This window comes from Mesorhizobium sp. FG116, from assembly GCF_057809835.1.
Genome location: NZ_JBMDKS010000007.1, coordinates 1 through 55,345, shown reverse-complemented (window position 1 = coordinate 55,345; position 55,345 = coordinate 1). Strand labels below are relative to the sequence as shown.

Below are 55,345 nucleotides of genomic sequence, written 5' to 3'. Positions count from 1 at the left end.
AGGGGAAGGAAGACGATGGCTTGATACATAGCTGTTCCCGTCAACCCTTCATCATATTCACGTCTTCGACCGCGATGGAGCCGCGGTTACGGAAGAAGACCACCAGAATGGCCAACCCGATGGCCGCTTCCGCTGCCGCCACCGTCAGCACGAACAGCACGAAAACCTGTCCTACCAGATCGTTGAGCAGCGAGGAGAACGCGACCAGATTTATGTTTGCCGCAAGCAGCAGCAGTTCGATCGACATCATGATGACGATCACGTTCTTGCGGTTCAGGAAGATGCCGAACACGCCGATGGTGAACAGGATCGCCGAGAGTGTCAGGTAATGTCCGATGCCGACGCTCATGTCAGATGCCCTTCCCCGTCTCGACCTTGCGGACTTCGATGGCTTCTTCCAGCGTGCGCGCATTCTGCCGCGCAATGTTCTGGCGCTTGACGCCCTGCTTGTGGCGCAGCGTCAAAACGATCGCGCCGATCATGGCGACCAGAAGCACAAGGCCGGCCATCTGGAAGAAATGGATGTAGTCCGTGTAGAGGATGTCGCCCAACGCCGCCGTGTTGCTGCGCGTGGCAAGATCGGGAATTGGCTTCGCCGCGCCCGAACCAAGTTGCGGCGCCAGTACGTAACCGCCGGTAACGACGACCAGTTCGGCAGCCAGGATCAGTCCAACCAGTGCCCCGATCGGAGCGTATTGCAACGCGCCGCTCTTGAACTCGGCGAAATCGACGTCGAGCATCATGATGACGAACAGGAACAACACCATCACCGCGCCGACATAGACGATGAGCAGGATCATCGCCAGGAACTCGGCTCCGGCAAGCAGGAACAACCCCGCCGCATTGAAGAAGGTGAGGATGAGGAACAGCACGGAATGAACCGGATTGCGGGACGAGATGACCATGAAGGCCGACCCCACCGCGACAAAGGCGAAGAGGTAGAAGAAGATCGCCTCTAGTCCGTTAAGCATGGGTTCCCCCGGGTTTCCTTGTCCGGTCGGAGCATTGGCTCCCGCCGGCTTTCTGTGCTTCGGTCCGCCTCCGGTCCCGAAGCCGCGTGTTCCTTAAACGAGGCACCCTGCCCCGTCCATCCGTCATTCCATCTGCCCCCGCCAACGCGGCGGAAGCAGCAAAGCCTCATCGATACGGCGCGTCCATTTCCATGTTGCGCGCGATCTCGCGTTCCCAGCGGTCGCCGTTCGCCAGAAGCTTGTCCTTGTCGTAGTAGAGCTCCTCGCGCGTCTCGGTCGCGAATTCGAAATTCGGCCCCTCGACAATCGCATCCACAGGGCAGGCTTCCTGGCAAAAACCGCAATAGATGCATTTCACCATGTCGATGTCGTAGCGCACGGTGCGGCGCGTACCGTCGTTGCGGCGTGGACCGGCCTCGATGGTGATCGCTTGCGCCGGGCAGATCGCTTCGCAGAGCTTGCAGGCAATGCAGCGTTCCTCTCCGTTCGGATAACGGCGCAGCGCATGTTCGCCACGAAAGCGCGGGCTGATCGGCCCCTTTTCGTGCGGATAGTTGATCGTCTCCTTGGGCGCAAAGAACTGGCGAACACCCAGTATGTAGCCCCCAACGATATCTTTGAGCAGCAGCGACTTCGCCGCTTGGCCGAGCGCGGACATCAGGCAAACCCCGTCAGCTTGAGGAAGGCGGCCGTTGCAACGACCATGAACAGCGAGATCGGCAGGAATACCTTCCAGCCCAGCCGCATCAACTGGTCGTAGCGGAAGCGGGGCAGAACCGCCTTGGCCATCGAGAAGATGAAGAAGACGAAGCACACCTTGAGCACGAACCAGATGATGCCCGGCACCCAGTTCAGCACCGCCACGTCAACCGGCGGCAGCCAGCCGCCAAGGAACAGGATGGTGGTCAGCGCGCACATCAAAACCACGGCAACGTACTCGCCGAGGAAGAACAGCAAAAATGCCGTCGACGAATATTCGACCATGTGGCCCGCAACCAGCTCCGACTCAGCCTCGACGAGATCGAAGGGCGGGCGATTGGTTTCCGCCATTGCCGAGATGATGAAGATCACGAACATCGGAAACAGGCCGAGCCAATGCCAATCGAGGAACGAGTTGGTCAGGCCGAGGCGGGTTCCGAGACCGTCCTGCTGCGACATCACGATATCGGTGAGGTTCAGCGAACCGACGCACAAAAGCACGGTGACGATAACGAAGCCGATCGAGACTTCGTAGGAAACCATCTGCGCGGCGGAGCGCAGCGCGCCAAGGAACGGATACTTCGAATTGGAAGCCCAGCCGCCCATGATCACGCCGTAGACCTCGAGCGAGGAAATGGCGAGAACATAGAGGATGCCGACATTGATGTTGGCAATCGCCCAGCCCTCGTTGACCGGAATGACCGCCCAGGCGGTAATTGCCACGACCGCCGAAACCAGCGGGGCCAGCAGGAACACGCCCTTGTTTGCGCCCGAGGGAATGATCGGTTCCTTGAACACGAACTTGAGCAGATCGGCGAATGCCTGGAACAGGCCCCACGGACCAACCACGTTGGGGCCGCGGCGCAACTGCACCGCCGCCCAGATCTTGCGGTCGGCATAAAGAATGTAGGCCACGAAAATCAGCAGGACGACGATCAGCACGACCGACTTCAAGAGAATGATCAGCGCCGGCAGGACGTAGAAGGAGAAGAAAGTATCCATGTCCTACTCCGCCGCCTGCTTGAAGCCGCCCTTGGCGAGCGCCGAGCATTCGGCCATCACCGCGGAAGCGCGCGCAATCGGATTGGTCAGGTAGAAGTCGCGCACCGGCGAGACAAAGCCTGCCTTGTTCAGCCGGCCACCAAGCTTTGCCAGCTTGGAGACGTGATCCGTGTCGCCCTCTTCGATCCGGTCGATACGGGCAAGATGCGGATGCTCGGCATAGAGCTTGGCCCGCAACTGAGCTAGAGAATCGAAAGGCAACTTCTTGCCAAGCACGTCCGACAGCGCCCTCAGGATCGCCCAGTCCTCGCGCGCCTCGCCGGGCGCAAAGCCGGCCCGGTTCGTCTGCTGCACGCGCCCTTCGGTATTGACGTACGTGCCTGACTTCTCGGTGTAGGTCGCAGCCGGCAGGATCACATCTGCACGGTGTGCGCCCGCATCGCCATGGGTGCCGATGTAAACCACAAACCCGCTTGAGACTTTGCTCATGTCGAGTTCGTCAGCGCCAAGCAGGAACAGCACATCCGTTGCGCCGACCATCTCGGCAACGTCCTTGCCACCCTCTCCCGGCACGAAGCCGATGTCGAGCCCGCCGACCCGGGCGGCAGCGTTGTGCAACACCGCAAAACCATTCCAGTCGGGACGAACGGCATTCGCCGCCTTGGCAAGCTTGGCAGCCTGTCCGAGTATTGCCGCACCGTCGCTGCGCGCCAGAGCGCCTTGGCCCACGATGATAAGCGGCTTTTCGGCCTTCTTCAGAGCCTGGAAAAACTTGCCGTTGCCTTCTGCCAGATCCTTCAGGCTTTCCGGGCCTGCTCCCAGCGCTTCATAATCGTAGCGCAGATCGCCGAAATCGCCGATCACGCCGATCGGCAGCGGGCTCGCGCGGAAACGCTTGCGGATGCGGGCGTTGAGCACCGAGGCTTCAAAGCGCGGGTTGGCACCGACGATAAGGATCGCATCAGCATCCTCGATGCCCTCGATGGTCGGATTGAAGATATAGCTGCCGCGGCCATGCGCCGGATCGAGCGCGGCGCCATCCTGGCGGCAATCGGTATTGCTGGAGCCGAGCGAATTGATCAGTTGCTTCAGCGCATACATTTCCTCGACGGCGGCAAGATCGCCGGCGATCGCGCCAATCCTGTCGGGCGTCGTCTTGGCCACGGCCTCCTTGATCGCACCGAATGCATCGGCCCAGCTCGTCGCGGTGAGCTTGCCGTTACGGCGAACGTAAGGCCGGTCGAGCCGCTGCGTGCGCAACCCATCCCAGATGAAGCGGGTCTTGTCCGAAATCCATTCCTCGTTCACCGGCTCGTTGACACGCGGCAGGATGCGCATCACTTCCCGGCCGCGTGAATCGACACGGATAGCCGAGCCGACTGCATCCATCACGTCGATGGACTCGGTCTTGGTCAGTTCCCACGGCCGAGCCTGGAAAGCGTAGGGCCGCGCAGTCAGCGCGCCGACCGGGCAAAGATCGATGACATTGCCCTGCAGCTCCGAAGTCATCGCCTGCTCGAGATAGGTCGTAATTTCGGCATCCTCACCGCGACCGATCAGGCCGAGCTCGGAAATACCCGCCACCTCGGTGGTGAAACGCACACAGCGCGTGCAATGGATGCAACGGGTCATGATCGTCTTGACCAGCGGCCCGATATACTTGTCCTCGACCGCGCGCTTGTTCTCGTGGAAGCGCGAGGAATCCATGCCGAAAGCCATGGCCTGATCCTGCAGGTCGCACTCGCCGCCCTGGTCGCAGATCGGGCAATCGAGCGGATGGTTGATGAGCAGGAATTCCATCACCCCTTCGCGGGCCTTCTTCACCATTGGCGTATTGGTGAAGATTTCAGGCGCTTCGCCATTTGGGCCGGGCCGCAAGTCACGCACGCCCATGGCGCACGAAGCCTGCGGCTTCGGCGGGCCGCCCTTCACCTCGATAAGGCACATGCGGCAGTTGCCTGCGATCGACAACCGCTCATGGAAGCAGAAGCGCGGCACTTCCGCACCCGCCTCTTCCGCCGCCTGCAGCAGCGTATAGTGGTCGGGTACTGTAATTTCTTTCCCGTCGACCTTCAGCTTTGCCATGTCGCCTCGAACCCTGTCGGCTTATGCCGCTATTCCCGTCGCGGGCGCGTGTCAGCGCCCAACCCTTATCGCTATTTCCCAGCCGACAACGCGGTCGCCTGCCCTACCCAGTCGTCGCGTCCTATGCGTCCCCGAAATCCCAGCATGTCGTCCACCCAGGCAATTTCCTCCGGGCTCCAGGCAGCTACCTGCCCGTAGGTCCAGATACCCAGTCCATTGAGCACTTGCTCCAGCTTGGGTCCTATGCCTGAAATCGCCTTTAAATCATCCGGGCTCGCCGGCTTTTCCAAAGCCGCCGGCTTACGAAAATCCTCAGGCATGATCTCGCCCGCAGCCGATGCTTCGACAGCCACAGCCGCATTTGCCGGTTGCGCGGCAGTCTTGCCGGCGTCGGCATCAACCTCGGTCACTTCCTTGGCCAACGACTGCGCCTCGGCAATCAATGTCCTTGCAGCCGCTCGCGCCCGGCTCGCCGGTGCATTTTTTGATTGCGCAGGCGCCAGCGCGTCGCGCGCTTTACGCTCGTCCGTCAAAGGCTGCATCAATCGCTGCGAAGCCTCGGCCGCACCGGTCAGCGCACCGACCCACATGCCGAACGCCTGGCTGGCTAGGCCAACGCCAAGCGCCGACAGCGCGGCAGCGCCGGCGGCCGGATGCGCGAAAAGGTTGATGGCGCTCGCCACCTCTTTCGGCATCATCTTGGTCAAGTCCTGGTTCATCTTCTCAAGTTCGTTCAAATGGTCTTGCAAATGGTCGGGTATGGGAAACATCGACATTTCAGTTCTCCTGTGTCGTTCCGTTCCGTCTACCTTCGTCGCGTTTCCTCATTTTCGGGCTTTGCCCGCACTTTCGAATTGGTCTTACTCAGCCGCCGCGAACACAGGCTGCACCTGATGCGCGTTGCGGGTAAACTCGTCGATACGCCGCTCGATCTCCGGGCGGAAATTGCGGATCAGGCCCTGCACCGGCCATGCAGCCGCATCGCCCAACGCACAGATGGTGTGACCCTCGATCTGCTTGGTAACGTCCAGCAGCATGTCGATTTCGCGCTTCTGCGCCTGTCCGCGCACCAGCCGCTCCATCACCCGCCACATCCAGCCGGTGCCCTCGCGGCACGGCGTGCACTGACCGCAGCTTTCGTGCTTGAAGAAGTAAGAGAGACGCGCGATTGCCTTCACGATATCGGTCGACTTGTCCATGACGATCACGGCGGCCGTACCGAACGAGGACTTCTTCTCACGCATGCCGTCGAAGTCCATGATCGCATCGCCCATGTCCTCGCCCCGAATGACCGGGCATGAAGCGCCGCCGGGGATAACCGCCAGCAGATTGTCCCAGCCGCCGCGAATGCCGCCGCCATGCGTCTCGACCAGTTCGCGGAACGTGATGCCCATGGTCTCTTCGACCGTGCAGGGTGTATTCACATGGCCAACCAGCATGAACAACTTGGTGCCGACATTGTTCGGCCGGCCCATTGATGAGAACCACGCCGCGCCGCGACGCAGGATCGTCGGTGCAACCGCGATCGACTCGACGTTGTTGACCGTGGTCGGGCAGCCATAGAGGCCGACATTGGCCGGGAACGGCGGCTTCAGGCGTGGCTGGCCCTTCTTGCCTTCGAGGCTTTCGAGCAGCGCCGTTTCCTCGCCGCAGATGTAAGCGCCCGCGCCGTGATGGACGTAGACTTCGAAGTCGTAGCCGTTCTTGTTGTTCTTGCCGATCAGCTTGGCGTCATAGGCTTCGTCGATAGCTCGCTGCAGCGCCTCGCGTTCACGGATGAATTCGCCACGCACGTAGATGTAGGCCGCAATCGCGCCCATGGCGAAGCCGGCAAGCAGCGCGCCCTCGACCAGCGTATGCGGGTCATGACGCAGGATATCGCGGTCCTTGCAGGTACCAGGCTCTGACTCGTCCGCATTGATGACAAGATAGCTCGGACGCCCGTCGCTCTGCTTGGGCATGAACGACCATTTGAGGCCGGTCGGGAAGCCCGCGCCGCCGCGTCCACGCAGGCCCGACGCCTTCATCTCGTTGATGATCCAGTCGCGGCCCTTGTCGATGATATCCTTGGTGCCGTCCCACGCGCCGCGCGACATAGCGCCTTGCAGCGAACGGTCGAACCGGCCGTAGATATTGGTGAATATGCGGTCCTTGTCCTGAAGCATCGTTCGTCCCTCAGACCGGCTTCTTGCCGAAAACGCGGATGTATTCGGCAACGCCACCCTTGGCGAGCGCCTTGGCCTGCTTCACCCAGTCCTCGCGCTCGACGCGACCGTGGAAATTGAGATAGCCGTCCACCCAGTCGCGCTCGGCCTTCTTCCACGATGCGACTTGCGCGAACGTGAAGATGCCGAGTTCATGCAGGATCTTCTCGTTTTTCGGACCCACGCCGGAAATCAGCTTCAGATCGTCGACCGCTGCCGGGCGCGCTATGCCTGCCGGGCGGCTCTTGTCCTCAAGCGATGGCTTAGCCTGAACTGCCTCAGCCTTCTTCGCAGCAGGCTTCGCTGCCGCCTTGGCCTTGGCCGGTGCCTTCGGCGCGGGAGCCGAGACACTCGCGGCCTTCTCGGCAACAGGCGCGGCTGCCGCTGGTTCCTTGGGCGCCTTTGCGGCAGCCTTGGCCTCGCGATCGCGGGTTGTCTTCAACACAGCCTTCTCATCCGCGAGCGCGCTGAAGCCTGACAAAGGCGCGGACCGGAAGCGGCCGTTTTGCGGACCGGTGGGCACCGAAGCGCCTTTGCCGGCCTCGAATGCGTCGATGATCTCGCCCAAACGCTCCGGCGTCAGGTCCTCGTAAGTATCCTTGAAAACCATCACCATCGGCGCGTTGACGCAGGCACCGAGGCATTCCACCTCTTCCCACGACAACGTGCCATCTTCGTTGGTATGGAACTGGTCGTGATGGATCTTCGAGCGGCACACATCCATCAGTTCTTCTGCGCCGCGCAGCATGCACGGCGTCGTGCCGCACACCTGGATATGGGCGCGCGTGCCAACCGGATTGAGCTGGTATTGGGTATAGAAAGTCGCGACTTCCAAGCCACGGATATACGGCATTTCGAGCATGTCGCAGACCGTCTCGATGGCCGCCTTGGTCACCCAGCCTTCCTGCTCCTGCGCCAGCATCAAAAGCGGAATGATCGCCGATTGCTGGCGACCCTTCGGATACTTCTTGATCCACTGCTTGGCCACGGTCGTGTTTGCCCGGTTGAAGGCGAAACTGGCGGGCTGGACTTCGGCGGCGGCTAGTCTGCGAACTGTCATTTTCTGATCCTGGCTCCCGCTTCAGTGCACCAGCGTTGCCGCTTCGAGGAGCTGCAGCCAAAATGGGCTTCTGCTTGCGATCATGTTGTAGCCTGTGCGCTCGACGGCGTTCGCGTTGTCAACGCGCCCGCTTCTGGCGTCGATCACGATGTGGTCCGCCGTTGCAGCCTTCATCTGTCGACCTCGCCAAAGACGATGTCGAGGGAACCCAGAATGGCGGTGACGTCGGCGAGCATATGGCCGCGGCACAGGAAATCCATTGCCTGCAGATGCGCAAAGCCGGGCGCGCGCAGCTTGCAGCGGTACGGCTTGTTGGAGCCGTCCGAAACGAGATAGACGCCGAACTCGCCTTTCGGCGCTTCGACGGCCGCATAGACCTCACCGGCCGGAACCTTGTAGCCCTCGGTGTAAAGCTTGAAGTGATGGATCAGCGCTTCCATCGAGCGCTTCATCTCGCCACGCTTGGGCGGCACCACCTTGCCGTCGAGATTGGAAACAGGGCCTGTCGCTTCCTTGCCGAGCAAAAGATCGATGCACTGCCGCATGATCCGGGCCGACTGGCGCATTTCTTCCATACGGATCAGATAACGGTCGTAGCAGTCGCCGTTCTTGCCGATCGGAATGTCGAACTCGAGTTCGGAATAGCACTCGTAGGGCTGAGACTTGCGCAGGTCCCAGGCCGCACCCGAACCGCGCACCATCACGCCCGAAAAGCCCCATGCCCAGGCGTCCTCCAGCGACACCACGCCGATATCGGCATTGCGCTGCTTGAAGATGCGGTTGGGAGTCAAAAGCGCGTCGAGATCATCGACCGATTTCAGGAACGGATCGATCCATTTGCCAATGTCCTCGATCAGCTTCTGCGGCAGGTCCTGATGCACGCCGCCCGGCCGGAAATAGGCCGCGTGCATGCGCGAGCCCGAGGCACGTTCGTAAAACACCATCAGCTTTTCGCGCTCGACGAAACCCCACAGCGGAGGTGTCAGCGCACCGACGTCCATGGCCTGTGTCGTCACATTCAAGATGTGCGACATGATGCGGCCCATTTCGGAATAGAGCACGCGGATCAGTTGCCCGCGCTTCGGCACTTCAATGCCCAGAAGGCGCTCGGCGGCAAGCGCGAACGCATGCTCCTGGTTCATCGGCGCGCAATAGTCGAGCCGGTCGAGATAAGGCACCGCCTGCAAATACGTCTTGTGCTCGATCAGCTTTTCGGTGCCGCGATGCAAAAGCCCGATATGCGGATCGACCCGGTCCACCACCTCGCCGTCCAGTTCCAGCACAAGGCGCAAAACGCCGTGCGCAGCCGGATGCTGCGGGCCGAAGTTGATATTGAAGTTGCGTACCGAGGTTTCAGCCATGCCCCGTGCCTCAGTTCGTCTTCGCCTTCTCGTCTCCGGGCAGCACGTAGTCCGTGCCTTCCCAAGGCGAGAGAAAATCGAAATTGCGGAATTCCTGCTTCAGTTCCACAGGCTCGTAGATGACGCGCTTGGCCTCGTCGTCGTAGCGAACCTCGACAAATCCGGTCAGCGGGAAATCCTTGCGCAGCGGATGGCCCTCGAAACCGTAGTCGGTCAGCAGGCGGCGCAAGTCCGGATGGCCGGAAAACAGCACGCCGTAAAGATCGTAGGTCTCACGCTCATACCAGTCCGCACCCGGATAGACGTCGGTGATCGACGGAACCAGCGTATCCTCGCTCGCCTCGACCCTGACGCGGATGCGCAAATTCTGCTTCGGCGACAACAGGTGATAGACGACATCGAAGCGCTTTGCGCGGGCCGGATAGTCCGCCCCGCTGACGTCGATGATCGACACGAACTGGCACTTCGCGTCGTCGCGCAGGAAGCGCACGACATCGACGATATCGCCGGCCTTCACCGTGATGCTCAGCTCGCCATAAGCAACGACGCTTTCCAGAATATCGGCGTCGAGCTTGTCGTTGAGATATGCGGCAAGATCGTTGAGGCGTTCACTCATTGTCGATCACCGCTCGATCGTGCCGGTACGGCGTATCTTCTTCTGCAACAGAAGAAGGCCATACATCAAAGCTTCCGCGCTGGGCGGGCAGCCGGGCACATAGATGTCCACCGGAACGATGCGGTCGCAACCGCGCACCACGGAATAGGAATAGTGGTAGTAGCCGCCGCCATTGGCGCACGAGCCCATCGAGATGACGTAGCGCGGCTCCGGCATCTGGTCGTAGACCTTGCGCAGCGCCGGCGCCATCTTGTTGGTCAGCGTGCCGGCGACGATCATCACGTCCGACTGGCGCGGAGACGCGCGCGGCGCGATGCCGAAACGCTCACTGTCATAGCGCGGCATGGCGGAGTGGATCATTTCCACGGCGCAGCACGCCAAGCCGAAGGTCATGTACATCAGCGAGCCGGTGCGCGCCCACGTGATCAGCGCCTCGGTAGACGTGACGAGAAAACCCTTGTCGGCGAGCTCATCATTGATGCCGACGAAGAAAGGATCGTCAGACCCGATAGGCTTTCCAGTCCTCGGGTCGAGAATGCCTTTGGGCTGCGGCGCAACCAGCGTGCCGGAACTGTCGCTCAATCCCATTCGAGCGCCCCTTTCTTCCACTCATAGGCAAAGCCGATGGTCAGCACGGCTAGGAACACCATCATCGACCAGAAGCCGAGCATGCCGATCTCCCCGAAGGAAACCGCCCACGGAAACAGGAAGGCCACTTCGAGATCGAAGATGATGAACAGGATGGACACCAGATAAAAACGCACGTCGAATTTCATGCGCGCGTCATCGAACGAATTGAACCCGCACTCGTAAGCTGAAAGCTTTTCCGGATCTGGATTGCGATACGCCACCAGGAACGGTGCTATGATCAGGGCCAGTCCCACGACCAGCGCCACGCCGATGAAAATCACGATCGGCAGATACGAACTCAGCAATGCGTTCATGCTGCGACTTTCCGTTAGCGGCTACCCCGCCTGAAGCTATAGCAGCAGGCCATGATACGGAAGCGCGACAGTTAATCGCTGAACCGCTTGCCGGTCCCATGCTGCAACGCGGCGAGGGTTAGCGCAGCCGGTTGCCCGAAGCAAGTCAAACCTTGGCCAAAAGATGGCGCTCGCACGCTTATGAAGCAAAACTGGTCATTCCAGCTCTTGTTTGATTTCCTTCACTTTTTACTCCACTTTTACTCCTGACAGTATTGTGGCGATTTCGCTGCTAGCATGGGCGGAATCAACTTCCCGCACCGCACGGCCAGCATCGACGAAAAAGGCGCATGAAAGAGACGTTTTCTCTCGCACAGGCACGACGCATCACGCTGGCTGCACAAGGCTTTGGCCTACCCCGCCCGGTCGGCCCTGTCGACCGCAGGCACTTGACCAGAACCCTGTCGCGCACCGGCCTGCTGCAGATCGATTCCGTCAGCGCCGTGGTGCGCGCGCATTACATGCCGCTTTACTCAAGGTTAGGCTCATACCCATTTTCCCTGCTCGACAATGCCACCCAGTCGCGCAAGCGGCTGCTGTTCGAATATTGGGCGCATGAGGCGTCCCTGCTGCCCGTCGAGACTTATCCCCTGATGCGCTGGCGCATGCAGCGCGCCGAGCGCGGCGACGACATATATGGCGCGCTGGCGAAGTTCGGCCGCGAGCGCGCCGACTATATTGAAGGTATCTACCGCGAGGTCGCCGCTCGTGGCCCGATTGCCGCATCCGATCTCGAAGGCCAGAAGGGTTCCGGCGGCTGGTGGGGCTGGAGCGAAGCCAAGCATGCCTTCGAATGGCTGTTCTGGGCTGGCCGCATCACCACCGCCTATCGGCGCGGCTTCGAGCGCCTCTATGATTTACCCGAGCGCGTATTGCCGCCGGCAATCCTGAACATGCCTACTCCATCGCCTGCCGATGCGCACCGCGAACTGTTGCGCATTTCCGCACGAGCCCACGGCATCGCCACCGCCGGTTGCCTGCGCGACTACTTCCGCCTCTCCCCGGCCGATATCAAGGGCCGCATCGAGGAACTCGTTGAAGAAGGCGATCTGATCCCCGTCCGTATCGAGAGCTGGGCAAGGCCGGCCTATCTCCACAAGGATGCACGCCTGCCGCGCAGGGTCGAGGCACGTGCCCTGCTTGCGCCTTTCGATCCACTGGTCTTCGAACGCACCCGCACCGAAAGCCTGTTCGGTTTCCGCTATCGTATCGAAATCTACACACCGGCGGAAAAGCGGCAGTACGGCTACTACGTCCTGCCCTTCCTGCTCGGTGATAGGATCGTGGCGCGCATCGACCTTAAAGCCGACCGTCCGGCAGGCGTCTTGCGTGTTCATGCCGCCTATGCTGAACCGGGCGCGCCGCCCGAGACGGCATCCGAACTGTTCAAGGAATTGCAGCTCATGCAGGGCTGGCTTGGCCTCGACCGGATCGAGGTCACGCCTGCTGGCGATCTCGGCCCGTCGCTCGCCGCTATCAAAGCGTCGTAACCACGCGTTGACACGCCCACCTCCTCAAGCCTAAATCCGCCACAGACGGTCTCCTCTCCAAAAGAGGGGAGCTAAGAGGGAATGCGGTGCGAGGCTTTACGACCTCAAATCCGCGGCTGTCCCCGCAACTGTAAGCGACGAGCCAAGCCGGACACCACTGGGCAGAGCCCCGGGAAGGCGGCAGCAAGGCAACGACCCGCGAGCCAGGAGACCTGCCGTCTGCAGAAAAGAATCCGACCGCCTGGCGGGTGTCCCGGGCAAGGAGCACGCTTTGGATTGCGACGGCAATTTTTCAGGTGAATCAGATGGCCGCGCCGCGGTTACGGTTGTGGTCTGCACATCGTGCCGTGACGAGACCGGTGCCGACTCTCACCCCCGCGCCGGTGAGTTGCTTGCTGAAAGCGCACGCACCGCAGCCACTGGCCGAAATGTCCATATCCGCACCGTCGAATGCCTCGGCAATTGCAAGCGCCGCCTGAGCGCCTCAATCCTGCGCGCCGGCGGTTGGAGCTACGTCTTCGGCGATCTCGCGCCGACAAGCGGCGCCGATCTCGTCGAGGGTGCCGAACTTTTCGCCGCCAGCCCCGATGAGCTCATGCCGTGGCGCGGCCGCCCAGATTGCCTCAAGCGTGGCCTCGTCGCCCGTATCCCTCCCCTCCATTTGTTGAAGGACTGACTATGACCGCCACAGCTACGCGCGTTCCCTGCACCGTCGTCACCGGCTTTCTCGGCGCGGGCAAGACCACGCTGATCCGGCACCTGCTTGAGCATGCCAAAGGCAAGCGCCTCGCCCTTATCGTGAACGAATTCGGCGACATCGGCGTGGACGGCGAAATCCTCAAGGGCTGCGGCATCGATACCTGCCCCGAGGAAAACATCGTCGAACTGGCCAATGGCTGCATCTGCTGCACCGTTGCCGACGACTTCGTTCCGGCGCTCGACCAGATCCTTTCGCGCACACCCAAGGTCGATCATATCCTGATCGAGACGTCCGGCCTCGCTTTGCCGAAGCCGCTCGTCCAGGCCTTCCAGTGGCCAACGGTCAAGAGCCGGGTCACCGTGGACGGTGTCATCGCCGTGGTCGACGGTCCAGCCCTTGCCGCCGGCCAAGTCGCCTCGGACATGGACGCTCTCGCAGCCCAGCGCGCCAGCGACGACTCCCTCGACCACGACGACCCCGTCGAAGAAGTTTTCGAAGATCAGGTCGCCTGCGCCGATCTCATCATTCTCTCCAAGGGCGACTTGATGGACGCCGCCGGTTCCGCCCGCGCCAACGCCATCATCAATGAGCACATCACGCCCGCCGTGAAGGTCGTGCCGTCCGTACAGGGCAAGGTCGATCCGTCGGTTCTTCTCGGTCTCGGCCTCGCCGTCGAGGAAGACATCGAGAACCGCAAGTCGCATCACGACGGCATGGGCGACCACGAACACGACGACTTCGACACCTTCATCGTCGATGTCCCCTCGATTTCAGATCCGGAAGATCTGGCCCGGCGCGTCGCGACTGCAGCGGAAGAAGAAAACGTCCTTCGCGTGAAGGGGTTCATCGATGTCAGCGGCAAGCCGATGCGGCTGCTTGTTCAGGCCGTCGGCCCGCGCGTCAACCACTACTATGACCGCGCCTGGACCCCTGCCGACCAACGCCGCTCGCAGCTCGTCGTCATCGGTTTGAAAGGACTGGATCGCCCGGCCATCGAAAAGATCCTGATAGGATAACAATGAAAGCGTTCACCGTCGGGATGCCGCAATGCATATCCTGACCACCACATCCGCCTCGCTCGACGAGATCGCCGAGCCGATCGATCTGCGGCAGACGCCGGCGGATGTGGTTGCGCTGTCTTTTACCGACAGTGACCTTGCCGGCTTGGCCTCCGCCTGGAAAGCCGATGCGCAGCGGTTGCCTTCCATGCGTCTCGCCGCATTGCGCGACCTACGTCACCCGATGTCGGTCGATCTATGGATCGACAGCGTGGCCCGCCACGCCAAGGTGATACTGGTGCGCATTCTCGGCGGTTACGACTGGTGGCGATACGGCTGCGACCAGCTAGCGGCAACCGCGCGTGCCAAAGGCATCAAGCTTGCCCTCCTACCCGGAGAGTGCCGCGACGAGGATTTGCGCCTCATCGAAGCCTCTACTCTGCCTCGCGAAGAGCTCGCCTCTCTGCTCGACTATTTCCGCGAAGGCGGACCCGCCAATATGAAGGGGTTGGTGCATCGCCTCGCCAATCTGGCCGGTCACGAGGCGCTATCTGCCGATCCGATCGAAGTACCCAAGGCCGGTTACTACGAGCCGGGGCTTGGCGTGGTTACCTCGCCTCGCTTGGGAGACAGCCCTGCCCCCGTCATCCCCATCCTGTTCTACCGTTCCATGCTTTTGGCAGCCGACGTCGCTCCCATCGACGCGCTGGCGGCGGAACTCAGGCAAAGCGGCATCGCAGCCGTGCCGATCTTCGTCTCCAGCCTCAAGGACCACACTTCGCTTGCCTTCGTGGAAGCAGCCTTTGCAGCGCACGCGCCAACCGCAATCATCACCGCCACGGCATTCGCATCGGGTGCCGAGCCGGGCGCCGAAACGCTGTTCGACCGCGCCGGTGTGCCGGTCTTTCAGGTCATCGTGGCCACGACCCGCCGCGATGCTTGGGCGATCAACCAGCGCGGCCTTGCGCCTGCCGATCTTGCCATGCATGTCGTCCTACCCGAGCTCGACGGCCGCATCCTTGCCGGTGCCATTTCCTTCAAGGCCGAAAGCAGGATTGATCCGGCACTCGGCTTCCGCGCCCATTCCAATCGACCCGAACCGGACCGTATCCAGCAAGTCGTCCGACGCATCACAAACTTCATTCGCTTGAAGGAAACTCCGCCGGCGGAGCGGCGCATCGCCATCCTTATCCCGGACTATCCGAGCGCGCCCGGACGCACCGGCTATGCCGTGGGCCTCGACGTTCCTTCCAGCGTCCTCGCGATGCTGCATGACCTCAAGCAAGCCGGCTACACCGTTGACAGGATTCCGCAATCGCCGCGCGAATTGCTGGACCTTTTGGAGTCCGGAACGCCAGGTCTATGTGTCGACGATTACCAATCTCATTTCGATGGCCTGCCCACCGCTGCCCGCGAGGCGGTGGAAAAGGCATGGGGTGACGCCAGAGCCGCGTTGTCGGACTGCCCCTCATCCCCTGCCGGACCTTCTCCCCGTAAAGTACGGGGAGAAGGAGGAAACTCCAATGCCGACGCCCCCCTCTCCCCGTTTCTACGGGGTGAGGGGCAATCCACCTTCCCCTTCCGCGCAGCAACCTTCGGCAACATCACCGTGGCACTCGCGCCTGACCGGGGTCGCTCGGCCGATCGCCGCGCCGACTATCACGACCCGACTCTGCCGCCGCGCCACGAACTCGTTGCCTTCGGCCTCTGGCTGCAAAAGTCGATTGGCGCGCTCGCCATCGTCCATGTTGGCGCACATGGCACGCTGGAATGGCTGCCCGGCAAGACGGTAGCGCTCAGCGAATCCTGCTTCCCTGAGATTGTCACCGGCTCACTGCCGGTCATCTACCCCTTCATCGTCTCAAATCCCGGCGAGGCCGCTCAAGCCAAACGCCGCATCGCCGCCGTTACGCTCGGCCATTTGCCCCCGCCCCTCGCTGAAGCCGGTCTCGACGCGAACCAGAAAAAGCTGGAACGCCTCGTCGATGAATACGCGCAGGCCGATGGGCTGGATCGCCGCCGTCGCGACCGCCTCGCCAAACTCATCGTGGAAACGGCAGCCCAGACCGGACTTGCGACGGAGGCCGGCGTTGCCAACACCGATGCACCCGACGAAGCCTTGCGCCGCATTGATGCTTGGCTCTGCGATCTCAAGGACTTTGCCATCAAGGATGGCCTGCACATCTATGGCCGCGCCGCGCAAGGCGAAGCCGACCTGCTTCGCCTGCAAAGCGCCGTCACCGAGCAATCCGCCCTGCTCGCCGCCCTCGACGGTCGCCACATTACAGCCGGTCCTTCCGGCGCACCCGCGCGCGGTCGTTCAGACGTGCTGCCCACCGGCCGCAACCTGTTCACCTCCGATCCGCGCACCATGCCGACCCCTACCGCTTTCGACCTTGGCAAGGCGGCAAGCGACGAGGTCGTGACAAGCTACCTTCAGGCGCACGGCGACTGGCCGCGCTCGCTGGTCATCGACCTGTGGGGTTCGGCCTCGCTGCGCACCGGTGGCGAAGAGATCGCGCAAGGCCTCGCCCTGATGGGCTGCCGACCGCAATGGGACGCTGCCACCGGCCGCGTCACCGGCATCGAAGTTTTGCCACCGGCTACGCTCGGCCGCCCACGCATTGACGTTACATGGCGCATATCCGGCCTGTTCCGCGACATGTTCCCGACCCAGATTGCCTTGATCGACGCTGCTGCCACCGCCGTCGCCACGCGTGAGGAGGATGACGCCGAAAATCCCCTCGCCGCTCGCACGCGCGCCGATGGCAAGGTCACGCCGCGCATCTTCGGCTCTTCGCCCGGAACCTATGGCGCGGGCCTGGAAGACCTGCTTTCAAGCGGAGACTGGCAGGCTCGCGAAGACCTCGGTCGCGCCTATCTCGACGCTGCCTCGCACGCCTATGGCGGAGTTGAAGGCGAAGGCGTTTCAGCCCCCGGCGCGTTTGCCGGCCGCCTTGCCGATGCGGATCTGCTCGTCCACACCGGCGACGATCCGGGCCGCGACATCCTCGAAGGGTCCGCCGATGTCGCCTTCATTGGCGGCTTTTCGGCCGCTTTGGCGGCGCTTGGCGGCAATGCCGATGTCGTCGTGCTCGACACCACCGATCCGCAAAAGCCCAAGCCACGCTCGGTTGCCGAAGCCGTTGGCCGTGTGGTGCGGGCGCGCGCGGTCAATCCGCGCTTCGTCGCCGGCCAGATGCGGCACGGCCCGCGCGGTGCCTCTGAGTTTGCCGAGACCGTCGATCGTCTCGTCGGCTTCGCCGAAATCACCCATGCCATTCCGGGCAATCTGATAGAAGTCGTGCACGACGCCTACCTCGGCGATCCCGCCGTGCGCGCCTTCCTGTTGCGCGAAAATCCCGCTGCCGCGAAGGTGATCGCCGAACGCTTTCAATCGGCGCGCCGCCGGGGCCTCTGGCATCCGCTTCGCAACTCCATCGACGACGATCTCGCCGCTCTCATTGCCGAAGCGCAAGCACAGGGAGTGGCCGCATGAACGCCATGTCCCGCCGTGGCGCCTGCCCGACCCTTTCGGCACCCATGCAAACCGGCGATGGCCTGCTCGCGCGGCTCAATCCGGTCGCAGGAGGACTTTCGCCCAAAGCCTTGATCGGACTCTGCGAATCCGCACTGCGTCACGGCAACGGCGTTTTGGAAGTGACCGCGCGAGGAAGCCTACAAATCCGCGGCCTCACGCCAGCGTCGGCCAACCGGCTTGCCGGCGAAGTTGATCAACTGGGCATCACTGTGCGCACCGGCGTTCCAGTTGAAACGGGTCCGTTAGCCGGCCTTGATCCATCCGAAGTTGCCGACCCGCGCCCGCTTGCAGATGCCATCCGGACCGCGATCATCTCCGCCAGTCTTGCTGAACGGCTTGGCCCCAAGGTCTCCGTCGTAGTCGACGGCGGCGGCCATGTCTCCCTGGATGCCATCATCGCCGACGTGCGGCTAAAGGCTCAAAAGCGTGCCGGCGAAACCATCTGGCACCTCGCCACCGGCGGCAATGCGGCTACGGCCGAACCGCATGGAACCGTTTCAGAAGCCGACGCATGCAAGGCAGCGCTCGCCATCCTGCAAGCGATCGCAGCGCTCGGAAAAGAAGCCCGCGCGCAGGATTTGAGCGCTGGCGCCCTACCCTCCGCCTTGCGGGGAGGGTCGGCCGGCGAAGCTGGACGGGGTGGGGGTCCTATCGGGACCATACCCCTCGCCAATGGCACCCGTGCGCTCGGCGTCGCCCTTCCCTTCGGTTCGATGCCGGCAAGCGTTCTCATCAATCTTGCCCAAGCCGCCCTTGCCGCAGGCGCGGCCGAGATACGTCCAGCCCCCGGTCGGTCACTTCTTTTCCTCGGCCTGAGCGAAAACGCCTGCCACCGACTGCAAGACACGGCAGCAGCATTAGGCATCATCACCAACATCACCGACCCACGCCTGCACATAGCCGCTTGCCCCGGCACGCCCGCCTGCGCGTCCGGCAAGATCGAGACCCGCGCGATTGCCGAACGTATCGCCGCCACCAAGTCCGACTTCCTCGACGGCTCGTTCACGCTCCATATCTCCGGCTGCGAGAAGGGTTGCGCGCATCCCGGCGCAGCCGCCCTGACGGTCGTCGGCCACAATGGCGGCGCCGGCCTTGTCGTCAACGGATCGGCAAAGGCACTTTCGCCCGATAGCGCATCATGCAATGACGCCGCTCGTGGCCTTACGGCCATAGCAAAGCTAGTCCAAATCTCGCGCCAACCGAACGAAGACACCGCCGCCTGCCTTGCCCGCCTTGGCGCGACCACCATTCAAACCGCCTACCGACAGGATTGAGCATGGCCGCCTACGACTATATCCACGACGGCACCGCTATCTACGAGCGCTCCTTCGCCATCATTCGCGCCGAGGCGGACCTCGCCCGTTTCAGCGATGCCGAGGCCGACGTCGCGATCCGCATGATCCATGCCTGCGGCCAGGTCGAGGCGGCCCGCAACTTCGTCTTCTCGCCTGATTTCGTCGCCTCCGCGCGCGCCGCCCTGCAAGCCGGCGCACCGATCTTCTGCGATGCCGAAATGGTCTCGCAAGGCGTTACCCGCGCCCGGTTGCCTGCCGGCAACGAAGTGATCTGCACCTTGCGTGACCAGCGCGCCCACGTGCTTGCCGCTGAGATCGGCAACACCCGTTCTGCCGCGGCCATCGATCTGTGGGGCGAGCGCATGGCTGGCAGCGTCGTCGCCATCGGCAATGCGCCGACCGCTCTTTTCTACCTGCTGGAAAAGCTGCGCGACGGCGCGCCGAAGCCGGCTGCCATCATCGGCATGCCTGTCGGCTTCGTCGGCGCAGCCGAATCGAAGGATGCGCTGGCGGAAAACTCCTATGGCGTTCCTTTCGCCATCGTCCGTGGCAGGTTAGGCGGCAGCGCCATGACCGCCGCTGCCCTCAACGCACTTGCGAGGCCAGGCCTGTGACCCAGTCGAAACAAGGCAGGCTGATCGGCGTCGGCACCGGCCCCGGCGATCCCGAGCTGATGACGCTGAAGGCTGTGCGCGCACTGGCCGAGGCCGACGTGGTCGCGCATTTCGCCAAGCGCAACGCAAACGGCAACGCCCGCGCCATCGTCGACGGCCATATGAAACCCGGCGTCGTCGAATTGCCGCTCTACTATCCCGTCACCACGGAAATCGACAAGGAACACGCCGACTACAAGTCGCAAATCCTCGCCTTCTACGAACAATCGGCAGACGCGGTGGCACAGCATCTCATCGCCGGCCGCACCGTCGCGGTGCTGTCCGAGGGGGATCCGCTGTTCTACGGCTCCTACATGCACCTCCATGTCCGGCTGGCGCACCGGTTCCCGACCGAGGTCATCCCCGGCGTCACCGCCATGTCCGGCTGCTGGTCGGCCACCAGCCAGCCCATCGTGCAAGGCGACGACGTGCTGACGGTGCTCCCCGGCACCATGAACGAGGATGAACTCACCCGCCGCCTGGGCGACACCGACGCCGCCGTCATCATGAAGGTCGGCCGCAACCTGCCCAAGATCAGGCGCGCGCTGACCGCAGCCGGCAAGCTCGAAAAAGCCATATATGTCGAGCGCGGCACCATGGCCAACGGCGCTTCCATGCGTCTTGCCGACAAGGTGGATAACAAGGCCCCGTATTTCACCATCATCCTTGTCGCCGGCTGGGCTGGTCGGCCGGGCGAACTCGCTTCCGGAGTGGTCCTGTGACCGGCCGCCTCACCGTCATCGGCCTCGGGCCGGGCAACGCCGATCAGGTAACGCCCGAGGCAAGCCAAGCCGTTGCCGAGGCCACGTTCTTCTATGGCTACAAGCCCTATCTCGATCGCCTCGAACTGAGGTCCGATCAGGTGCGCGTCGCCTCCGACAATCGCGAGGAACTGGCTCGTGCTCAGGAAGCGCTGGAAAAGGCGGTGGCCGGCCACAGCGTCGCCGTCGTTTCCGGTGGCGATCCGGGCGTGTTCGCCATGGCCGCCGCCGTCTGCGAAGCCGTCGAGGCCGGTCCCGCCGCATGGCGCGACATCGACATCGCCGTGGTGCCCGGTGTCACAGCCATGCTTGCCGTTGCCGCCCGCATCGGCGCGCCGCTCGGTCACGACTTCTGCGCCATATCGCTGTCCGACAACCTGAAACCGTGGGATCTCATCGAACTGCGCCTGCTGGCCGCCGCCGGTGCGGGCTTCGTCATCGCGCTCTATAACCCGATCAGCAAAGCCCGGCCTTGGCAGCTTGGCCGCGCCTTCGAGTGCCTTTCGGCCGTGCTTCCCGGCACCACGCCCGTCATTTTCGGCCGCGCCGCCGGCCGGTCCGACGAGCGCATGAACGTCTGCCTGCTTGCCGACGCTTCCCCGGACATGGCCGATATGGCGACCTGCATCATCATCGGCTCGCCGGAAACCCGCATCATCAAGCGCGGCGAGCGCCCTGCCCTGGTCTACACGCCGCGTTCCGCCACGGGGCCAAGATGATGATCGACCATTCGGGCAAGCTCCTCGACGGTTTCGCCGCAAGGCACGTCCGGCAGCGCCGGCCTTTGGATCATCACGATCTCCATGCCCAGCGCCCGCGCAGCGGCGATCTTGCCGTAGGTCGCAGCGCCACCGCTGTTCTTGGAAACCACCACGTCAATCCGATGCTCAAGCAGCAGGGCCTTTTCATCCGCTTCAGCGAACGGCCCACGCGCCAGAATGTAGGTCGCATCCGGCACATTCAGCGGCGGTTCGATCGGATCGACGCTGCGGATAAGATAATGGTGCGGTCGAGAAGACTCGAACTCGGCTACCTCTTGACGGCCCAGGGTGAGGAAAATACGGCGCGGTGCCGCGCCGAGCGCTCCAACTGCCTCAGCAACCGTATCCACCACGGTCCATCTGTCGCCCTCGACCGGCTCCCAGCCGGGGCGTCGCAACGCGAACACCGGGGTTCCTATCCTTTCAGCCGCCTGCGCCGCGTTGGCCGAAATCCGCGCCGCATAAGGGTGGGTGGCGTCGATCAACAGATCGACTCGCTGATCGCGCAGATATTGCGCCAATCCATCGGCCCCGCCGAAGCCGCCTATGCGGGTCGGCACCGGCTGCGCAGCGGGATTTTCCGTTCGCCCGGCCAACGACAGCGTAACCGCAACATCGCTGCGCGCCACCAGCCTGCCGGCCAGTTGCCGCGCCTCGCTTGTGCCGCCAAGGATCAGGATACGGTGGGTCATCATGCCTGCTGAGGGAAAATCAACTGCCGCCCGCAACGCATGGCTCACCGTCGTCGGCATCGGCGAAGACGGTGTAGCGGGTCTCGGCGACGAGGCCAAGCGCGCCATTGCTGCCGCCGAGTTCGTGTTCGGCGGCAAACGCCACCTCGAACTGGCCAATTCCCTTATCAACGGCAAAGCGCATCAATGGCCGACGCCGTTCGACGCCGGCATGGCCGAGGTCGCGGCGCTGGCCGGACGCAACGTCTGCGTGCTCGCGTCTGGCGATCCTTTCCTGCACGGCGTCGGCGTCACGCTGGCGAGAACCATCCCTGTTGCGGAGATGCGTATCATTCCGGGCCCTTCCGCCTTCTCGCTCGCCGCCTCCCGCCTCGCATGGGCCTTGCAGGACGTCGAAGCCATTTCGCTGCATGGCCGCTCTCACGACCTGATCCGCCCCCTCCTGCATCCCGGCACGCGCATCCTCACACTTACCTCCGATGGCGCAGCCCCAGCTGCTATCGCGCAGCTACTGGCCGATCTCGGCTTCGGCCCAAGCCGACTGACCGTGATGGAAGCGCTCAGCGGCCCGAACGAAGCCATTCGCACCGCCCGTGCCGATGCCTTCCACATCGAAAACATCAATCCGCTCAATGTTCTGGCGATCGAAGTTGATTCCACTTCGCAGGCGCGCATCCTTCCCCTCACTCCCGGCCTCGCCGACGACTTGTTCGAGCATGACGGCCAGATCACCAAGCGCGAGGTCCGTGCCCTTACCCTTTCCGCGCTTGCCCCACGGCGCGGCGAACTGCTGTGGGACATCGGGGCCGGCTCCGGTTCCATTGGCATCGAGTGGATGCTGGCACACCCATCGCTGCGCGCCATAGCCATCGAAGCCGACACCGACCGCGAGGCCCGCATCCGTCGCAATGCAGCATCCTGCGGCGTGCCCGGCCTCACCGTGGTTCACGGCACCGCTCCGCAAGCCCTGAATGGGCTTGAAGCCCCTGACGCCGTCTTCATTGGCGGCGGCGGCAGCGACCAAGGCGTCCTTGACGCCGCCGTCAGCGCCTTGCGTCCCGGTGGCCGCCTCGTCGCCAATGCCGTGACGCTTGAAATGGAAGCGCTGCTCATCGCCAGCCATGCCGCCCTTGGCGGCGACCTGACGCGCATCGCGCTTTCCCGCGCCGCCTCAATCGGCTCGATGCAAGGTTGGCGCTCCGCCATGCCAATCACCCAGTGGAATTGGGTGAAACCATGATGGTCGCGGGCATTGGCTGCAAGAAGGGCGTCAGCACCAGTCAGATTCTGGCAGCGGTAGAAGCCGCATTGCAGTCGCACGGACTCTCGTCGGCCTCACTCTCCGGCCTGGCCACCGCCAAGCTGAAGGCGCATGAAGACGCGATCTTCTCCGCCGGGCATGAATTGCGCCTACCGGTTTTCCTGGTCGATGGCCCTGCCCTGCAGATCGTGTCGCTGCGCGGCCTCACCCGTTCCGGCCGCTCGCTCGCTGCCACGGGCACGCCATCCGTGTCCGAAACGGCCGCACTTGCCGCTGCCGGCCACCGCGCCCGCCTGCTCGGACCCCGCACCGTGCTTGGCCCCGTCACTTGCGCCATCGCCGTCGCCGGAGACACAATATGACCGTCCATTTCATCGGTGCCGGCCCCGGTGCCGCTGACCTCATCACCGTGCGCGGCGCAAGGCTGCTCGGCTCCTGCCCCGTCTGCCTCTATGCCGGCTCCATCGTCGCACCAGAACTGCTCGACCATTGCACGCCGGGCACGAAGCTCATCGACACAGCCCCGATGTCGCTGGACGAGATCGAGACTGCCTACCTCTCGGCCCATCAGGCCGGGCATGACATCGCACGGCTGCATTCCGGCGACCTTTCGGTGTGGAGCGCCGTCGCCGAACAAATCCGCCGTCTGCAAAAGCACGGTATTCCTTACACCCTCACCCCCGGCGTGCCGTCTTTCGCCGCCGCCGCCGCCTCCCTTGGCCGCGAACTCACCATTCCCGAAGTCGCGCAAAGCCTCGTGCTTACCCGCGTTTCGGGCCGCGCCTCGAAAATGCCGCCCGGTGAAACGCTCGCCGGCTTCGGCCGCACCGGCGCGACAATCGCCATCCATCTGGCAATCCACGCCATCGACCATGTCGTGGCTGAGCTTTCGCCGCTCTATGGCGCCGACTGCCCCGTCGCCATCGTCTTTCGCGCCTCCTGGCCGGACGAGCGCATCATCACCGGTACGCTTGCAACCATCGAAGAGCAGTTGAAGGCGGACCCCATTGAGCGCACTGCCATCATCTTCGTCGGCCATTCGCTGGCTGCCACCGATTTCACCGAAAGCTCCCTTTACGACGCCTACTACCAGCGGCGTTTTCGCGGGCGGGACGGACTATGAGTAACGACGCAAATAACAGCCCTCGGGCCGCCGTCGAACGGGCGCTGAGCCGTCTCGACGCCAAGCTGCGCACGCTCGATGCCGGTCATGTCTGGCTGGCAGGTGCCGGCCCCGGCGACCCCGGTCTTTTGACACTGGATGTCGTCAGCGCGCTCGGGCAGGCTGACGCTCTGGTGCATGATGCGCTGGTCTCACCAGAAATCATTGCCATGGCAGTGCAAGCGGAAAAGTTCTTTGTCGGCAAGCGCGGCGGCCGCCTGTCCATCCCGCAAGGCGACATCAACGCGCTTCTCGTGCGCCTCGCCCGCGAAGGCCGCAAGGTAGTGCGGTTGAAGGGCGGCCACCCTTATGTCTTCGGGCGTGGCGGCGAGGAAGTGCAGGCTCTGGTCGAAAACGGCATTCCTTATCGCGTCTTGCCGGGCGTCACTTCGGCCTTCGGCGGCCTTACATCGGCTGGCATCCCCGCTACCATGCGCGGTGTCAACGGCGCCATCATTCTTGCCACAGGTTTCGCCGCCGTTTCCGACGATCGTCCCGATTGGGCAGCGCTTGCCCGCACCGGCCAGCCGATCATCATCTACATGGGCCTGACCCATATGGCCGCGACCATCGCCGATCTTTACGCGGGTGGCCTGTCTCCCGAAACACCGGCAGCCCTGATCGAAAACGCCACCTTGCCGCAGGAGCGTACGGTGGTCGCCACGCTCGGCACGCTTGTGGAAGCCGCCAGCCGCGAAAATATCGTCTCCCCGGCCCTCACCGTCATTGGCGGCATCGTAGCACTTCGTGCCAAGCTGGCCGGTGCATCTTGAGCGCTCGCGCCATCATCATCGGCGCACCGCGCTCCGGCTCGGGCAAGACCAGCGTCACCATCGGCATATTGCGTGCGCTCGCCCGGCGTGGCCTCCGTGTGCGCGGGGCCAAATCCGGACCCGACTACATCGACCCCGGCTTCCACGAAGCCGCGACCGGCCTCTCAGGCGTCAATCTCGACAGTTGGGCGATGGCCCCAGGCCTGCTCAACGCGCTTGCCGGCAACGCCGCCGCAGACACCGACTTCGTGGTGCTGGAAAGCGCCATGGGCCTGTTTGACGGCATTCCCGGAACGCCAGGCCGTTCCGGCGCAGCATCCGACCTCGCCGCCTTGTACGGCATCCCGACACTTCTCGTCCTAGACGTCTCTGGTCAATCGACCACGGTCGCCGCTGTCGCCAAGGGCTTTGCCACCTATAGGCCGGACGTTCGCATCGCCGGCGTGGTTTTGAACCGCCTTGGCAGCGAACGTCATCGCAAGCTCTGCACCGAAGCTGTCGAAGCGCTCGGCCTGCCCGCGGTCGGAGCCATCATGCGAGACCCGAGTCTGACCATGCCCGAGCGCCATCTCGGTCTCGTCCAGGCCGGCGAGCACGACGACCTCATCGCCTTTATCGACCGCATGGCCGAAATGGTCGAGCGCTCGCTCGACCTCGATGCCGTCATGCGCCTTGCCGAACCGCTTCAGCCCTCCGGCGGCGATTTCGCATCCGCCCTGCCGCCGCCCGGGCAACGTATCGCAGTGGCTCAGGACAAGGCTTTTACCTTCATCTACCCACACGTCGCCAATCGCTGGCGGGAAACAGGCGCCGAGATCATTCCTTTCTCGCCGCTGGCCGACGAAGCGCCCGATCCGACCTGCGATGTCTGCTGGCTACCCGGCGGCTACCCAGAACTTCACGCTGGAAAGCTTGCCGCGGCCGCGAATTTCCGCGCCGGCATGACCGAATTCGCCCGCGCGAAACCGGTGCATGGCGAGTGCGGCGGCTTCATGGTTCTTGGCGAAGCGCTGGAAGATGCCGATGGCGTCACGCATCGCATGCTCGGCCTGCTCGGTCATGTGACAAGCTTCGCCAAGCGCAAGATGCATCTCGGCTACCGTCAGGCGCGCCTCTTGGCAGACTGCCCGCTTGGTTCGGCCAGCACAGTCATCCGTGGCCACGAATTCCACTATGCGCAGACCATCGGTGCCGGCAACGACCAGCCCTTGGCCGAGCTTGCCGACGGCCAGGGCGCACCGCTCGGCCCCTCTGGCTATCAACGCGGTCATGTCAGCGGCACCTTCTTCCATGCCATCGCGAGGGGCGACTGACCCATGCCCTCTCTTCGCCAGATGCGCGACGACGCTGCGCTTTGCCTCGTCTTTTTCACCCGCCTGCCGCTGCCTGTGTTCGACTTCCGCGACCGCACGCTTGCGCAAGCCATCTGTGCGGCTCCACTTGCCGGCCTTGTCGTCGCGGCCATCGCAGCCCTTGTCTTTGCCGTAGCCGACGGCCTCGGCCTGTCGCCAGCAACAGCCGCCGCTCTCTCCCTTGCCGCCGCCATGCTTGTCACCGGTTGCCTGCATGAAGACGGACTGTCGGACGTCGCCGATGGCTTCGGTGGCGGCAAATCGCGCGAGAAAAAGCTCGAGATCATGCGCGACAGCCGCATCGGTGCCTATGGTGCTTCGGCGCTGGCGCTGTCGATCCTGATCCGATGGACGGCGCTGTCCGGCATAGCCGACCCTTTCAGCGCGCTTGCCGCCCTCATTGCCGCCCACATGGCGTCACGCGGGCTGCTCGGTGCCTTCATGCATCTACTGCCACCTGCCCGCAGCGACGGGCTCTCCGCCAGCGCCGGAACTGTCAGCATCAATACCGCCCTTGCCGGCGCAGTCATTGGCGCGGCATCTCTCCTCTTGCTCGGCGCAGGCGGCGCGATCAGTGCGGCCGTCCTGCTTGCCGCGATCTTCCTTGGCCTGCGCGCGCTTTGCCTCAGCCAGATCGGCGGCCAGACAGGCGACACCATCGGCGCGCTGCAACAACTGTCTGAGATAGCTGTGCTACTCATCGCGTCCGTCGTTCTTTCGTGATTCAGTTTCGGAGACTTTACCGCCATGCCATTCAAATCGCTCGATGATCTGCGTTCGGCCTGCACCAATTTGCCGGCCGGTAGCGACACTGCCGCAGCGGCTGTCGCGCGCCGACAAGACACGCTGACCAAGCCGCAGGGCAGTCTCGGTCGTCTCGAAACCATCGCTGCATGGCTGGCGCGCTGGCAGGGCCGGGACATGCCGAAGCTCGACCGCGTCAAGGTTTTCGTCTTCGCTGGCAATCACGGCGTCACCGCGCAAGGCGTCTCCGCCTTCCCCTCCGAAGTCACCGTGCAGATGGTCGCCAATTTCGCCGGCGGCGGTGCAGCCATCAACCAGCTTGCGCGCATAGCCGGCGCTGACCTGACCGTCATTCCACTCGACCTCGACCATCCAACCGGTGATTTCACGCAAGGACCAGCGATGGATGAAGCCGCATTCCTCGCCGCCGTCTCAGCCGGTTACGATGCCGTGCCGAAAGATCTTGACCTCGTCTGTTTCGGAGAAATGGGCATTGGCAACACCACGCCCGCCGCAGCCATATCAGCCGCCCTGTTCGGCGGCGGGGCCGAAAAATGGACCGGCCGCGGCACCGGCGTCGATGACGCCGGCCTCGCCCGCAAGGTTAAGGCAATCGATGCCGGTCTCGCGCGCCACGCCGACGGCCTGTCCGATCCGCTAAAGGTCGCCGCCAATCTCGGCGGCCGCGAACTGGCCGCAATATTCGGTGCGACACTCGCTGCCCGCCATCACGGCATTCCGGTTCTGCTCGACGGCTTTGTCTGTACGGCCGCCGCAGCGCCGCTTGCCAAGCTGCATCCCGGCGGCCTCGCGCACACGCTTGCCGCCCATGTCTCCGCTGAAGCCGGCCACCGCAACCTGCTCGAAGCGCTCGGCCTGCCGCCGTTGCTGGATCTGGGTATGCGGCTGGGTGAAGGCTCAGGCGCCTGCCTTGCCGTCAACATCGTACGTTCGGCGCTGGAATGCCATGCGCGCATGGCAAGCTTTGCCGAAGCAGGCGTATCAGAAAAGTAGAGGTGGAAACCTCAGCGGTGGAGCGAAACGCTGGCGCGGATGCCGGGCGCTACCTGGCGCCGGGCGTTGCCCAGCCACTCGTCGAACGCTGCGCGTTCCGGGCGAATGAAAACGGCGTCCGGCGCAAACCGCGTCCACGCATAGTGGTGTTTGGGCGCAACCGAGGTGAGCACAGGCTTGCCGGATGCAATCGCGTGTTCGAAGGCTTCGAATAGCCCGCTTCCCACCGCCTCCACCTTGCCGAACTTGCTCAGTACGACGATATCGCTTTCCTCGATCTGCCCCAGCACGCTGGAGCACGCTCCGACGACGCCCAGTTCATCGAGATGGCAGGACGTGTGCGCTGGCGGTTCATCCAGATACATCGCATAGACATTGTTGGTCTGGATGTTGCGCAATAGGCCCGCGCTGCAGGAGCGGCCGGTCAGCCCATGCGCTTCCTCGACGATGCCGCAAACTTTGAGGCCTTCGGCGCGCCAGTCCACGATCGCCTGCGCCAGCAACTTCTGGATGATAGCGCTCTCCGCGCCAACGATCGCTGCGATTCTGCTTCGTGTCATCGCCGTGCCTGCCTTTCCGCTCGGCTACAATGATCCCGACAGCGTCTCGGATCAAGGTGTCCATGCCATGACAAACCGCCGCGCGCATCGACACAACCACGCCAGCCATTGAAACTCTTTAAACAACGTCGCGGCCAGTGCTTTGCCAAAAGCACCAAATTCGCAAGCCTAGTGCCTCGCTATAATCCTAGGCTCGCAGCAGTCTGGCGCAGATCGACAAGCAACTCCGAGGTCACCTCCAACGTTCGGTCTTCGCGCACTTGCACGCCCTGCCCGGCCTGATGTGCCGTAAGCACCTCGTCCCGTTTGCGAACGAGCGCCTCGATCTCCGGCGCATAAAGCGCCAGCACCGAACTCAGCCAGCGATTGGTGAGGTAAGACGGCCGCGCGAAATGCAGGTCGAAGCGCGGCATCAGCGCGATCGTCGCCTCCGCCTCCAGCCATTGGTCGCCAACCACCCACTGATTGACGGTGAACAGCCTGACCAGCCGGCCATAGGCATCGACACCCAAGGCGATGAGATGATGGATCGGCCCGCTCGCCCCCTCCGGCCGCACGAAGCAATGGAAATGGCCATGCTCGGCCTGCCCTTCCTGCGGCGGATGGCTGTGATAATACCACTGCGCGCCAGTTTCCGGATCGAACACGTCACCCGGAGGAAAATGCTCCCAGGCGGCAACGGATTTTGCTTCGCGCAATGTCTCGAGCAACACGTTGCTGGCCGATTTCGCCAGAACCTGTTCGCAAAACAGCGCCTGTCGCGCAGCCTCCAGTCTTGCATCGTCCATGAAGCAGTCTCCTGCCTACAACTTGCCTATTGCGGCTGTGCCGCGCAAGGCGAAGCGGCTGGCGCAGCAGCGCAAGGGGCCGGTGCCGCGGCACATGGAGCCGCAGCCGCGCAAGGCGAAGCAGCAGGCGCAGCCGAACACGGTGAGGACGCCGCACAAGGAGCCATCGCAGCACAGGGCGCCGGCGCTGCTGCGCAGGGCGATGTCGCCGCGCACGGAGAAGCGGCTGCGCAGGGCGACGCTGCGCAAGGCGAAGCAGCACTACATGGGGCTGCGGCGGCACATGGTGTCTCTGCCGCGCAAGGTGCGACCGATGCACCTGCTGCCGCAACAGGCATCGGCGCAGCCGCAAACCGGTAATGATCAACCGCCACCGCCGAAGTGGCCGCAAGGAAGGCAGTGCCGAACAAAAGCGTGTTGCGCGTGCTCATTTCGATTTGAACCCGTCGAGACCGAACACTGGACGCAACGCCACGCCGCCAAGGCTGCCGACGAAGGCCGATGCAAACCACAGCCAGCCGTGCACGCTTCCCGAAGCGATGCCGCTGAACAGCGCCCCGATGTTGCAGCCGAACGAAAGCCGCGCTCCGTAACCCATCAGCACGCCGCCAATTGCCGCAGCCAGGAACGATGCGAAGGGCACATGCACCTTCGGCGCAAATTTGCCGGCAAGTCCCGCCGCCAGCGCCGCCCCCAAAATGATGCCGAAATTCATCACCGAGGTCACATCGGCAAGCACGCTCGAACCCAGCGCCTTTGCCGGTCCGGGCCACGTCCAGAAGGTCCACGTTTCAATGGGAACGCCGGTCGCCTGAACGATCTTCGCGCCCCAAAGCCCGAAGCCGAACGTGACCGACCAGGGATGCCCTGCCGTCAGCAGGGTTGCGATGTTCAGCGCCGCTAGCAAAATGCCTGCGCCGAACAATGGCCAGGGACCATGCAGCAAGCGGGAAAATCCTTGCCTCGGCGCAGGCTTGATCTGCTCCAGACTGCCGTGGGCGCGCCGTTCCACCAGCATGGTCGCCGCCGCGACCGCAGCCAACCCGGCCAGCGTCACCGCAATCGCGCCTGCCACGCCGAACGTACGCCCGAGGCTGATCTCCGGCAGTGCAGGCAGCGCCAGCCACCAGGGCAGATGCGCCGTGCCGATCACCGCGCCCACGACGAAGAAAATAAGCGTCACCAGCATACGCGAAGAACCGCCGCCAACGGTGAACAAGGTTCCCGAACCGCAACCGCCGCCAAGCTGCATGCCGAGACCGAAAAGCGCGGCCCCCACCAGAACCGACACGCCGACCGGCGCAAACGCGCCCGCCAGCGCCAGTCCATTGGCGCTACCCATGGCAAGCAGCGGAATGAAGACAACAGCCGCCGCCGCAATCATCAGCATCTGCGCCCTGAGCGCCCTGCCCCGCCGCTCAACGACGAAACGGCGCCAGCCACCGGTGAAGCCGAACGACGCGTGATAGAGCGTCATTCCAAGCAAGCCGCCGATCAGGAAAAGCAGCGCCTGCCGTGGGCTGATCGCTTGCCCGATGGCAAGCGTTCCCAGCACGAAGGCCAGTCCGACAAAGACAACCGGGCCTTTGTCGAGATTGACGGCAGGTGCCCGGGCGAGCGTTGCGTTGATGTTGGTCATTGAGGCGGGATTCTCGCAATAGCAGACGCGACCGACTTACCGGGTCTGAGCGCTGCTGGAAACAGGAGGCCTTAAAACAGGATGTCCAGGATTGTCGTCCTGGACATCTTGCAAATCACGACTTGGCTAAGACCGGGATCAAGTACCGGGCTCGACCGGGCGCGCCGGATCGGCGGCCCATTCGGCCATCGAGCCGTCATACATCTTGGTGTTCTTGTTGCCCTCGATTTCGCTGAGGCCAAACCACACCACGGAAGCCCAGTGACCGGTATTGCAGAAGGCGATGTTTTCCTCGTCCGACTTCAGGCCGAGGTTCTTGGAAAGGTTCGCAACCGTGTCCTTTGAAGCAAAGGAAGCCTTGTCCGTATCGTAGAGCTTGCTGTTTTCCAGGTTGGCCGCGCCCGGAATGGTGCCGGCAACGCGCACCACGGGGCTCTTCGCCTCACCCTTGAACTGGGCGGCCGGGCGGCCATCGATAAGCTTGGTGCCGTCGGCACGCGCCTTTTCAACGTCAGCGGTCGTTGCCAGAAGTTCCTTCTTCAATTCACCCGTAAAGGTCGCGGCCACCGGCTTCGCAGCCTCGGTCGAGAGTTCGCCGCCAGCCGCTTCCCATGCGCGTTCGCCGCCGTCCAGGATCGATACGGCATCATGGCCGAGCACCTTGAACGTCCAGTAGATGCGCGTCGCAGCACCGAATTCGGAAGAATCCGTACCTTGCGGAACGATGACGACATGGCTGTCATTGCTGACGCCGAAATTGCCGATCGTCTTGGTGATCTGGTCAACCGGCGGCAGCATGCCCGGAACGCCGTTCACCTCGGCGCGCCAGCCGCCAGTCGTGTAAGGCGCATTGACCGCGCCCGGCACATGCCCCTTGTCATAAGGGTTGCCTTCCTTGGTGGCGTCGCGAACGTCAAGCACCACAAGGCTCTTGTCGCCCAGCTTGGATTTCAGCCATGCCGCATCCACAAGCGGCTGGTCGGTCAGGCGTTCGGCCTGAGCCCCGCCAACGAAAGCAAGACCGGCAGCGATTACTGCCGCGAAGAGAGAAAAGCGCATCAAGCCACCTCGGAAAAAGATTTCAGAAAACGACATTCCCGATAGTTATAGGCCGGCAGGCAGTGCCTAACACGACAACGTGTCCTAATATTTACGACAATTAGGAAATCCATGCGCATGAGCGACATAGAAATAGAATTTTGTTCCAGACTTCATTTGCCGCCCGGGCAGATGTCCTAAAGCCAGCGCCCACCTGCCCTTCGGCGCGCGGGAGCAACGCAGAAAAGCTCTCCACACAAGCGTGTCGGGAGAAGTCCGACGCCACCCGTATCGGTGGTCTGCAAACCGGACAGATTCGGAACAAGTTCCACGCTGCGGAGTTGACCGTCTTTGGGAGCTTGCGATGAGCGCACACGCCATCAGCCGCCAACCAACCTGCTCAAAAGAAGCGACGGCCCGAACGTTAGCCCACGCCGTCGCCGGAGAAGAATGACTGCCGAAACCCCTCGCCAACATCGACCGCGCGTCCTCAAGCGTGGCTCGATAATAACCGGCCCAAGCAAGTCGGAAGTTTCATGCATAGTCAGAAATCAGCATGCCAACGGCGCCGAACTCAAAGTACCGATCGACGTGCCGGTGCCGGACCTGTTCACCCTGTATGTGCCGATAGACGGGATCGCCTATGACGCCCAGCTTCGGTGGCGTCGCGGCGAACGCATCGGAGTAGAGTTCATAGGAACAAGGCCGAAGCCACGCTTCCACTATGGATAGCGGCTCCACAACGCCGACCATCCACGGGCAACGTCCATCAGCACTTCAGTGCGAACTTCATCCGGACTTTTTGAAAACTTGGTGGGTGTGCACAGGATCGAACTGTGGACCCGCTGATTAAGAGTCAGCTGCTCTACCAACTGAGCTACACACCCACGCCGCCGGAGAAACCAGCGTTGGCGCGCATATAACCGGCGCTATCTGGCATGTCTAGCCCTGTAAGATCATTTCCCGACAAATCGCCATACTAGTTGGGATTCGTCGCACCGGCAGCGAGATTTCGGCCGCGAATTAGACAAAAATCCGCCCTTCGCCGACTTTCACCGCATGTCCGCCAATGCGCGCCGCGATTAATTTCCGGTGCTCGACCTCAAGTTCAAGCCGTATCCGGGAGGGTCGTCCCATTTCCAGCCCCTGCTCGATCCACAGGCTCGACAGGCCGTCGCCCGGCTGGTCGAAATGCAGGACCGCGCCGGCAAAGGCGGCGGCAGCCGATCCGGTCGCCGGATCCTCGTAGGAAGGATTTCCCGGAACGAACATGCGCACGTGAAAAGCGCTGTCGTGGTTCACCGTCTCGCGGCAATAGACATAAGGGCTGGCAAATGCCCACTCGCTCTTGCGCGGTGCCAGTTCCGCCCACGCCTGGTTGTCCAGCCGGGCTTTCGCCGCTGCATTGAGCCCGCTCACCGGAATGGTCACGTAGGGAACCCCGGCCGACCAGAACGATGGCCTGTGGTTTTCAAAACCGATTTCATGCGGTCCAAGCCCAAGTGCCGCGCCAATCGCGCTAGCATCGGCGGAAAGCTCCAGCGGTTCCGGCAGCTTTGCCAGGTCGAATTCCGCAAAGGTCGCGGCTTCACCCTTTTTTACGGCGCAACGCACCGGCCCGATATTTTCTTCAAGAACGAAAATGCCGGCGACATCGCCGGAATTGCTCGCTTCGGAGAGCGCAACGGCACTCCCCACCGTCGGATGGCCGGCAAATGGCATCTCGTAGTCCGGCGTGAAGATGCGGATGCGCGCCCGGTGCGCGGCGTTGTCGGCGGGCAGCACAAACACCGATTCGGACAGGTTGAATTCGCGCGCAATCCGCTGCATCGCCTCGGTGTCCAGCCCATCGCAATCCAGCACGATGGCAAGCGGGTTACCGGTCAACCGATCGGTCGTGAAAACATCGTAGAGCAGATAGTTGCGTCCCCGCATGGCCGAAAACCCTGACACCAGATCAAACATGAGCGAAATTTAATTTGTATTTCAGTCCCTAAGGCCTGATGTGTGACACCTGATAGTGCCACATTTATAATAGGGGTCCGCCATGGACCAGATTGTCAGTCCGCCGCGAGCGGACTCGGATGCTTCTATCGAAACCAGTCTCGCTCTGGACAGCAAGGGCGTGTCCGGCATCCGGCGCAGGCGCGTATGGCTTTATCTCCTGCTGGCGCTGGCCGTCATCGCAGCCGCAATCTTCGCCTATACCCGTTTGACGGCGGCACCAGTCCGGATCGAATACGTCACCCAGCCTGCGGCCCTTGCCGACCTCACCGTCGAAGTCTCGGCCACCGGCACTTTGCAGCCACTCAATCAGGTCGATATTTCCAGCGAATTGTCGGGCGTCGTCCGCTCCGTCTCGGCAGACGAGAACCAGCAGGTGAAGAAGGGCGACGTGCTTGCCGCGCTCGACACCTCCAAGCTCGAAGCCCAGATCGAACGCGCGAAAGCCTCCGCCAAGGCAGCCGAAGCCAATGTCGAGGACGCCACCGTCACGTTGAGGGAAAACGAGAAAGCGTTGGAGCGCGCGGCGGCCCTTGCCAAGCGCGGCATGGCGACGGATCAGGCGCTTGAAGCCGCCACCGCAACGCGCGACCGCTCGCGCAGCGCCAAGGACATTGCCGAAGCCAATCTCGCCATTGCCGAGGCGGACGTGAAGTCGCAACAGACCGATCTTGCTAAGAGCACCATCTACGCCCCCATCGACGGCATCGTGCTCACCCGCTCCGTCGATCCGGGCCAGACCGTGGCGTCGTCCTTGCAGGCGCCCGTCCTGTTCGTCATCGCCGCCGACCTGAAGAAAATGGAGCTGAAGGCCGCGATAGACGAGGCCGATATCGGCACGGTCAAGCCGGGCCAGCAGGCCCGCTTCACCGTCGATGCCTTCCCCGACCGCACCTTCAATGCCGATATCCGCGACATCTCCTACGCCTCGGTCACCACCGACGGCGTCGTCACCTATGATGCAAGGCTGGATGTCATCAACGACGAGCTTTTGCTTCGCCCCGGCATGACGGCAACTGTCACTGTCGTCACCAAGGAAGCCAAGGGTGCATTGACGGTACCATCGGCGGCATTCCGCTATCGGCCGGCCGCCACCCAGACCACGAGAAGCTGGAGCCTGCTCGACATGTTCACCGGCCGCATGGGGCGTCCCGGCGGCAACAGGACGCGCCAGCAGGCCGCGCCAGCAGCCGATGGTTCGCGCACGCTCTACATCCTGAAGGACGGCGCGCCGCAGCCGGTCAACGTCAAGATCGGCGCCACCAATGGCGAACTGACCGAGGTCCTGTCAGGTCTGTCGGAGGGAGACAAGGTCATCACCGCCCAGCAGCAGCGAGGCTAGCCTTGGCCGGCCCCTTGCTGATAAGCTTCGACAAGGTCTGGAAGACCTACGGCGAAGGCGAGGCCCAGGTCCACGCCCTTGCCGGGGTGGACATGGCGATCCGCCGTGGCGAATTCGTCGCCATCATGGGACCGTCGGGTTCCGGCAAATCCACGTCCATGAACGTCATCGGCTGCCTCGATACGCCGACCGCCGGGACCTATTCCTTCATGGGCGTCGATGCCGGCCGGCTCGACCGCAACCGCCGCGCCTTGCTGCGCAATCTCTACATCGGCTTCGTCTTCCAGGGCTACAATCTCCTGCCCCGCACCACGGCGGCGGAAAACGTCGAGCTGCCGCTCATCTATCGCGGCGTACCGGCAGGCGAGCGGCGCGCGCTTGCCATGAAAGCGCTGGCGGAGGTCGGCCTTCAGGGCCGCGAGCATCACACGCCCGCCGAACTCTCCGGCGGCCAGCAGCAGCGCGTGGCCATCGCTCGCGCCATCGTCACGCGCCCCACCCTTCTGGTGGCCGACGAGCCGACCGGCAACCTCGACACCGCCCGCAGCCACGAAATCATGGAACTGCTCACCCATCTCAACACCGACCTTGGCCTGACCATTGTCATGGTGACCCATGAGGCAGACGTGGCAGCCTATGCCCAGCGCACCATCGGCTTCCTCGATGGCCATGTGGCGTCGGACGTCAGCACCAGTCCACGCGCGGTGGCATCATGATCTGGGAAACGGTGCGCCTCGCCCTTCGTTCGGTCCGCCGCAATGCCTTGCGTTCGTTCCTGACCCTGCTCGGCATCGTCATCGGCGTCGCCGCTGTCATCGCCATGCTGACCATCGGCTCCGGCACCACGGAAAAGGTCAAGTCCGACATCGCCAAGCTCGGCTCGAACCTGCTCGTCGTGCGCGCCGGCCGTCCTCCCGGCCCCGGCGGGCATGATGTCGTGCGCCGCCAGCTCGGCGAAAAGGAGCTCGACGCGCTCAACCATCGCCTCATCGGCGCACGCGCCATTGCACCAGCCGCACAAAAGCAGGTCCGCGTCATCTATGGCACCGAAAGCCTTACCGCAGGCGTCACCGGCACGGACGCCGCCTTCCTCGATGCACGCGACTGGAAGCTCGTTTCCGGCCGCGCCTTCAGCGAATCCGAATCGCGCGGCGGCGCAGGCGTCTGCCTCATCGGCGAAACCGTCCGCCGCCAGTTCTTCCAATCCGGCGACCCGGATGGCGAGCTGATCCGCGTCAACCGCGCCACCTGCAAGATCATCGGCGTGCTGGAATCGAAAGGCTACACCGGCTTCGGCCAGGATCAGGACAATGTCGTTCTGATGCCGCTTACCGCCTTCCAGCGCCGCATCGCCGGCAATCGCGACATCGACAACATCTACGTAGCCGCCGACGACGCCACCACGACGACCGAACTCTTGCCGCGCGTCGAAAACGTCCTGCGCGACGTCCGCCATATCCAGCCCGACGGCGAGGACGACTTCGACATCCGCGACATGACCCAGATCGCGGAAACCATGACCAGCGCCACCACCACCATGACCGGCATGCTGGGCGCGGTCGCCGGCGTCAGCCTTCTGGTCGGCGGCATCGGCATCATGAACATCATGCTGGTGTCGGTCACCGAGCGAACCCGCGAGATCGGCATCAGGCTCGCCATCGGCGCGCAGGAAAAGCACATCCTCATCCAGTTTCTCGTCGAGGCGACGGTGCTGTCGCTGCTCGGCGGCATCATCGGCATCGTCATCGGCCTGTCGCTGGCCGGCCTCGCCTCGGCGACGCTTGCCATACCCTTCGTGCCAAGCCCCGCCGTGGTCATGCTGGCCGTCGGCTTCTCCGCGCTGATCGGCATGGTGTTCGGCTTCTTCCCGGCGCTGCGCGGGGCGCGGCTCGACCCGATCGAGGCGCTGCGGCACGAATAGATCTTACAGCGTCGAGTCCAAAGCCGGATTGGCGAAGTGCCACTGCACCAGTGGCAGCATGTGCGGCATCAGCCCGTCGGGAATGTCATCGACGCTGCGGATGATCACCGGCCCCGAAATCTCCGGTTCGGCTTCGTTCGCCACATGCCGCTCAATCAGCGCAGCTATGGCCTCGGCGGATTCCGCCATCTGGTAACGGCGGAAAATCACAGTTCCGCGTTGCGTCGCCAGCACATGGCAGCGTTGGCCACGCGCGGCTCGTTCCAGGTCAAGCCCGGTCTCCTCGCGGACTTCCCGGACCATGTTATAATCGACATCGACCTGGCCATCGAAAAAATCGGACGGTTCGAACGAGCCTGCCGCGAAATACACCCGCCCGGCGCTGACGGTGTGCGATCCCATGCGTATCGCCACCAACGCGCCGTCGCCGGAGACCAGCATCGCATGGGCAAAGGCATGTGCCGTGCCCGGCGTCTCGCGATTGTTGCGCCAATGCATGAAGGTCGCAAACCGCACCGGATGGCAGGTGCCGGACAGCTCCCCGTCCCGGTAAGCGAGCCTCGACAAAAGCACCACCGTCCCGTTGAACAGCGCCGGGTTGCGGGCTGTCTCGCGCTGCCAGTTCTCTTCGATCGCCTGCGCATGATCGCGCTCGAACGGGTGCACACCCGTGTCGAGCCGTACGTCGATCCGATCAACCGGCAATATGACGTCTGGAGGCAGGTCGAAATTCAACGACGGCACTCAGACAATATCAAGCGTCACCGCCACCGGGCAGTGGTCGGAGGCCTTCGGCCGGTCCCAGCCCGCGCGCGGAAAACGTTCGACCTCTTGCCCAGGCGGAAAGGGCGTGCGGAACGGCTGGCCGTTGCGGATGATGTCCGGCACCGCCGTCGCATTGTGCGCCGCCAGCCCCTTGGAAAGCAGGATGTAGTCGAGCTGGCAAAGGTGCCGTTCCAGCGGCCCGCGCGTGTGATAGAGCGTCCACCGGTCCATTTCCGGCCGCCGCTCCATGACATTCTCGCAAAAGCCTCCCGCCAAAAGCACGTTGAGGCAGGATTGGCTCTCATCCGCCACCTTGAAGCGATAGCCTTCATGGGCATCGCCCTCGATCAGCACACGCTGCCGGTAGTCGTTCATGTCGCCGCAGATCGCCCAGCGCTTGTCGGCGGCATGATCGACGCCAAAGCGTTCTTCGATGATACGGCGCACCGCTTGTGCCTCGGCAATGCGGATCGGCATGGTCGCCGCCCGTCCGTCGAGGCCGTTGCGCGGCGACCCCATCGACTTGAAGTGCACGAGATAAAGCGTCAGCGGCTGGCCATCGACCTTGAGATCGATCTCCAGGCAGTCCCTCCGGAAAATCCGCTCATGCGGCTCCTGCCCGAGCGCCGCCAGTTCCGGCGTATGAAGCCCGAACTCCTCGAAAGTGACATGCGCGTGGCTGGTCATGCGCACGAACTCGATCGGCTGGCCGTGTGCCGTCTCGTCGCGCATCATCAGCGCCACGTCGATGCCGCGCGAATCATTGCCCGCCGTGGTGAATTTCTGCCGGTAGCCCTGCCCCACCATCTTGAACAGATAGCCATACTCGAAGGCTTTCAGCGCCTCGACATTGTCGACTTCCTGCATGCAGATGATGTCGGCCCGCGTCGCGGCGATGGCCAGCGCCGACAATTGGCGCGTGTCGTCCGAATGCGCGATGGCGCGCGCCTGCTCAAGCGCCCGGTACTCGGCTTCCGTTTTTATGTCGAACAGGGCCAGCGTCCTGTCCTGATTGAGCTGGTTGCGAAAACCGGAGAAATCGAACCTGTTCATCAGGTTCTCGACATTGAATGTGGCAAGGCGCAATGACATGCACCGACAATTGCCTGCAAGCCGCGCCAAACACAAGTGCGGCAAGGGCTTCGGCCAACGGAACTTTTTCCGTTCATCCCCCGTTCATTGGCAAAACCTCATTGTCCCTTCAGTTCCGGGAGATCGGGCGTTGGGGCATCGATCATTTGGAGTGTCAGATGAAACCGCTATTTTCGTTGCCAGTCAAAACCGGGCTTGCGGCGCTTTTCCTTGTCGCAGGTCTGTCCGCTCCCTCGTTAGCCGGGCCGGTGTCCGTCACCGCACCCACGGTGCCGCAGTCGGCAACGCCGGGTGGAATGATGCCTGGAGACAGTCAGCTAGTGCCCGTTCGCGAGGATTGGGCCGGGGGTGATCAAAGATCAAATGAATCACGCTATTGGCGTCGCTGGAATCGCGATCACTGGCGCGGCCGCTACAATGACGACTGGCGCTGGCGGGAACGCCGGCATCACCGCAATTTCTATGGTTCTGGTTTCTACCTGGGTTTGGGTGTCGCGCCTGCCTATAGGTACTATACCGAACCGCGCCGCTATTATCGGCCGCAGCGCGTTGGCAATGCGCATGTGCGCTGGTGCTACGCCCGTTATCGCTCATATCGGGCTTGGGACAACACCTTCCAGCCTTACAACGGGCCGCGCCAGCAGTGCTGGTCGCCCTATAGCTGATCCAATGTCAGTGGCGCCGCGGCTTGCGCGGCGCCATCTGGTCTAGTCGGCGAATTCCACGCCCACGCGCGTCATGTCGCGCCATTTCACCCTAGCGCTGCGAGTTGCGGCTCCCTTTACCGTGAGATCGAAACTGCTTGGCACCGCCGAGGTTTCACCGAAGTTCAGCAGCACGCCGCGCTCCGATTCATTGCGCACCAGCCCTTCCAGTGCGCCATAGCCATTGTTGAAGGACAGCGTCGCGCCCTTCAGCACGCGCCGGCGCATGACGGTACGGCGTTCGGCAAAGACCTCGCCGTCCAGCCCGATCGACTTTTCCTTGATCTGGTCCATCGTCCCTTTCCCGTTGTCCCATGCATGGGCCAAGCCAGAAACGTGCCAGCCCGCCTGTTTCGGAATGGAACATAAGAAAAGGGCCGGGTGTTTGAGACAACCGGCCCTTCAGGCGTCAAAATCCGATGGCGGCCCGATCTGCTGCGCCAGATGGCCAGCGCAACGCGCCAAGATGGCGTAAAAATCCGACGGCGGCACGGTCCGCTGTGTCAGCTGGTGATGGGCTTCGAGGAGCCGGAGCGGAGCGTACATTGAAGTACGTGAGCACCGGAAGCCGAGAAGACCGCGCCAGATGGCCAGCGGAACGCGCCGAACAGGATTTTTTAGTTTTTGGCCTTATCGACCAGCTTATTCTTCGCAATCCACGGCATCATGGCCCGCAGCTTGGCGCCGACTTCCTCGATCTGGTGGCTGTCGTTGTTGCGGCGAATGCCCTTGAAGCGCGCGAGGCCGGCACGGTATTCCTGCATCCACTCGCTGGTGAACTTGCCGGTCTGGATGTCGTTCAGCACGCGCTTCATTTCGGCCTTGGTGTCGGCGGTGATGATGCGCGGACCCGAGACGTACTCGCCCCACTCGGCGGTGTTCGAGATCGAGTAGTTCATGTTGGCAATGCCGCCTTCATAGATCAGGTCCACGATCAGCTTCACTTCGTGCAGGCATTCGAAATAGGCCATTTCCGGCGCGTAGCCGGCTTCCACCAGCGTCTCGAAGCCGGCGCGGATCAGTTCGACCAAACCGCCGCACAGCACGACCTGCTCGCCGAACAGGTCGGTTTCGCATTCTTCGCGGAAATTCGTCTCGATGATGCCCGAACGGCCGCCGCCAACGCCGCAGGCGTAGGAAAGCGCGAGATCAAGCGCGTTGCCGGAGGCGTCGTGATTGACGGCAACCAGGCACGGCACGCCGCCGCCCTTCTGGTATTCGCCGCGCACGGTGTGGCCCGGGCCCTTAGGCGCGATCATGACAACGTCGACGGTGTCCTTCGGCTCGATCAGGCCGAAATGCACATTGAGGCCGTGCGCGAACGCAATCGCTGCGCCGTCGCGGATGTTCGGCGCGATTTCGTTCTTGTAGATATCGGCCTGCAATTCGTCAGGTGTCGCCATCATCATCAGGTCGGCCCACTTGGCCACATCGGCCACGCTCATCACCTTGAGGCCATCGGCCTCGACCTTCTTGGCGGTCGCCGAACCCGGCTTCAGGCCGATGGCGATTTCCTTGCAGCCTGAATCCTTGAGATTCAGCGCATGCGCCCGGCCCTGCGAACCGTAGCCGATGATGGCAACCTTCTTGCCCTTGATGAGATTGAGATCGGCGTCGCGATCGTAGTAGACACGCATATTGGAAATCCTTCCCGTTTTCTAATCGAATAGTCCTATTGGGTCTTCCTTGCCCCGTAGAGGGCGAGAAACTGTCTTGTGGCGCGCGCCGCATCTTCAGCGATCGCCGCTTCGGTCATGCCCGGCCAGTTGCCGAGCAAAAGGCGGATCTGCACATCGCGCGCGACCAGCCCGAAAAATGTCCTGAACGCCGTCTCCGCATCTTCGAAAACCAGGACGCCGCTGCGCTTGCCGGCATCGAGAACCGGCTTCAGCCGCTTGGCCAGCGCAAAGCGCCCGTTGTCCAGCACGATAGCGCCCAGATTGTCCCTTCCCGATCCTGCATGGCTGATGGCGACGCGGTTCAGCGCAATCGAGGTATCGCTGGAGATCACCTTCAGCCAATCGCGGGCAAAACCCTCCAGGCTCTCGGCCAGAGAAATCAGGTCCACCTTGCCTTGGTCGACAGGCGCAACCCTCACCTTGGAAGCCTGCCAGCGCACCGTTGCATTGAGCAGGCCGTCGCGGTCGCCGAACCACTTGTAGAGGCTTTCCTTGGAGCAGCTTGCCCGCCGCGCCACCGCGGCCATGGTCAAATTGTCCCCCTCTTCCACCAACAGGCGCAAGGCAGCGTCCAGAACGTCCTTTTGACGTTCGGTCAGCCTTTCGCCATCCAGGGTTCCGTCTGCCAGCAACACGTTCTTCCTGCCGGAATGAATTTCATTGCGTACCGTACGTTACGGTTCGGCGTATGCCAAAATCCTGCGCCGAGCGCAAGAGAACATTGCACCAAGCGAGATTATTCTGGTCCTAGATCGCCACCTGCGTGCCGATCTCCACCACCCTGCCCGTCGGGATCTGGAAATACTCGGTCGCGTCCGCAGCCGAGCGCGCCAGCCCGATGAACAGCCGGTCCTGCCAGCGCGGCATGCCGGAATTGGGCGAAGCCTTCAGCGAGCGCCGCGACAGGAAGAACGACGTCGTCATGATATCGAACTTCCAGCCCTGCTTGCGACAGGAGGCAAGCGCGCGCGGGATATTCGGCTGTTCCATATAGCCGAAGGTCAGCGTCACGCGCATGAACAGGTCGTTGATGGTTTCCATCTTCACCCGCTCGCTGTCCGGCACCCTTGGCCGTGGCGCGGTCACCACCGACAGGATCACGTTCTGCTCGTGCAACACCTTGTAGTGTTTGAGGCTGTGCATCAGCGCAGTCGGCGCGCTCAGCGGATCGCTGGTCAGGAACACGGCGGTGCCCGAAACAAGCTGCGGCTTCTTCTTGATCAGATTGCCGGCAAGGAAATCGAGCGGAATCTCGTTCTTGCGCGTCTTGTCGAACAGGAACCGGCTGCCCCTGATCCACGTCACCATGACCAACCCCATGACACAGGCCACGCTGATCGACACCCAGCCGCCATCCGCCACCTTGAAGGCATTGGAAAGGAAGAAGCCGGCATCGATGACCCCGAACAGCACCGCAAGCGCGAACGCCGCGCCGAAGCGCCACTTCCACATCGAGCGCATGACGACGAACAGCAGGAAGGTCGTCATCAGCATCTCGCCGGTCACCGAAATGCCGTAGGCCGAGGCCAGCGAACTGGAATCGCCGAAACCGACGACCAGAAGCATGACGGAGATGGCGATGATGAAGTTCACGCGCGGCATGTAGATCTGGCCAAGCTGCATTTCGGAAGTGTGCTGAACCTCGATGCGCGGCAAAAGATTGAGCTGGACCGCTTGGCGCGTCAGCGAAAACGCCCCGGAAATAACCGCCTGGCTGGCAATAACGGTTGCTGCGGTAGCCAAGGCGACCATCGGCGCCAGCCCCCATTCCGGCAGCATCTCGAAGAACGGCTTGTCAGGCACCGATCCATGCGCAAGCACATAGGCGCCCTGCCCGAAATAGTTGAGCAGCAGGCATGGAAACACGATCCAGAACCAGGTCAGCACGATCGGCCGGCGGCCGAAATGGCCGAGGTCGACATAAAGCGCTTCCGCGCCGGTCACCGCGAGGAAAACGGCACCCACCGTGATGAACGCCACATCCGGTTCGGCGAAGAGATAAAGCAGCGCATGGTAGGGATTGACCGCAAGCAGCACGGTCGGATCATCCCAGATGTGCAACAGGCCGGCAACGCCAAGAGCCAGGAACCACAGCGCCATCACCGGCCCGAAAACCACCGCCACGCGCCCGCTGCCAAAGCGCTGCACCGAAAAAAGCAGCGCCAGGATAACCAGCGTGATCGGCACGACATAGGGGTCGAAGGCCGGCGTCACAACCTCAAGGCCTTCCACCGCCGAAAGCACCGAAATGGCAGGCGTGATGATGGAATCGCCGAAAAACAGCGCCGCGCCGCACAGGCCGACGCCGAGAATCCATTTCGAGCCGGCCGGATAGGCGCTGCGCGCAAGCGCCATAAGCGAGAGCGTGCCGCCCTCGCCATTGTTGTCGGCGCGCAGCACGAAGGCCACGTATTTGATCGTCACGATGATCGTCAGCGCCCAGACGATCAGCGAAAGCACGCCCAGCACATCCTCGCGGATGAAAGTTGGCCCGGATGCGTGCAGCGCTTCGCGAAAGGCGTAAATCGGGCTTGTGCCTATGTCGCCATAGACCACGCCGAGCGCCCCCACCATCAAAACCCCGGTGCTTTGCTTTTCAGGCTCGGGATGGGTGGATTGTTCGACGGGCTCTGCCTCCCTACCAGTATTGGTAAAGGCCATGAACGACACTCCGATCAGAGCGCGGTGCTCTACCCTCGCTGCAATGCAATATCAAGTACCCTGGCACGTTTGCGGTGTGGATCGGTCGCTTACCAGCCGCAAGCTTTCAAGAACCGCTTGATCGTTCCCGCCATGCCATACTCCAGCGCATCGGCTGTCAAGCCATGCCCGATGGAGACTTCCGCAAGCTCAGGAATGCGCTTGATGAGGGCCGGCAGATTGGCAACCACGAGGTCGTGCCCGGCATTGACGGCAAGGCCGTTTGCCAACGCAGCCTCGGCCACATTGCCCAATTTTTCCAATTCCTTGGCCACTTTTGCGGAATCGGCATATGAGCTGGCATACGGACCCGTATAAAGCTCGATGCGGTCCGCCCCCGTGTCGCGCGCGGCTTGTACGCCGGCAGGGTCTGCATCGGAAAACAGCGATACGCGAAATCCGCCTTTTTTCAGGCGCTTCACGATCGGATTGAGGAACGTAGCCTGCTCGACAAAGTTCCAGCCATGATCGGACGTCGCCTGCGCCGGATCGTCCGGCACCAGCGTCACCTGTTCCGGCTGGTGTTTCTCGACCAGTTGAAGGAAGTCCTCGGTCGGATAGCCCTCGATGTTGAACTCGGCCTGCGGAAACTCGTCATCGATGAGCGCGCGGATCTCAGGCAGGTCGGAATTGCGCGTATGCCTCTGGTCCGGGCGTGGATGCACCGTCAGGCCATGCGCGCCGGCTGCCAGCGCAATTCTGCCAAGACCGACCACGCTCGGCCAAGGCAGGTCGCGTCGGTTGCGCAACATGGCGATGGCGTTCAGGTTGACCGACAGTTTTGCAGGCATTCCCGTCTCCAGCCAATGCATGTCTCCCGAAGGTGGTAACCGGTTTCGGGACAAAGACATGCATAAAATCAATAAGCTAAACGTGTGAAGCGATCTGAAGGATCGCAACGCGTTTAGCCCGCGCAGCGCATCTATACTGCCTTTGGCGGGAACAGACAGCGTTTTCATGTGTTCCAGTTAAAGCAACGGACACGACAAGGATCGAGCATGAATTTTCTCGAAAGCGTTCCCGCGGTCCGCCGCATCGAGACGACACGGCCAGACCTGTTCGCGGTAGACATCGTCGGCCTCGTCACGCCAGCCGATGCCGAGAACCTTTTCGGCCTACTGGAGGCTGCCTATGCGCTGCATCCACGGATCGACGTGCTCGTCCGGCTGCTCGAATACGAAGACACAGATTGGGCAGGCATCGCCCCTGAAACCATCGAGAACGGCAAGGCTCTCGCAACCGAACATGTCGGACGTTGCGCAAGCATCGGCGAACCGGACTGGATAGCTGAAATGCAGGGGTTTCTCGCACCCTTCACGCCGGTGGAACTGAAACACTTCCCGTCCGAGGAAGAGGAAGCCGCATGGCGGTGGCTTGGTTCGCGGCCGCTTGAGAACCCGTGAACCCCGGCGTCAGCGCACTATGGTCAGCCGCTCCGCCGCCCGCGTGATCGCTGTGTAAAGCCAGCGCTGACGCGTATCCTTGAACGCCCAGCTTTCATCGAACAGAACGACATCGTTCCACTGAGAGCCCTGCGCCTTGTGCACGGTCAACGCATAGCCATAGTCGAAGTCGTCGAAACGCTTCTTCTGCTGCCAAGGGATTTCGGCTTCCGTATCCTCGAACGCGGCCTTCAGCAGCTTAATCTTGGCAACGCCCCGGTCGGGATCGTCCTCTTCCGGCGAAACCAGAAGATTGATGCCGGGCTTCACCGTCTCGCGCGACGACGTCATCACTTTCCACAGCGAACCATTGAGAAGGCCCTTGGCCGGATCGTTGCGCAGGCACACCAGCTTGTCGCCCGCCTGCGGATACTCGGCTGTAAAACCCTTCAGCTCACGCAAGCGGTGATTGTAGCGCCGCCGCGTCCTGTTGGTACCGACCAGCACCTGGTCCGCCTTCAGAACGAGGTCCTGGGTCACGCCTTCCTTGCCGATCACCTGGGCCGCGCCATAATCCCCTTGCAGGAACTCGCGGCCCTCGCGCACATCAAGCGCCAGGCGGATGATCGGATTGTCGCGCGCCTGCCTGTGGATTTCGGTGAGCAGGAAATCCGGATCATGGTCAGTGAAGAATCCGCCGCCCGAAATCGGCGGCAACTGTCCCGGATCGCCCAGCACAAGGATCGGCGTGCCAAAGCTCATCAGGTCGCGGCCAAGCTGTTCGTCCACCATCGAGCATTCGTCGATGATGACCAGCGCCGCCTTTGAAATCGGGCTCTGCCGGTTCAGCGAAAATGTCGGCGACATCGACGTCTTGCCGGTCGTCTCGTCCTCGACGGCTTCCTCGCCGCGCGGGCGGTAGATCAGCGAATGGATGGTACGCGCATTGATCGCGCCCTTCGAGCGCAGCACCTGCGCCGCCTTGCCGGTAAAGGCCGCGAACTGCACCTGCCCATCGACATGTTCCGCAAAATAGCGCGCAAGCGTCGTCTTGCCGGTACCAGCATAGCCGAACAGGCGGAAGAGCTGCGGCTTTCCGGCCTTCAGCCACTTGGCGACAGCCTTTAGCGCATCATCCTGTTGAGGAGAAAATTCCATGCAATCGTGAGACAGGATTCGCCAGCGAAGGGCAAGGCTTAAGCCTGCCTAGCCAAGTCCGTATGTGAAAAATCGTCACCCTTGTATAAGAGCGGAACCCCAGCGCTTTTTGCCATGGCATAGGAGAAGCAATCTCCCATATTGAGCCGCGCGGGATGACCGGTCCCCTTTCCATAGATTTCGAAAGCCTGCAGAGCCGAGAGATACTTGCCTGCATCTATGTCCACGATACGAACTTCAGCGTTCTGAAGAAATTCCTGAACCAGCAGGACGACTTCTGCGAGGGTTGCGTGGCGCAATCGCATGATGGCGAGCACCGTTTCAAACACAACAATCGCAGATGTGCGCCGATCGATGGCGTCATCCAAAATAGAGGCGATTTCCTGCCCGTCCGGTTCAGGAGCGATCATCGCCACCAAAGCGGAGCTATCGACAAACATCAGTCCTCACCCTCTTGACCTGACAAAGCGTCAAAGAACTGCTTATCCACCGAATGGCCGGTTGGCGCAAAAGCACTGATACGGTCTCTGACACCCGCTGTCCGATCCCAGACAGAACTTTCCGACTGGATCCGAGCAAGTTCAGCCGTGGCAGCTTCCTTGATTGCTTCCGTAATGCTGATCCCCTTGCGGCGTGCCAGTTCCCGCACAAGAGCATCCGTATTTGCATCTCTAACGTGTATAACCATATCAACACAACTTTCAATTGTCAACACAATCGATAATCGTATTTATAAACGGAACACAAAGAGAACACAAGTATGTGCACGCACATACTCCCGCATTGGAACTTTCGAGTTTGAGGCTAGATCCCGATCGGATCATTCTCCAGCAGGATCGGCTTGCCATGCGGCGTGGCGTGCGCGGCACGTTCCCATGCCGCCGCATAGGCATCGACGTCGCTTGTCGCAGCGAAGCCCTTTGCCGCCAGCAGCTTTTCAAGTGCCGCCAGCCAATGCTCGTAATAGTCGTGCCCATCGGCGGCAGCACCCGGCTTCTTGACCTCGCCAGACAGCACCTCGGCCCATTCTCCCCACGTAAACATGCCCCTCTCATGCAGCGCCACCGTCATGGCGAATGCCTGCGCCTGCCAGGGTTCGTCGAAAACTCTTGCCTCCGGCGCAAAGCCGCTCTCGTCATGCCGGCTCAAGATAGCTCTCCCAGGCGTCTATCGACACCTTCAGCGTCGGGTCTGCACCCTCGCCCCAGATTTCCGGGCCGTCGAACACCACCGTATAGAGCCATTGCGGGTTCTCGCCCTTATGGTCCGCGTTGGTGTCGGGAAAGACATAGCCTTCGCGCACGGCCTCAATGACGCCGTTCTTGGCCCGCGCATAACGGGGAAGCCGCGTGTGCCCGGTCGGGTTCAAGTTCTTCGTGCGCACCTTGTCGCCGGCCTTGAAGCGCGCCGGCGTCTCCACCGGGCGGTCGCATGGCCCGCCTCTGGCCAGCGTCGCTGTCACGTCCGCCGCCTTCAACACCCGCTTCGGCGGTGCTGTTCCATCCACTGCCTTGCCGGCGGCAAGATCGGCAGCGCTGACAAAGCCGTGCCTTTGCAGCAGCTTCTCCAGCCCCTTGATCCAGATCTGGTAGTAGCTCGACGAGTAGTATTCCGCCGGCGGCAGGGTTTCGCGCGCGTGCCGGCTCTCGTCGATATTCCACGCCCCGAAGGCCCCGGTGGCAAGCGTCATGCCAAGCGCGCGCTTTTCCCATTCGGCATGGAAGATCGGCTCATCATTCTCGGGCGCGACCGGGCCAAAACCCATCTGCCCGCCAAGGTCCTGCGGCCCGTTCATGACGCCCCCTTGGCCGGCACCCTCGCCAGCCCGGTACCGATCATGGAATCGCGCGTCACCAGTTCGGCAAGCTGTTCTTCGCCAAGGCCATCACTGCCTGCGGGTCGCATCGGCACGACCAGATAGCGCAGCTCCGCCGTGGAATCCCACACCCGCACCTTCATCTCGGCAGGCAGCGTCACGCCAAACTCCGCCAGAACGCCACGCGGATCGATCACGGCGCGGCTGCGGTAAGGCGGTGCCTTGTACCAGACCGGAGGCAGGCCAAGCACCGGCCACGGATAGCAGGAGCACAGCGTGCACACGACCATGTTGTGCGTATCCGGCGTGTTGAAAACCGCCTGCATGTGCTCGCCCTGCCGCCCGACGAAGCCGAGCGAGGCAATCGCGGCATTTGCATCGCGCTTCAGCCAGTCGGCATAGGCTGGATCGCTCCACGCCTTGGCCACCACCTTGGCGCCATTGCGCGGCCCGACCTTGGTTTCGTAGGTATCGACAATGGCATCGACCGCCGCCGGATCGATCAAGCCCTTTTGCGTCAGGATGGTCTCCAGCGCCCGCACCCGCGCGGCGAAGGGGTCGAGTTCATTGTCGTGATGATGATGGTCGTGATCGTGATCATGTGACATGGACACGAGCCTATGCTTGCCCGTACGGGCGTTCAAGCGCCCTACGCTTGCAGCGCGTTAGATTTGGATCAGGGATAGCCGAAAACGGCAGGCTTTGAGAACCCATGCGGAGCGGCCTCATCCAAATCTATTTCACCATCGGCCATAGCGTGGCCACCAGCAGGATGCCCATGGCTATGTTGAACCATTTCAACCGCATCGGATCGGCAAGGAATCCGCGCAGCGCCATGCCGAAACCGGCCCATGTCGAAACGCTGGGCAGGTTCACGATGCCGAACACCAGTCCAATCAGAAACACCGACCCCAACGGCGCGGCCGGATCGGTGTAGACGGCCATCGCCGTCACCGCCATCACCCACGCCTTGGGGTTGACCCACTGAAAGGCCGCCGCTTCCAGGAATGTCATCGGCCGCGACTTGGCCTCCCCCTTGCCCTCGATTGAGCGCGACATGGCGATCTTCCAAGCAAGATAGAGAAGATATGCACCGCCGGCGATCTTCAATCCGGTGTGAAGCGCCGGAAACGCCGTCAGCACAGCGCCCAGCCCCAGCCCGGCAGCCAGCAACAGCACGACAAAGCCGATGCCGATACCCAGCATATGCGGAATGGTGCGCGCGAAGCCGAAGTTCACGCCCGACGTCAATAGCATCAGATTGTTCGGCCCGGGCGTGATCGAGGTCACGAAGGCATAGGCCAGCAGGGCAAGCAATGTGTCGTACGACATGAGGATGCTCCAGATTAGGACAGCAATACTGTCCTTTTTGCGCGTAACACAAAACAGCCAGAACCGGACCGGAGATCGGTCCAGAACCCGCCGAACAGCGAAAGAAAGCGGTAGGCGGCGATTACATACCTTGCTGGCCGCGGTTCATCGCGGCGACGCCGGTGCGGCAGATTTCCACCAGTCCTAGCGGACGCATGATGGCGATGAACTGGTCGATCTTCGAGCCCTTGCCGGTAATCTGGAATATGAAATGCTCGGTGTTGGCATCCACCACATGGGCACGGAAGGCGTCGGCAAGGCGCAGCGCCTCGACCCGCTCCGTCCCGGTTCCGGCAACCTTGATCAGTGCCAGTTCCCGCTCCAGCGGCCGCTCCTGGCCAAGCTCATGCGCCCGTACCGTCAAATCGACAACGCGATGCACCGGCACGATGCGCTCCAACTGGTGCTTGATCTGCTCCAGCACATGCGGCGTACCGCTGGTCACGATGGTGATGCGCGACAGCCGCTGCTCGTGCTCGGTTTCCGAAACCGTCAGGCTTTCGATGTTGTAGCCGCGCCCCGAGAACAGGCCGATGACGCGCGCCAGCACGCCCGGCTCGTTGTCGACCAGCACCGAAAGCGTATGGATTTCCGGCTTCTCGGTTTCCTTGGCGATGAAATAGGCCGAACCGGTCGGTTGAAGCTGCGCGTTCATGGTTGAATCTCTATCTTGAATTCTTTTGCTAAATCACTGTTTCCGCACAGCTTCCGCCGGCCGAATTTATGCTGCGACCGATTCAGGTCAGGGTGAGCCGAAGATGGTGGCTTTCGAGAACCGGAGCGGAGCGTACATTGAAGTACGTGAGCACCGGAAGCGCAGAAAGCCGCCATATGCAGGCCACCCTCACCTGAATCCCCGCCTAGACCAGTTCCCGGCCCTTGGCATCGATCGCATTCGCCACCGCCTCGTCGGTCGCCTCGTCGGGCAGCAGCATCTCGTTATGCGCCTTGCCGGAAGGGATCATCGGGAAGCAGTTGGCCAGCGTCGCCACGCGGCAGTCGAAGATCACCGGCTTCTTGACCGTGATCATCTCCTTGATGGCATCGTCCAGTTCGTCCGGCTTTTCGCAGCGAATGCCGTGTCCGCCATAGGCTTCCGCCAGCTTGACGAAGTCCGGCATCGCCTCGGTGTAGGAATGCGACAGCCGGTTGCCGTGCAGCAGCTGCTGCCACTGGCGCACCATGCCCATGTACTGGTTGTTGAGAATGAAGATCTTGATCGGCGCGTCATACTGCACCGCCGCACTCATCTCCTGGATCGTCATCTGCACCGAGGCGTCGCCGGCGATGTCGATGACCAGCGCATCGCGATGCGCGATCTGCACGCCGAGCGCCGCCGGCAGGCCATAGCCCATCGTGCCGAGGCCGCCCGAGGTCATCCAGCGGTTCGGCTTGTCGAAGTGGAAGTGCTGCGCCGCCCACATCTGGTGCTGGCCCACTTCGGTGGTGATGTAGGTGTCCTTGTCCTTGGTCAGTTCGTACAGCCGCTCGATGGCGTATTGCGGCATGATAACGTCCGGGTTCGGCTTGTAAGCCAGCGAATCGCGTGCCCGCCAGCGCGCAATCTGCTCCCACCACGGGTAGAGCGTCTTCTTGTCCGTCTTGGCGGTCGCCCGCCACAGCCGCACCATGTCCTCCAGCACCCGTCCGCAATCGCCGAGAATGCCGACATCGACCCGCACGTTCTTGTTGATCGACGACGGATCGACATCGATGTGGATCTTCTTCGAATTGGGCGAGAACGCGTTCAGCCGGCCGGTGATGCGGTCGTCGAAGCGCGCGCCGATGCACACCATCACGTCGCAATCATGCATGGCCATGTTGGCTTCATAAGTGCCGTGCATGCCCAGCATGCCGAGCCAATTCTTGCCCGAGGCCGGATAGGAGCCGAGCCCCATCAGCGTGGACGTGATCGGGAAGCCGGTGAGATCGACCAGTTCGCGCAGCAGATGGCTCGCTTCCGGCCCGGAATTGACGACGCCGCCGCCCGTATAGAGGATCGGCTTCTTCGCGCCGGCCATCAATTCGACAGCCGCCTTGATCTTGTCGAGGTCGCCCTGCAGCTTCGGCTTGTAGCTGGTGCGCGGCGCGGTCTGCGGCGAAACGTAAGTGCCGCGCGCAAACTGCACGTCCTTCGGAATATCGACCACCACCGGACCAGGACGGCCCGTCGTCGCGACATGGAAGGCCTCGTGGATCGTCCGGGCAAGGTCGTTGACGTCCTTCACCAGCCAGTTGTGCTTCGTGCAAGGCCGCGTGATGCCGACCGTATCGCATTCCTGGAAACCGTCGGAGCCGATCAGCGATGTCGGCACCTGTCCCGTCAGGCAAACCAGCGGGATCGAATCCATCAGCGCATCCTGCAGCGGCGTCACCGCATTGGTGGCGCCCGGACCGGAAGTCACCAGCATCACGCCAGCCTTTCCGGTCGAGCGCGCATAGCCCTCGGCGGCATGGCCCGCGCCCTGCTCGTGGCGAACCAGGATGTGTTCGATATCGTCCTGCTGGAACAATTCGTCGTAGATCGGAAGTACCGCACCGCCCGGATAGCCGAAAATGTGCTCGACGCCATTGTCCTTCAGCGCCTGCACCACCATTTCGGCGCCCGTCATCTCGCGCCGCTCGTTCTGTCCGTTGCTCATCGGTTTGGTCCCGTCTTGTTTCGCTTCAGCGAAGCGTTTTCTGGTCGTTTAGTCCTGTTTTGGATAATAAAAAAGGCCCCCGAGGGAGCCTGTGTCTTGCGCATGGGGGGATTTCGCCCGGCGGTTACACCGCCTTGCCCACGCGCCTGCCTACTACGAGAATGAGTGCCGTCTTCATGGGCGCGGACAATAGTTGCGAATTTCCCGTCCTGTCAACGTGAAATCGTCAGGTCGCGCGCCAGTCAAGCAATGCGGCCTTTGAGACGAATTTGAACGACCGCATTAGGTTTACTGCAACCATGCCGTCATACCCCGCTTTAACCGGACCCACGTAAGGTTGTGGAACGGAAATGGGGGCCCGTGAATGTTTGTAGAACGCCACAGCGCAGTTGGTGAAACCACCTCGCAGGAACGCCGCGAAACCGTACAACCGGAAGAGCGCGTCCTTGGTCATGTTGTCCAGTGCGATGGCTCGCGCGCCGTCATCAGCGCCTTTGCCGATGAAAGCGAAGGCAGCACCCAGGAGCGCTGGACCGTCGGCAAGATGATCTCCATCAATCTCGGCGCGACCCGCACGGTCGGCCTGGTCTATGCCGTCGGCAAGTCGGACAGGTCATGGAACCCCGACGTTCCCAATCCGATCGAAGTCGAAGTCGAACTCGTCGGAGAAGTGCGCGACAGCGTCGATCATGGCGGCAAGGCCATATTCGACCGCGGCATCGCCAATTATCCTTACGTCGGCGCCAGTGCCCACCGCATCCGCAGCCGCGACCTTGAAGCGGTCTACGACCTCGCCGGCCGCCGATCCATCAACATCGGCAATCTGTCGCAGGACGAGGCGATCGACGCCAATATCGCCATCGACGACACGCTTTCCCGCCACTTCGCCGTTGTCGGCACCACCGGCGTCGGCAAGTCGACCGCCGTATCGCTTTTGATGCGCAAGGCCATCGAGGCGCGCCCCGACCTGCGCATCCTCATCATGGACCCGCACAACGAATTCGCCGCGTCGCTGCCCGATCATTGCGTCACCGTCGATACCTCCACCCTCGACCTGCCGTTCTGGATGTTCAAGCTCGAGGAATTTGCGGAAGTCCTGTTCCGGGGTCGCGGCACAATTCCTGAAGAGGTCGACATGCTGCGCGACCTCATTCCGCTTGCAAAAAACCTCTATCGCAACCCCGGCGCCGGCAGCTACATCCGCCGCGGCTCGGATGCGATGACCGCCGACACGCCGGTCCCCTACCGCATCGCCGACCTCATCAAGCAGATCGACGAGCGCATCGGCCTGCTCGACGGCAAGGCTGATCGTCCGATCCTGAAATCTCTGAAGACGCGCATCGAATCGGCCGCCGCCGATCCGCGCTATCGCTTCATGTTCAACTCCAAGCTGATCGAAGACACCATCCACGAAACCATCGGCAACATCTTCCGCGTGCCGCATGACGGACGCCCAGTGACATGTTTCGAAATGGCCGGCCTGGCCTCTGAAGTGGTCAACTCGGTCTGCTCGGTGCTGGCACGCCTCGCCTTCGACCTCGCCCTGTGGAGCGAAGGCCGGCTGAAGCTGCTCCTCATGTGCGAGGAAGCGCACCGTTACATGCCGGCAGATCCCAATCTGGGCTTTGCGCCAACCCGCCACGCACTGTCGCGCATCGCCAAGGAAGGCCGCAAATATGGCTGCTTCCTCGGCATCGTCACCCAGCGTCCGGGCGAGCTCGATCCAACCATCCTGTCTCAGTGTTCGACGGTGTTCGCCATGCGTCTCGCCAACGAGCAGGACCAGGCCATCATCCGCTCGGCCATTGCCGATTCTTCCGCCTCCACGCTGTCGTTCCTGTCATCGATGGGTCAGCGCGAAGCGATCATCTTCGGCGAAGGCACCGCGACGACCATGCGCATGAAGTTCGAGAAGCTCAATCTCAAGCTGATCCCGGGAACCAGCAAGAACGACGATGCCGCGAAAGGCGACGACAAGGACGTCGATCTGTCCACCATTGTCGACCGGTTGCGCAATGTCGCCAAGCCGCAGCAATCCATCGCATTTGCCGAAGCGGTCGATACCACACGCCAGGCAGGCGATCCCGACTACCGCAAGCCTGCAGCGCCGCGGATCGAAAGCAACGACGATTTCGACCTGCGCTATGGCCTGAAGCCGGCTACTTTCGGCCTGCGCCCGCAAAACGAATAGGCATTTTTGCGCCAAGACACCTACCGCTGCCACGCCGCAACGGCGTGGCATTTGCTTTTACGCCGGGTCGCGTCGAAAGCAGATTGAAGCGTAAACCCTCCGCTTCGTCATCCCGGAATTCGCTTTCGAGCGGTGCGAAGTCGGATGGGGTTGAGCGTAAACGTTGACGTCTTCCTCTCCCCGTTCACGGGGAGAGGGTAAGGGTGAGGGGCGGCGCTTATTTGACGGAATGTGGATCAAACGCCAGCCAATCTCCGTCCAACCCCTTGTTCCTACTCACTTCCTGAAAAAACTTTCACCCCACTTTTCCCCACCCACTCCGTCTCCCCCATAATCCGTCCCATCGCCCTTGCGGGAGACCTGGTGCGCACCGGG

58 protein-coding genes, 1 tRNA gene and 1 riboswitch (1 of these 60 cut by a window edge) are annotated in these 55,345 nt (G+C 62.5%); of the genes, 22 read left to right on the top strand and 37 right to left on the bottom strand.

What is annotated here, in order from left to right:
- From nuoL to ACODTY_RS08005, 14 genes are all read right to left on the bottom strand, one after another.
- A protein-coding gene (nuoL, locus tag ACODTY_RS08070; RefSeq protein WP_488993772.1) for an NADH-quinone oxidoreductase subunit L crosses the window boundary here: on the bottom strand, positions 1-29 show its beginning. The gene continues 1,957 nt to the left of window position 1, outside the view; the window shows 29 of its 1,986 coding nt (coding positions 1-29); it begins with the start codon at positions 27-29; its stop codon lies off the left edge, out of view.
- A gap of 11 nt (positions 30-40) precedes the next feature.
- The gene (nuoK, locus tag ACODTY_RS08065) at positions 41-349 is read right to left on the bottom strand and encodes an NADH-quinone oxidoreductase subunit NuoK (protein WP_056106704.1); all 309 of its coding nucleotides are present in this window, start codon (positions 347-349) and stop codon (positions 41-43) included.
- A 1-nt stretch (position 350) separates the two neighbouring features.
- Positions 351-971, bottom strand: coding sequence for an NADH-quinone oxidoreductase subunit J (locus ACODTY_RS08060; protein WP_488993771.1), 621 nt, complete (start codon positions 969-971; stop codon positions 351-353).
- A 166-nt stretch (positions 972-1,137) separates the two neighbouring features.
- Positions 1,138-1,629 carry an NADH-quinone oxidoreductase subunit NuoI gene (gene nuoI / locus ACODTY_RS08055; protein WP_488993770.1) on the bottom strand — a complete coding sequence of 164 codons (492 nt, stop codon included), beginning with the start codon at positions 1,627-1,629 and terminating at the stop codon, positions 1,138-1,140.
- Complete coding sequence (gene nuoH, locus ACODTY_RS08050; RefSeq protein WP_488993769.1) at positions 1,629-2,672, bottom strand: NADH-quinone oxidoreductase subunit NuoH; 1,044 nt, start codon at positions 2,670-2,672, stop codon at positions 1,629-1,631. The genes nuoI and nuoH overlap by 1 nt, the downstream gene beginning before the upstream one ends.
- Before the next feature lie 3 nt (positions 2,673-2,675).
- Positions 2,676-4,757, bottom strand: coding sequence for an NADH-quinone oxidoreductase subunit NuoG (gene nuoG, locus ACODTY_RS08045; RefSeq protein ID WP_488993768.1), 2,082 nt, complete (start codon positions 4,755-4,757; stop codon positions 2,676-2,678).
- 71 nt (positions 4,758-4,828) lie between these two features.
- On the bottom strand, positions 4,829-5,533 hold the full coding sequence (locus ACODTY_RS08040) for an NADH-quinone oxidoreductase subunit E (RefSeq protein WP_488993767.1): 705 nt from the start codon (positions 5,531-5,533) through the stop codon (positions 4,829-4,831).
- An 84-nt stretch (positions 5,534-5,617) separates the two neighbouring features.
- Positions 5,618-6,922: an NADH-quinone oxidoreductase subunit NuoF gene (gene nuoF / locus ACODTY_RS08035; RefSeq protein WP_488993766.1), complete on the bottom strand. Its 1,305-nt coding sequence runs from the start codon at positions 6,920-6,922 to the stop codon at positions 5,618-5,620.
- Between the two features lie 10 nt (positions 6,923-6,932).
- Positions 6,933-8,021 carry an NADH-quinone oxidoreductase subunit NuoE gene (gene nuoE / locus ACODTY_RS08030; protein ID WP_488993765.1) on the bottom strand — a complete coding sequence of 363 codons (1,089 nt, stop codon included), beginning with the start codon at positions 8,019-8,021 and terminating at the stop codon, positions 6,933-6,935.
- 21 nt (positions 8,022-8,042) lie between these two features.
- Positions 8,043-8,195 carry a hypothetical protein gene (locus ACODTY_RS08025; RefSeq protein ID WP_488993764.1) on the bottom strand — a complete coding sequence of 51 codons (153 nt, stop codon included), beginning with the start codon at positions 8,193-8,195 and terminating at the stop codon, positions 8,043-8,045.
- Entirely contained in the window at positions 8,192-9,382 is a 1,191-nt protein-coding gene (locus tag ACODTY_RS08020; RefSeq protein ID WP_488993763.1) for an NADH-quinone oxidoreductase subunit D, read from the bottom strand. The genes ACODTY_RS08025 and ACODTY_RS08020 overlap by 4 nt, the downstream gene beginning before the upstream one ends.
- A gap of 10 nt (positions 9,383-9,392) precedes the next feature.
- Positions 9,393-9,998 (bottom strand): NADH-quinone oxidoreductase subunit C, encoded by a 606-nt coding sequence (locus ACODTY_RS08015; protein WP_488993762.1) that lies wholly within the window; start codon positions 9,996-9,998, stop codon positions 9,393-9,395.
- A 6-nt stretch (positions 9,999-10,004) separates the two neighbouring features.
- Positions 10,005-10,586, bottom strand: a complete 582-nt coding sequence (locus ACODTY_RS08010) for a NuoB/complex I 20 kDa subunit family protein (protein WP_488993761.1) — start codon at positions 10,584-10,586, stop codon at positions 10,005-10,007.
- The gene (locus ACODTY_RS08005; RefSeq protein ID WP_488993760.1) at positions 10,577-10,942 is read right to left on the bottom strand and encodes an NADH-quinone oxidoreductase subunit A; all 366 of its coding nucleotides are present in this window, start codon (positions 10,940-10,942) and stop codon (positions 10,577-10,579) included. Before ACODTY_RS08005 ends, ACODTY_RS08010 begins: the two co-directional genes overlap by 10 nt.
- Positions 10,943-11,271: 329 nt before the next feature.
- On the opposite strand from ACODTY_RS08005, the gene ACODTY_RS08000 reads away from it, so the two are divergent.
- The 8 genes from ACODTY_RS08000 to ACODTY_RS07965 all read left to right on the top strand — a co-directional run bounded on the left by ACODTY_RS08000 (position 11,272) and on the right by ACODTY_RS07965 (position 21,138).
- Positions 11,272-12,471 carry a winged helix-turn-helix domain-containing protein gene (locus ACODTY_RS08000; RefSeq protein ID WP_488993759.1) on the top strand — a complete coding sequence of 400 codons (1,200 nt, stop codon included), beginning with the start codon at positions 11,272-11,274 and terminating at the stop codon, positions 12,469-12,471.
- A 29-nt stretch (positions 12,472-12,500) separates the two neighbouring features.
- Positions 12,501-12,705, top strand: a riboswitch (cobalamin riboswitch).
- Between the two features lie 37 nt (positions 12,706-12,742).
- Positions 12,743-13,147: a DUF1636 family protein gene (locus ACODTY_RS07995; RefSeq protein WP_488993758.1), complete on the top strand. Its 405-nt coding sequence runs from the start codon at positions 12,743-12,745 to the stop codon at positions 13,145-13,147.
- Between the two features lie 2 nt (positions 13,148-13,149).
- Positions 13,150-14,187 (top strand): cobalamin biosynthesis protein CobW, encoded by a 1,038-nt coding sequence (gene cobW / locus ACODTY_RS07990; RefSeq protein WP_488993757.1) that lies wholly within the window; start codon positions 13,150-13,152, stop codon positions 14,185-14,187.
- A gap of 31 nt (positions 14,188-14,218) precedes the next feature.
- Complete coding sequence (gene cobN, locus ACODTY_RS07985; RefSeq protein ID WP_488993756.1) at positions 14,219-17,668, top strand: cobaltochelatase subunit CobN; 3,450 nt, start codon at positions 14,219-14,221, stop codon at positions 17,666-17,668.
- Positions 17,665-18,984 (top strand): precorrin-3B synthase, encoded by a 1,320-nt coding sequence (gene cobG / locus ACODTY_RS07980; protein ID WP_488993755.1) that lies wholly within the window; start codon positions 17,665-17,667, stop codon positions 18,982-18,984. The genes cobN and cobG overlap by 4 nt, the downstream gene beginning before the upstream one ends.
- A 2-nt stretch (positions 18,985-18,986) precedes the next feature.
- Positions 18,987-19,619 carry a precorrin-8X methylmutase gene (locus ACODTY_RS07975; RefSeq protein ID WP_488993754.1) on the top strand — a complete coding sequence of 211 codons (633 nt, stop codon included), beginning with the start codon at positions 18,987-18,989 and terminating at the stop codon, positions 19,617-19,619.
- Positions 19,616-20,380 carry a precorrin-2 C(20)-methyltransferase gene (locus ACODTY_RS07970; RefSeq protein WP_488993753.1) on the top strand — a complete coding sequence of 255 codons (765 nt, stop codon included), beginning with the start codon at positions 19,616-19,618 and terminating at the stop codon, positions 20,378-20,380. Before ACODTY_RS07975 ends, ACODTY_RS07970 begins: the two co-directional genes overlap by 4 nt.
- A complete protein-coding gene (locus ACODTY_RS07965) occupies positions 20,377-21,138 on the top strand; it encodes a precorrin-3B C(17)-methyltransferase (protein WP_488993752.1) in 762 nt (253 codons plus the stop codon). Before ACODTY_RS07970 ends, ACODTY_RS07965 begins: the two co-directional genes overlap by 4 nt.
- Here ACODTY_RS07965 and ACODTY_RS07960 read toward each other — a convergent pair.
- Complete coding sequence (locus tag ACODTY_RS07960) at positions 21,105-21,872, bottom strand: cobalt-precorrin-6A reductase (protein WP_488993751.1); 768 nt, start codon at positions 21,870-21,872, stop codon at positions 21,105-21,107. The two genes, ACODTY_RS07965 and ACODTY_RS07960, sit on opposite strands and share 34 nt — an antisense overlap.
- A gap of 1 nt (position 21,873) precedes the next feature.
- On the opposite strand from ACODTY_RS07960, the gene cbiE reads away from it, so the two are divergent.
- The 7 genes from cbiE to cobT are packed head-to-tail and all read left to right on the top strand — an operon-like array spanning position 21,874 to position 28,178.
- Positions 21,874-23,112, top strand: coding sequence for a precorrin-6y C5,15-methyltransferase (decarboxylating) subunit CbiE (gene cbiE, locus ACODTY_RS07955; protein ID WP_488993750.1), 1,239 nt, complete (start codon positions 21,874-21,876; stop codon positions 23,110-23,112).
- Positions 23,109-23,495, top strand: coding sequence for a cobalamin biosynthesis protein (locus ACODTY_RS07950; RefSeq protein WP_488993749.1), 387 nt, complete (start codon positions 23,109-23,111; stop codon positions 23,493-23,495). The genes cbiE and ACODTY_RS07950 overlap by 4 nt, the downstream gene beginning before the upstream one ends.
- Complete coding sequence (gene cobM, locus ACODTY_RS07945; RefSeq protein ID WP_488993748.1) at positions 23,492-24,256, top strand: precorrin-4 C(11)-methyltransferase; 765 nt, start codon at positions 23,492-23,494, stop codon at positions 24,254-24,256. The genes ACODTY_RS07950 and cobM overlap by 4 nt, the downstream gene beginning before the upstream one ends.
- On the top strand, positions 24,253-25,068 hold the full coding sequence (gene cobA, locus ACODTY_RS07940) for a uroporphyrinogen-III C-methyltransferase (RefSeq protein WP_488993747.1): 816 nt from the start codon (positions 24,253-24,255) through the stop codon (positions 25,066-25,068). Before cobM ends, cobA begins: the two co-directional genes overlap by 4 nt.
- Positions 25,065-26,381, top strand: a complete 1,317-nt coding sequence (locus tag ACODTY_RS07935) for a cobyrinic acid a,c-diamide synthase CobB (RefSeq protein ID WP_488993746.1) — start codon at positions 25,065-25,067, stop codon at positions 26,379-26,381. Before cobA ends, ACODTY_RS07935 begins: the two co-directional genes overlap by 4 nt.
- 3 nt (positions 26,382-26,384) lie before the next feature.
- Complete coding sequence (gene cobS, locus ACODTY_RS07930; RefSeq protein ID WP_488993745.1) at positions 26,385-27,143, top strand: adenosylcobinamide-GDP ribazoletransferase; 759 nt, start codon at positions 26,385-26,387, stop codon at positions 27,141-27,143.
- A 24-nt stretch (positions 27,144-27,167) separates the two neighbouring features.
- Positions 27,168-28,178: a nicotinate-nucleotide--dimethylbenzimidazole phosphoribosyltransferase gene (cobT, locus tag ACODTY_RS07925; RefSeq protein ID WP_488993744.1), complete on the top strand. Its 1,011-nt coding sequence runs from the start codon at positions 27,168-27,170 to the stop codon at positions 28,176-28,178.
- A gap of 11 nt (positions 28,179-28,189) precedes the next feature.
- Here cobT and ACODTY_RS07920 read toward each other — a convergent pair whose 3' ends face one another.
- The 4 genes from ACODTY_RS07920 to ACODTY_RS07905 form a co-directional block, all read right to left on the bottom strand.
- Positions 28,190-28,738 carry a DUF2478 domain-containing protein gene (locus ACODTY_RS07920; protein ID WP_488993743.1) on the bottom strand — a complete coding sequence of 183 codons (549 nt, stop codon included), beginning with the start codon at positions 28,736-28,738 and terminating at the stop codon, positions 28,190-28,192.
- Positions 28,739-28,917: 179 nt separating this feature from the next.
- On the bottom strand, positions 28,918-29,526 hold the full coding sequence (locus ACODTY_RS07915; protein ID WP_488993742.1) for a DUF6969 family protein: 609 nt from the start codon (positions 29,524-29,526) through the stop codon (positions 28,918-28,920).
- A 427-nt stretch (positions 29,527-29,953) separates the two neighbouring features.
- A complete protein-coding gene (locus ACODTY_RS07910) occupies positions 29,954-31,165 on the bottom strand; it encodes a YeeE/YedE family protein (RefSeq protein WP_488993741.1) in 1,212 nt (403 codons plus the stop codon).
- A gap of 138 nt (positions 31,166-31,303) precedes the next feature.
- Positions 31,304-32,224, bottom strand: a complete 921-nt coding sequence (locus ACODTY_RS07905) for a sulfurtransferase (protein ID WP_488993740.1) — start codon at positions 32,222-32,224, stop codon at positions 31,304-31,306.
- Positions 32,225-32,653: 429 nt separating this feature from the next.
- On the opposite strand from ACODTY_RS07905, the gene ACODTY_RS07900 reads away from it, so the two are divergent.
- Positions 32,654-32,935 (top strand): PilZ domain-containing protein, encoded by a 282-nt coding sequence (locus ACODTY_RS07900; RefSeq protein ID WP_488993739.1) that lies wholly within the window; start codon positions 32,654-32,656, stop codon positions 32,933-32,935.
- A gap of 79 nt (positions 32,936-33,014) precedes the next feature.
- Here ACODTY_RS07900 and ACODTY_RS07895 read toward each other — a convergent pair.
- A tRNA-Lys gene (locus ACODTY_RS07895) sits at positions 33,015-33,090 on the bottom strand.
- Between the two features lie 136 nt (positions 33,091-33,226).
- Positions 33,227-34,138, bottom strand: a complete 912-nt coding sequence (locus ACODTY_RS07890; RefSeq protein ID WP_488993738.1) for a PhzF family phenazine biosynthesis protein — start codon at positions 34,136-34,138, stop codon at positions 33,227-33,229.
- A 112-nt stretch (positions 34,139-34,250) separates the two neighbouring features.
- Between ACODTY_RS07890 and ACODTY_RS07885 the strand changes: the two genes are divergently transcribed.
- Genes ACODTY_RS07885 through ACODTY_RS07875 form a run of 3 tightly spaced genes read left to right on the top strand, consistent with a single transcriptional unit; the run spans position 34,251 to position 37,470 of the window.
- Complete coding sequence (locus ACODTY_RS07885) at positions 34,251-35,549, top strand: efflux RND transporter periplasmic adaptor subunit (RefSeq protein WP_488993737.1); 1,299 nt, start codon at positions 34,251-34,253, stop codon at positions 35,547-35,549.
- Positions 35,550-35,551: 2 nt separating this feature from the next.
- Entirely contained in the window at positions 35,552-36,265 is a 714-nt protein-coding gene (locus ACODTY_RS07880; protein WP_488993736.1) for an ABC transporter ATP-binding protein, read from the top strand.
- Positions 36,262-37,470 (top strand): ABC transporter permease, encoded by a 1,209-nt coding sequence (locus ACODTY_RS07875; protein ID WP_488993735.1) that lies wholly within the window; start codon positions 36,262-36,264, stop codon positions 37,468-37,470. Before ACODTY_RS07880 ends, ACODTY_RS07875 begins: the two co-directional genes overlap by 4 nt.
- Positions 37,471-37,473: 3 nt before the next feature.
- Here the strand turns inward: ACODTY_RS07875 and ACODTY_RS07870 are convergent, their stop codons facing one another.
- Together ACODTY_RS07870 and ACODTY_RS07865 are read right to left on the bottom strand one after the other, a co-directional pair.
- Entirely contained in the window at positions 37,474-38,205 is a 732-nt protein-coding gene (locus tag ACODTY_RS07870) for a hypothetical protein (protein WP_488993857.1), read from the bottom strand.
- 9 nt (positions 38,206-38,214) lie between these two features.
- Positions 38,215-39,327, bottom strand: coding sequence for an endonuclease/exonuclease/phosphatase family protein (locus ACODTY_RS07865; RefSeq protein ID WP_488993734.1), 1,113 nt, complete (start codon positions 39,325-39,327; stop codon positions 38,215-38,217).
- Between ACODTY_RS07865 and ACODTY_RS07860 the strand changes: the two genes are divergently transcribed.
- Complete coding sequence (locus ACODTY_RS07860) at positions 39,321-39,992, top strand: BA14K family protein (RefSeq protein ID WP_488993733.1); 672 nt, start codon at positions 39,321-39,323, stop codon at positions 39,990-39,992. The genes ACODTY_RS07865 and ACODTY_RS07860 overlap by 7 nt on opposite strands.
- 42 nt (positions 39,993-40,034) lie before the next feature.
- Here the strand turns inward: ACODTY_RS07860 and ACODTY_RS07855 are convergent, their stop codons facing one another.
- From ACODTY_RS07855 to ACODTY_RS07835, 5 genes are all read right to left on the bottom strand, one after another.
- Positions 40,035-40,325 (bottom strand): PilZ domain-containing protein, encoded by a 291-nt coding sequence (locus ACODTY_RS07855; RefSeq protein WP_488993732.1) that lies wholly within the window; start codon positions 40,323-40,325, stop codon positions 40,035-40,037.
- Between the two features lie 323 nt (positions 40,326-40,648).
- Positions 40,649-41,668: a ketol-acid reductoisomerase gene (ilvC, locus tag ACODTY_RS07850; RefSeq protein WP_056242938.1), complete on the bottom strand. Its 1,020-nt coding sequence runs from the start codon at positions 41,666-41,668 to the stop codon at positions 40,649-40,651.
- A gap of 35 nt (positions 41,669-41,703) precedes the next feature.
- The gene (locus ACODTY_RS07845; protein ID WP_488993731.1) at positions 41,704-42,342 is read right to left on the bottom strand and encodes a TetR/AcrR family transcriptional regulator; all 639 of its coding nucleotides are present in this window, start codon (positions 42,340-42,342) and stop codon (positions 41,704-41,706) included.
- 115 nt (positions 42,343-42,457) lie between these two features.
- Entirely contained in the window at positions 42,458-44,371 is a 1,914-nt protein-coding gene (locus ACODTY_RS07840) for a potassium transporter Kup (protein ID WP_488993730.1), read from the bottom strand.
- Between the two features lie 89 nt (positions 44,372-44,460).
- A complete protein-coding gene (locus ACODTY_RS07835; protein ID WP_488993729.1) occupies positions 44,461-45,201 on the bottom strand; it encodes a pyridoxine 5'-phosphate synthase in 741 nt (246 codons plus the stop codon).
- A 207-nt stretch (positions 45,202-45,408) separates the two neighbouring features.
- Between ACODTY_RS07835 and ACODTY_RS07830 the strand changes: the two genes are divergently transcribed.
- Positions 45,409-45,813, top strand: coding sequence for a SpoIIAA family protein (locus ACODTY_RS07830; protein WP_488993728.1), 405 nt, complete (start codon positions 45,409-45,411; stop codon positions 45,811-45,813).
- Positions 45,814-45,822: 9 nt separating this feature from the next.
- Here ACODTY_RS07830 and ACODTY_RS07825 read toward each other — a convergent pair whose 3' ends face one another.
- From ACODTY_RS07825 to ACODTY_RS07785, 9 genes are all read right to left on the bottom strand, one after another.
- Positions 45,823-46,950 carry an ATP-dependent DNA helicase gene (locus ACODTY_RS07825; RefSeq protein WP_488993727.1) on the bottom strand — a complete coding sequence of 376 codons (1,128 nt, stop codon included), beginning with the start codon at positions 46,948-46,950 and terminating at the stop codon, positions 45,823-45,825.
- A gap of 38 nt (positions 46,951-46,988) precedes the next feature.
- Positions 46,989-47,390: a type II toxin-antitoxin system VapC family toxin gene (locus ACODTY_RS07820; protein ID WP_488993726.1), complete on the bottom strand. Its 402-nt coding sequence runs from the start codon at positions 47,388-47,390 to the stop codon at positions 46,989-46,991.
- Positions 47,390-47,662 carry a type II toxin-antitoxin system VapB family antitoxin gene (locus tag ACODTY_RS07815; protein WP_488993725.1) on the bottom strand — a complete coding sequence of 91 codons (273 nt, stop codon included), beginning with the start codon at positions 47,660-47,662 and terminating at the stop codon, positions 47,390-47,392. The genes ACODTY_RS07820 and ACODTY_RS07815 overlap by 1 nt, the downstream gene beginning before the upstream one ends.
- Positions 47,663-47,754: 92 nt before the next feature.
- Positions 47,755-48,099 (bottom strand): nitrile hydratase accessory protein, encoded by a 345-nt coding sequence (locus ACODTY_RS07810; RefSeq protein ID WP_488993724.1) that lies wholly within the window; start codon positions 48,097-48,099, stop codon positions 47,755-47,757.
- Positions 48,086-48,745: a nitrile hydratase subunit beta gene (gene nthB, locus ACODTY_RS07805; protein WP_488993723.1), complete on the bottom strand. Its 660-nt coding sequence runs from the start codon at positions 48,743-48,745 to the stop codon at positions 48,086-48,088. Before nthB ends, ACODTY_RS07810 begins: the two co-directional genes overlap by 14 nt.
- Positions 48,742-49,374: a nitrile hydratase subunit alpha gene (nthA, locus tag ACODTY_RS07800; protein ID WP_488993722.1), complete on the bottom strand. Its 633-nt coding sequence runs from the start codon at positions 49,372-49,374 to the stop codon at positions 48,742-48,744. Before nthA ends, nthB begins: the two co-directional genes overlap by 4 nt.
- Before the next feature lie 127 nt (positions 49,375-49,501).
- The gene (locus ACODTY_RS07795) at positions 49,502-50,098 is read right to left on the bottom strand and encodes a LysE family translocator (RefSeq protein WP_488993721.1); all 597 of its coding nucleotides are present in this window, start codon (positions 50,096-50,098) and stop codon (positions 49,502-49,504) included.
- A gap of 121 nt (positions 50,099-50,219) precedes the next feature.
- A complete protein-coding gene (gene ilvN, locus ACODTY_RS07790; protein WP_056242921.1) occupies positions 50,220-50,792 on the bottom strand; it encodes an acetolactate synthase small subunit in 573 nt (190 codons plus the stop codon).
- Between the two features lie 205 nt (positions 50,793-50,997).
- Positions 50,998-52,779 (bottom strand): acetolactate synthase 3 large subunit, encoded by a 1,782-nt coding sequence (locus ACODTY_RS07785; protein WP_488993720.1) that lies wholly within the window; start codon positions 52,777-52,779, stop codon positions 50,998-51,000.
- 364 nt (positions 52,780-53,143) lie between these two features.
- Here ACODTY_RS07785 and ACODTY_RS07780 point away from each other — a divergent pair, with 364 nt between their 5' ends.
- The gene (locus ACODTY_RS07780; RefSeq protein WP_488993719.1) at positions 53,144-54,970 is read left to right on the top strand and encodes an ATP-binding protein; all 1,827 of its coding nucleotides are present in this window, start codon (positions 53,144-53,146) and stop codon (positions 54,968-54,970) included.
- The last annotated feature ends 375 nt before the right edge of the window (positions 54,971-55,345 follow it).

Excerpts from the sequence above, each read along its gene's own strand:
- ilvN (WP_056242921.1), bottom strand. The coding sequence starts at position 50,792 with ATGAACGCGCAGCTTCAACCGACCGGTTCGGCCTATTTCATCGCCAAG.
- ACODTY_RS07780 (WP_488993719.1), top strand. The coding sequence starts at position 53,144 with ATGTTTGTAGAACGCCACAGCGCAGTTGGTGAAACCACCTCGCAGGAA.
- ACODTY_RS07860 (WP_488993733.1), top strand. The coding sequence starts at position 39,321 with ATGACATGCACCGACAATTGCCTGCAAGCCGCGCCAAACACAAGTGCG.
- ACODTY_RS08020 (WP_488993763.1), bottom strand. The coding sequence starts at position 9,382 with ATGGCTGAAACCTCGGTACGCAACTTCAATATCAACTTCGGCCCGCAG.
- cobT (WP_488993744.1), top strand. The coding sequence starts at position 27,168 with ATGCCATTCAAATCGCTCGATGATCTGCGTTCGGCCTGCACCAATTTG.
- cbiE (WP_488993750.1), top strand. The coding sequence starts at position 21,874 with ATGCCTGCTGAGGGAAAATCAACTGCCGCCCGCAACGCATGGCTCACC.
- nthB (WP_488993723.1), bottom strand. The coding sequence starts at position 48,745 with ATGAACGGGCCGCAGGACCTTGGCGGGCAGATGGGTTTTGGCCCGGTC.
- ACODTY_RS08010 (WP_488993761.1), bottom strand. The coding sequence starts at position 10,586 with ATGGGATTGAGCGACAGTTCCGGCACGCTGGTTGCGCCGCAGCCCAAA.
- ACODTY_RS07900 (WP_488993739.1), top strand. The coding sequence starts at position 32,654 with ATGACTGCCGAAACCCCTCGCCAACATCGACCGCGCGTCCTCAAGCGT.
- ACODTY_RS08025 (WP_488993764.1), bottom strand. The coding sequence starts at position 8,195 with ATGAAGGCTGCAACGGCGGACCACATCGTGATCGACGCCAGAAGCGGG.
- ACODTY_RS07905 (WP_488993740.1), bottom strand. The coding sequence starts at position 32,224 with ATGCGCTTTTCTCTCTTCGCGGCAGTAATCGCTGCCGGTCTTGCTTTC.
- cobG (WP_488993755.1), top strand. The coding sequence starts at position 17,665 with ATGAACGCCATGTCCCGCCGTGGCGCCTGCCCGACCCTTTCGGCACCC.
- nuoE (WP_488993765.1), bottom strand. The coding sequence starts at position 8,021 with ATGACAGTTCGCAGACTAGCCGCCGCCGAAGTCCAGCCCGCCAGTTTC.
- ACODTY_RS07975 (WP_488993754.1), top strand. The coding sequence starts at position 18,987 with ATGGCCGCCTACGACTATATCCACGACGGCACCGCTATCTACGAGCGC.
- ACODTY_RS07855 (WP_488993732.1), bottom strand. The coding sequence starts at position 40,325 with ATGGACCAGATCAAGGAAAAGTCGATCGGGCTGGACGGCGAGGTCTTT.
- ACODTY_RS07820 (WP_488993726.1), bottom strand. The coding sequence starts at position 47,390 with ATGTTTGTCGATAGCTCCGCTTTGGTGGCGATGATCGCTCCTGAACCG.
- ACODTY_RS08015 (WP_488993762.1), bottom strand. The coding sequence starts at position 9,998 with ATGAGTGAACGCCTCAACGATCTTGCCGCATATCTCAACGACAAGCTC.
- ACODTY_RS07885 (WP_488993737.1), top strand. The coding sequence starts at position 34,251 with ATGGACCAGATTGTCAGTCCGCCGCGAGCGGACTCGGATGCTTCTATC.
- nuoG (WP_488993768.1), bottom strand. The coding sequence starts at position 4,757 with ATGGCAAAGCTGAAGGTCGACGGGAAAGAAATTACAGTACCCGACCAC.
- ACODTY_RS08000 (WP_488993759.1), top strand. The coding sequence starts at position 11,272 with ATGAAAGAGACGTTTTCTCTCGCACAGGCACGACGCATCACGCTGGCT.
- cobA (WP_488993747.1), top strand. The coding sequence starts at position 24,253 with ATGAGTAACGACGCAAATAACAGCCCTCGGGCCGCCGTCGAACGGGCG.
- nuoK (WP_056106704.1), bottom strand. The coding sequence starts at position 349 with ATGAGCGTCGGCATCGGACATTACCTGACACTCTCGGCGATCCTGTTC.
- cobW (WP_488993757.1), top strand. The coding sequence starts at position 13,150 with ATGACCGCCACAGCTACGCGCGTTCCCTGCACCGTCGTCACCGGCTTT.
- ACODTY_RS07835 (WP_488993729.1), bottom strand. The coding sequence starts at position 45,201 with ATGCCTGCAAAACTGTCGGTCAACCTGAACGCCATCGCCATGTTGCGC.
- ACODTY_RS07830 (WP_488993728.1), top strand. The coding sequence starts at position 45,409 with ATGAATTTTCTCGAAAGCGTTCCCGCGGTCCGCCGCATCGAGACGACA.
- cobN (WP_488993756.1), top strand. The coding sequence starts at position 14,219 with ATGCATATCCTGACCACCACATCCGCCTCGCTCGACGAGATCGCCGAG.
- ACODTY_RS08060 (WP_488993771.1), bottom strand. The coding sequence starts at position 971 with ATGCTTAACGGACTAGAGGCGATCTTCTTCTACCTCTTCGCCTTTGTC.
- nuoH (WP_488993769.1), bottom strand. The coding sequence starts at position 2,672 with ATGGATACTTTCTTCTCCTTCTACGTCCTGCCGGCGCTGATCATTCTC.
- nuoI (WP_488993770.1), bottom strand. The coding sequence starts at position 1,629 with ATGTCCGCGCTCGGCCAAGCGGCGAAGTCGCTGCTGCTCAAAGATATC.
- nthA (WP_488993722.1), bottom strand. The coding sequence starts at position 49,374 with ATGTCACATGATCACGATCACGACCATCATCATCACGACAATGAACTC.
- ACODTY_RS07890 (WP_488993738.1), bottom strand. The coding sequence starts at position 34,138 with ATGCGGGGACGCAACTATCTGCTCTACGATGTTTTCACGACCGATCGG.
- ilvC (WP_056242938.1), bottom strand. The coding sequence starts at position 41,668 with ATGCGTGTCTACTACGATCGCGACGCCGATCTCAATCTCATCAAGGGC.
- ACODTY_RS07920 (WP_488993743.1), bottom strand. The coding sequence starts at position 28,738 with ATGACACGAAGCAGAATCGCAGCGATCGTTGGCGCGGAGAGCGCTATC.
- ACODTY_RS07960 (WP_488993751.1), bottom strand. The coding sequence starts at position 21,872 with ATGACCCACCGTATCCTGATCCTTGGCGGCACAAGCGAGGCGCGGCAA.
- ACODTY_RS07865 (WP_488993734.1), bottom strand. The coding sequence starts at position 39,327 with ATGTCATTGCGCCTTGCCACATTCAATGTCGAGAACCTGATGAACAGG.
- cobS (WP_488993745.1), top strand. The coding sequence starts at position 26,385 with ATGCCCTCTCTTCGCCAGATGCGCGACGACGCTGCGCTTTGCCTCGTC.
- ACODTY_RS08040 (WP_488993767.1), bottom strand. The coding sequence starts at position 5,533 with ATGTCGATGTTTCCCATACCCGACCATTTGCAAGACCATTTGAACGAA.
- ACODTY_RS07950 (WP_488993749.1), top strand. The coding sequence starts at position 23,109 with ATGATGGTCGCGGGCATTGGCTGCAAGAAGGGCGTCAGCACCAGTCAG.
- ACODTY_RS07785 (WP_488993720.1), bottom strand. The coding sequence starts at position 52,779 with ATGAGCAACGGACAGAACGAGCGGCGCGAGATGACGGGCGCCGAAATG.
- ACODTY_RS07825 (WP_488993727.1), bottom strand. The coding sequence starts at position 46,950 with ATGGAATTTTCTCCTCAACAGGATGATGCGCTAAAGGCTGTCGCCAAG.
- cobM (WP_488993748.1), top strand. The coding sequence starts at position 23,492 with ATGACCGTCCATTTCATCGGTGCCGGCCCCGGTGCCGCTGACCTCATC.
- ACODTY_RS08005 (WP_488993760.1), bottom strand. The coding sequence starts at position 10,942 with ATGAACGCATTGCTGAGTTCGTATCTGCCGATCGTGATTTTCATCGGC.
- nuoF (WP_488993766.1), bottom strand. The coding sequence starts at position 6,922 with ATGCTTCAGGACAAGGACCGCATATTCACCAATATCTACGGCCGGTTC.
- ACODTY_RS07915 (WP_488993742.1), bottom strand. The coding sequence starts at position 29,526 with ATGGACGATGCAAGACTGGAGGCTGCGCGACAGGCGCTGTTTTGCGAA.
- ACODTY_RS07875 (WP_488993735.1), top strand. The coding sequence starts at position 36,262 with ATGATCTGGGAAACGGTGCGCCTCGCCCTTCGTTCGGTCCGCCGCAAT.
- ACODTY_RS07795 (WP_488993721.1), bottom strand. The coding sequence starts at position 50,098 with ATGTCGTACGACACATTGCTTGCCCTGCTGGCCTATGCCTTCGTGACC.
- ACODTY_RS07910 (WP_488993741.1), bottom strand. The coding sequence starts at position 31,165 with ATGACCAACATCAACGCAACGCTCGCCCGGGCACCTGCCGTCAATCTC.
- ACODTY_RS07840 (WP_488993730.1), bottom strand. The coding sequence starts at position 44,371 with ATGGCCTTTACCAATACTGGTAGGGAGGCAGAGCCCGTCGAACAATCC.